The following is a 57,671-nucleotide window of genomic DNA, read 5'->3' on the forward strand; positions in this document are numbered from 1 at the left end:
GAATATGCATGGCAGAGTATTTACAACTCTTATCGCTATGGTGTTAATGGGACGGGCTTGCCCGGCATCGATGCTCAGGGATTTCCCTATACGAATTTGAAAAATCCAAATCATACGGATGAAGAAGCGCGCCTGTTTGCCAGTCAGCACTTGTTTGATTACAACAATAGTGAGACCGACTTCCAAATGAATGTGTTGCGCAATAATATGGCCTATAATCTTCCTGGGGCAATTTACACCAATACAGGATCCGGGACACAGTCAAGTTCCACAATGAGTGGAGCCTACTTAATAGACCCTGCTACGGGCCGGCTGAACCCTGCTGCCAAATTGCTTTATAATGATACGGCTAAAGATTTGTTATTCAAACATGCTTTTCGTCAGGAATATAATTTGTCGGCAAGTGGTGGAACGGACAAAATGCATTATTATTTCTCTTTGGGATATCAGGACGAACCATCCTATTTGAAGTATAATGATTTCCGTCGTTACAATGGTCGTGCGAATATGGATGCGCAGTTGTTTGCCTGGTTGAAGGTCGGTGCAAATATTGGTTATTCTAATACAAAGACCCATGCGCAGGCAGGACGCTGGGGCCCTCGCCAGATTGGTGCAGCTTCTGGTAATGCAATAATGTATGTAAAAGGATGGACTCCCATAGTTCCTTTGTATCAAAGAGATCAAAGTGGAGTTATAATGTATGATGCCCAGGGTGAGCCAATCTTGAATATTGCAAATAAGTCCTATTCTCCTTTAGGTGCAGGAAATGTTGCTTATTCTGCCTGGACTCGCGATTTTATCTATGAAGCCAAGATCAATCAGGATCGTCAAGATATAGCCTTATGGACAGGCCGTTTATTTGCGGAGTTCTCTTTTTTGAAATATTTCAAGTTTAACTTGAATTTTAATATGGATGAAACCTATTGGCGCCGTACTCGTTACATGAATAGTATTGCCGGTCGTGGTACACCAAATGGTGGTATCGGCATCCTAACCTATAGTCGTCGTATCATCAATACGCAACAATTATTATCTTATTCTCAAGATTTTGGAAAGCAACACCATGTGAATGCTATGGTTGGCCATGAGTATGAAGACCTTGATAGGAAGGATGTAAATTTTGGATCTGCTTATGAAATGATTCCGGGCTTTTTGATTCCAGGAAACTTTGTAAGTCGTTATTCTAATATTTCTGCCTTTCCTAATCCGGGATGGTCGTTAGATAAGTTTCGTACGGAATCTTATCTCGGCCGTGTAAATTACAGCTATGCAGACCGTTATTATGCTTCTGCATCCTTGCGTCGTGATGCATCTTCTAAATTTACCAAAGATAATCGATGGGGTACATTCTGGTCTTTAGGTGCAGGTTGGAGAATTTCTTCGGAAAACTTTATGGCAGGTACTAAAGAATGGTTGGATAATTTGAAGCTCCGTGTAAGTTATGGTGTTACTGGTAATTCTAATGGTCTAACCTCTTATTATCTAAATCATACTTGGAATTATGGTGTCGCAGCATGGCAACCATCTACCAATGGTACGGGCGTTCCTAAAACATTTGTTGTAAATTCTGGAAATCTTGTGCGTGATGATATTACCTGGGAGAACATCCATCAGTTTGATATAGGTATCGATTTCTCGGTGTTAAATAATCGTATAACGGGTGCCATTGATTATTATAATCATCTAACATCAAACTCCCTGTACAATCAAATTGTATCCCCACTGGCAAATGCAGGAAACGAGGAGCTTGCCAAAAACTCGGCGAAACTTCGTAATGCAGGTATAGAGTTAGAGATAGATGCTGATATCATCCGTACAAAGGACTGGACTTGGAGTGTCGGCTTAAATGGAACCCACTATCGTACTACTCTGGAAAAGGTTCCTGAGAGTCAAATTCCTTATTGGGATGAAACCATAGATATTCCTAAAGGATGCTGGACAGCTAACAACGAAGCCATGTTAACAGCTGGTACTGGTGGAGTTGGTGGCAGAGGTATTTTCTATCTGCGTGGTGAAGGGAAGGATCTTTTCAATCTCTATATGTTTAAATATGCAGGCGTCGACAAAGAAACAGGTTTGCCAATGTACTGGCATCGCGTAACTTACAAGGATGTAACTCCAGACAAAGAAACAGGTGCATATGAGCATAATGGTCGTTACAAGCAGTATAAACAAGGAGAAAATGTAAAAACTACGGCTTATGCTGACGCTTCTCGCTATGAAGTAGGTAGGGCAACTCCAGATTTTATGGGAGGTATAACAACATCTCTTCGCTGGCGAGACATAGATTTAAGTATAGTCGCTGCTTATCAGATTGGCGGAAAGTTCTTTTCGACAGAGTATGGAAATAATTTGTATAAAGGATCTGATCTTGTACGGCAAAGTATGCCTCCCTCGAATGACCTTGTAGGTAATACTTGGACTCCTAATAATGCAAGTGCTTATTTCCCAATGCAGTGGTTCCAGGGGGACGAAAATAATGTTGGAAGCCTTCATTATGACGGAAGTTGCCTGGGAGGCTATAATTACACAGATATGGCGCTATTTGATGCAAGTTATTTCCGCATAAAGAATATTACGCTAGGCTATACGCTTCCCAAAAATCTTGTAAGGAAGATAGGAGTTACTAAGTTGCGTGCATATGTATCTGCAGATAATGTGTTGTTGTTCTCCAAGAAGCAGGGGCTCGATCCAACAGCCTCCGTTATTGGCGGTATGGAAGTCCAAGACATGACATATCCTCAGATGCAGACAGTAACAATAGGGGTGAATCTGGAATTCTAATGATTAAATATAAAGAAAGATGAAAAAGATATATAGAAATATAATAGCTTTTGCAGTTCTTGGATTATCTTTTACAGCTTGCAGTTCCCGTCTGGATGTTACAGATCCTAATAAGTTTACAGACGAAGAAATTGATAAGTACAAGGGAGAGTCTGATGAAAATACGAAAAGAGTATTAGGAGGTATGGTTAATGTTATGCCTAACTATGTAAATCTTTACGATGCAAAAATGAATAGAGGATATTCTAATGACAATGCTTATGAGTCCTCATTTGAACTGAGGCGCTTCATACAGTCAGGGGATGTCGTGGAAGGACGAGAAAGTAATAAGGGAAGTTACACCTTATTCTATCAGAATCATGATAATTTGCCATATTGGGAAGACGACCAGATAGAGCAGAATTATGGCTACTATATGGGACCTGTGTTAAAAATCGCAGCAGCAATGAAACCTTTGGATTGGCTTAGAGATCCTAAGACCCCATTGCAAAAAGGTTATAAGGCATGCTGTCTTACCATTAAAGCAATGGGATACATGCAATTAATGGAACGCTGGACAGATTTGCAAGATGTTACTTCAGATACGAAGCAAGGCTGGCCTATCTATAATAAGTATGCATACAATGCACCAGTGCCTCCACTGTCTGTAAAAGAAACTTGGAATTGGCTGAAAGACTCCTTGAAATATGCAGTGGAGTGTTTTAAGGCTTCTGATATCGGAGACGGAGGTTATACTATCGGTAATGATGGCGATAAAATACATGATATAGATTGTGCTGTTGCCCAATATTTTCGTGCTCGTGTTGCCTTGGATATGAAAGACTGGCCTACGGCAATAGAAGCTGCTAGTGATTTATTAAGTCATTATCCTAATTTCATTGAGGCAAAAGACTATGGAATGAATGAAGCCCTACTCCCATCTGTTGCTAAACGCGACAAGGCTAAGGGATGGACGGGTACAGACTATAATGCAGAGAAGAATGCATTCTATAATCTAGAGAAAAATCCTGAGGCTATTTTTGGGGAGGCAAGAGGTGCGACTTCCAGGTATTGGAGTAATTTTAACACATTGAAGAACACTCTAAGTGGATGTTATCAGATAGACCAGAATCTGTATCATGCGATGTCTGACAATGACTGCCGTAAGGCTTGCTTCCTCTCAAAGGCGTTTAGGAATTATTCTATTTATTCTTATGAGAATGGAGATTCTATATGGTATACCTACGATATACCAGCATATACCAACTTGAAATGGGCCGCATCTTCGGCTATTGGTTATACAAATCATGCTAACCATTCAAGTGTGTCTGATTTTATTTACTATCGTTCGTCTGCGGTTCTATTGATGCTTGCAGAGGCTTATGCTCAAAGTGGGCAAGATATGCAGGCAAAGGCAACACTAAATAAATTATTAGCGGCACGCACCTTGCCCGATAAGCCAATAATGACTTGCGACAATACAATGGCTGGCATGTCAACTTTGGATATGGTAAAACTTCAATGGCGCATTGAAATGTGGGGTGAAGGCGACTGGGCTTTCTTCAACCAAAAGCGTTGGGGAACAGCTCCTGCTCGTGGTGCTAACCATTGGAGCACAAAACCGATCTCTCACTATACTTGGGAAATACCCCAGCAGGAACGACAAGGGAATCCATATTGGAATTAAAAAATATGGAGTTGTTATTCAAAAAAAGACAATGTCTTAAAATAGATTTTGAGGACTAAACAATATTGGACTTTTAATAAGTGGGCTCGGTTTTGTACCGGGCTCATTTTATCTAAGCCCGGAAGGCTTTTATGGATACATAGTCCAAGGTGTGTAAATAAACAAGAATAACCCCCGAAGGTGATTCATCACCTTCGGGGGTATTTCAAACAGTTCCTGATTCGAAGCTGTCCTTGTAATTACTTAACAGCGTCAGCTAATTCCGCACCAGCCTTGAACTTGGCAACCTTCTTTGCAGCAATCTTAATCTTTGCCTTGGTAGCAGGATTGATGCCCTCGCGAGAAGGACGCTTTGCTACTGCGAATGTTCCGAAACCTACGAGCTGTACCTTATCACCGGCAACCAGAGCTTCCTTGATGGCCTCTGTGGTAGCATCCAATGCTTTCTTTGCATCTACCTTGCTTAAACCTGCAACTTCTGCAATCTTTGCAACTAATTCTGACTTGTTCATAATTTTGATTTATTAAATGATTAATTAATGATTAGATGTCATATTTCTGCACAAATATAAGTTAAAGATTTTAGAAAACAAACAAAAAATCAAGAAAAATCAAGAATTTCTCGAAAAAAAGGCGTTTGAAATATCTTTTTATGCTGATTACGGGATATTTTTTGTATTTTTGTTGCTGTTTTTAGTGTTTGATGATTAAACGAAATTACTCTATATGCGGAATATACCTTTAGTAACAAGGAACTTGCTTATCCTCAATGTATTGATGTTTTTAGTAACATTGATGTATGGGACGAACGCCAGCGGGGGATTCATCCTCAATGATATTTTGGGGCTGCATTTCTTTATGGCGTCTGATTTCCATGTTTATCAGTTGTTCACCTATATGTTCATGCATGGTGGATGGGGACACATTTTCTTTAATATGTTTGCCCTGTGGATGTTTGGTATGGTCGTGGAAAGGGTATGGGGTCCCAAAAAGTTTCTTTTCTATTATATTTCCTGTGGCCTGGGCGCGGGGCTAATGCAGGAACTGGCACAGTATGGCACCTATTTGGTTGAGAATCTTCCCGCTTATCAATATGTTGTTACTGAATATGGACAGCGTATTGCCATGGGAAACTATTTAAATCTTTGGACCACGGTGGGAGCTTCGGGTGCGGTATATGGCATCCTGCTGGCTTTTGGTATGATATTTCCTGAGGAAAGAATCTTCATTTTCCCTTTGCCGGTTCCCATCAAAGGTAAATGGTTTGTACTTTTGTATGCGGGTATAGAGCTTGTGTCAGCCTTTGCCTCTCAGGGCGACGGCGTGGCTCACTTGGCTCATCTGGGAGGTATGCTTTTCGGATTTCTGATGATTCTTTATTGGAAGAAGCATCCCACGGCAGGGTATGGTCGTTCGAATGGGGAGAGAATCTTTGACAGCATGCGTGCCAAGTGGGAACAAAGGACTCATAAAAAATCAGGGAACACAGCTGCGAGGACTGATTCCGATCAGGATTATAATGCGCGGAAAAAGAAGGATCAGGAAGAGATAGACCATATATTGGACAAGATTCGCAAGAGCGGCTACGATAGCTTGACAAGTGAAGAGAAGCAGAAGCTTTTCGACCATAGCAACCGATAATGTTTAAGCAAATCAAAAAGTTTGCACTGCAGATGGTGGCAGGTGCTAATATAGCCACCCTTCTGGTAATGTTGTTAGTTGGATATTCGGGTCATCTGAATCCTGTCAGTCATGCCTCGTTGTCAAATATCAATTTAGCCTTTCCAGTCTTTTTACTTCTCAATCTTGCTTTTTTAATCTTTTGGATAATCTTCAAACTGAAATATGCGTTGATACCAATCATGGGATTTATCCTTTGCTATCAGCCCGTCCGGGCTTATTTTCCGCTGAACATCTCGCGAGAAGTGCCGGATGAGAGCATAAAAGTGCTGTCGTATAATGTGTGGAATTTTGCAGATTGGGAAGACCAGAGCCAGGGTAATCCCATCATACAGTATATTGCAGACCAGAAGGCAGACATTGTCTGTCTGCAAGAAGCTTCATGCACTCCGAAGACTCGGGCCGACTTAGATAGGATTATAGGAGGTATGTATGAGTATTCTGACACATCCTGCATGAAGAAAGGGGAAAATATACTTGCAATTTACAGTCGTTATCCTGTTGTCCACAAGGAGAAAATCGTTTACGAGTCAGTAGGGAACCATTCTGCAGCATTCACCTTGAACATACACGGAGAGAATGTGGTCGTGGTTAATAACCATTTGGAAACTATGGGACTTTCGGCTACAGACAAGGCAAACTTCAAAATGATGATGAAGGGAAAAATGGGTGGCGACAGTGCCAAGCACGAGTCATACCGCCTCATAGACAAGCTTTCTGCTGCTGCGAAGATTCGTGCCCCCCAGGCAGAGGCCGTCAGACGGTTCATCAAGAAGCACAACTATCAGAGTATTATTTGTGTGGGCGACTTCAACGACTCTCCGCTTTCGTATACTCATAACACGATAGCCGAAGACCTTGTAGACTGTTATATTGCTTCGGGGAATGGGCCGGGTATCAGTTATCACAACTCTGGCTTCTATGTAAGAATTGACAATATCATGTGTTCAGACGACTGGAAGCCTTATGGTTGCAAAGTTGACGATAAAATTGCCACAAGCGACCATTATCCCATATATTGCTGGCTAAAAAGACGGCCAAACCTTAAAAAATGAAGAATAATGGCTTAAAATTTTCCTAAATATGAAAATTTGCTTATCTTTGCATGTCTTATGACAATTGAAAAAGAGAAACAAAATAAATTAAATAAATAAAACAAAAAATGCAAAACAAAGGAATTGTTATTACAACAGCCGTCTTGCTGACACTTGCAAGCATTTTTTATCTGTCATTCTCAGTGGCTACGCGCTATTACGACAGTCAGGCTGCTAAGCTTAAAGACCCGATTGCGCAGAAGGATTACAAGGATTCCGTCAAGTATTTGGGGATTTATTCTTACCAGAAGTGCTTGGAGACCCAGATTGGTCTTGGCCTTGACTTGAAGGGTGGTATGAATGTCATTCTTGAAATCTCTGTTCCCGATGTGATAGAGACATTGGCAGAGCATAAGAGCGATGTGGCTTTCAAGAAGGCTATGACGGAAGCTCGCAAGGCTGAGGAGACCAGCCAGAGTGATTTCATCTCCCTGTTTATCAGTGCGTATAAGAAGAATGCGCCGGGACACCGCCTGGCCGAAATCTTTGCCACGCAGCGTCTTCAGGGCAAGGTGAGCCCCCAGAGTTCCGACAAGGAGGTTGAAAATGTGCTCCGCGAAGAGGTACAGTCGGCTGTTAACAACTCTTACGATGTGGTTCGTACGCGTATTGATAAGTTCGGTGTCGTTCAGCCTAACATCCAGAAACTGGAAGGGCAGGAAGGCCGTATCATGGTTGAGATGCCTGGTATCAAGGAGCCGGAGCGCATGCGCAAGCTGTTGCAGGGAAGTGCAAACCTCCAGTTCTGGGAGACTTACAATTCCGAGGAAATCATCCCATATTTTACTCAGATAGACACGCGCCTTGCCAATGGCGCGGAGACCAAGGATAGTGCTGCCGTAGATACAGCCAAGGCGGCAAAGCCTGCCGTACAGGCAAAGGATGCGAAATTCCGGCTGAAGAATCAGGAAAACCAAGCCAAAGCCGCGGCTAAAAGCACAAGCGCAGAGCTTGAGGCTGCCAAGAAGCAGCATCCGCTGCTCGCCATCCTGCAGCCCTCTGGCAACGGCTCCCTGAGCCTTGTCGGTTTTGCCAATGTGCGTGATACCGCCGCTATTAATGCGATTATCTATTCCGAGCTTGCCCGGCAGATTCTGCCATCAGATGTCAAGTTGCTCTGGAGTGCCAAGCCGACGGACTTAATCAAGGATAATAAAAATGTATATGAGCTCCATGCCCTTAAGGTAACCTCTTCTACGGGTCGTCCTCCCTTGGAGGGTGATGTCGTTACCGACGCTTCGGACGAGTTCAATCAGTTGTCTGGTTCCCCGGAAGTTTCCATGACGATGAATTCCGAGGGCGCGCGCCGTTGGGCTGCTCTCACAAAGGCTAATGTAGGAAAGGCGATTGCCATCGTGCTTGATGATGCTGTCTATTCCGCTCCCCGTGTAAACGGCGAGATTGACGGCGGTCGCTCTTCTATCTCTGGCAACTTTACGATTGAGGATACCAAAGACCTGGCCAACACGCTGAAGTCTGGCCGTATGCCGGCTCCTGCCCGCATCGTTCAGGAAGAAGTAGTCGGCCCGACATTAGGTGCACAGTCTATTCAGCAGGGTATCAACTCGTTTATCATCGCGTTCGTGCTGTTGATTATCTACATGCTCGTAATGTATAACATCATCCCGGGCTCCATTGCCGTGGGTGCCTTGCTCATCAATGTATTCTTCACGCTGGGTATTCTCACCTCGTTCCAGGCCGCCCTCACCATGTCGGGTATTGCTGGTATGGTGCTGTCATTGGGTACGGCTGTGGATGCCAATGTGTTGATCTATGAGCGTATCAAGGAGGAACTCAGGGCTGGCAAGGGTATGAAGCAGGCCGTTCAGGCTGGTTATAGCAATGCGTTTTCCGCCATCTTTGACTCTAATGTTACCTCGGCTCTGACGGGTGTCATCCTGCTGCTATTCGGAACCGGGCCAATTCAAGGCTTCGCCACGACATGGCTGATAGGTATTGCCTGCTCGTTCTTCTCTGCTGTATTCCTCACTCGTCTCGTTTACGAACATAAACTGAATAAGGACAAGTGGCTCAACCTGAAGTTCTATACTCCGCTCTCCAAGAATATGATGCAGGACAAGGACTTCAAGTTCATGTCGATGTACAAGGTTACCTTCACGGTGGCAGCCGTAGCTCTCGTGATTTTCTTGGGTAGTTTCTTCGTACGAGGCCTTGATCAGAGTATTGACTTTACTGGCGGTCGCAACTATGTAGTGCAGTTTGAACGATCCACTACGCCGGAGCAGGTGCGTGAGGTACTCAATGATGCTTTCCCTGGCTGCACGAATAGTGCCCTTTCATTGGGAACAGACAACAAGACCATTCGTATTTCCACTAATTATAAGATAGAGAGCAACAGCCCGACGGTGGACGACGAGGCAGAGTCCATGCTCTATACGACCTTGAAAAAGCACGGCATGGTGAGCCAGAAGAGTGTGGAGGACTTCAAGAACCCGGATATCCGTCTGGGAGGATCCATCATCAGCTCTTCCAAGGTGGGGCCTTCTGTGGCCAAGGATGTTACCTACGGGGCCATTATCAGCGTCGTCATCGCCTTGGTTGCCATCTTCCTCTATATCCTGCTGCGTTTCCGCAACATTGCGTTCTCAGTAGGTTCTACGCTCGCTTTGACCTTTGATGCCATCACCGTCATCGGCTTCTTCTCGCTCTTGCAGGGGTGGCTGCCGTTCTCGCTGGAGGTAGACCAGACATTCATCGGTGCCGTGCTCACGGTCATCGGCTATTCCATCAACGACAAGGTGGTGGTATTCGACCGTATCCGTGAGAACCTGAAGCTACATCCAAGGGAGGATATTCAGATATTGTTCAATAACTCTATCAACCAGACTTTGGCTCGTACGATCAATACATCGTTCTCCACCTTGATCGTGTTGCTCTGCATCCTCTTCCTCGGCGGAAAGAGTATCCAGCCGTTTGCGTTCGCCATGACGCTGGGCGTAGTATTCGGTACCATCAGCTCCATCTTCATCGCGTCTCCGATCGCCTATCTCGTGCTGGGTCGCAAGATACGCAACCGCGCCGGTGAAGTTACCGAGCGTTAAGCCGGGAAGAAGTTCCCCGTCGGGAAAAAGAATACTAAATCAGGCTCCGCACATCAGTGCGGGGCCTTTTTGTTGCGGCTCATCGGAATGTTACAAGCCGTGTGTAATGTGATTACAAGCCGTGTGTAATGCGATTACAAGCCGCGTGTAACAATGTCCGCAGCCGCTTCCGAGTCTCCCCGAAATGGAAGGTGGGGGCTCGTAGAACCGTGCGCTATACATGAGAAATTTCCCGCTGGATGGAGGAATAGAACTGCTCTATCACATCCAGCATGTCGCTGGGCAGATAGTCGTAGGCCTTTTCGATGAACTCCTCAGGAATTTCGTAGAAGGCTTCGGCCATGCTTCCGCAGATAGCAGCCTTCGTGTCGGTGTCCCCCTGGGCAAGAACGGCGATGCGAATGGCATCCTCAAAGCTTTGGCTTTCCAGGAAGCAGCGTAAGGCATAGGGAACGGTCTCCTGGCAGGTAGCGTCGAAATGGCCTTCGTCTCCTATCTTGTAGATGTCCTTGAGGGGCGGGAGCGTATAGCCGAAGTTATGCCTTACGGCACTTTCTATTTCCTCCTTGGTCATGCGCACGGTGCGAAGCCAGTAGATGACGGTGGCCACGCACTGCGCTCCCTTTACTCCTTCACGGTGGGCATGGCTTACCATAGCGGAGCGTTCGGCCTCTCTCAGCACTTCGTGATAGTCGTCGAAGAGCCATCCTATGGGACTTACACGCATGGCCGAGCCATTTCCATAAGAGCTGGTGGGATGCGAGTGGTCGCTGTTCAGCCAATGGTGGAACATGTTTCCGTAGCCTCCCATGGGGTCTGGATAGCGATGGCACCAGTCAAGCAGGGAGTCCTTGTAGGGACGGCTGTTCAGCACGGCATCGGCAATGGCGATGGTACAGATGGTGTCGTCGGTGTAGCTGCATTCGGGAGTAAACAACTCAAATCCCTCAACAGGTTTCTCGTCGAATTCGAAACGCGAACCTACGATGTCTCCTATGATGGCTCCCAGCATGATCGTAAAGGTTTATAAGTTAGAACAAAAAATGGTGATCCCACCGAGAATCGAACTCGGATCAAAGGTTTAGGAAACCTCCGTTCTATCCATTTAACTATGGGACCTAACCAATTGCAAAGGTAATACTTTAACATTAAACTTCCAAAAAACTATCAGTTTTTTTCTTTCCGCGTTAAACTCTTGGGCTCCGGAAGCGTCTAATTCTTGTTATGAATCGGTTTATAATATGTTTTTCGCTGTTGCTGGGAGTGCTCTCGGCCGCAGCAGAAGGTGTTGTCAAAGGTAAGGTGTTGGACAAGAACACCAACAGTCCGCTTGAGTTTGTCAATATCCAGGTGTTCTCCGCCTCTGACACTACGAAGCTGTCGGGCGGCGCAATCACGGATACCAATGGCTTTTTCCAAGTCTCAAAGCTTGCCGACGGCCCGTATATCGCCAAGGTGTCGTATGTAGGTTATAAAGAGGTAGTTCGCCATTTCACTATTTCCAGCCAGCATCAGGTGGCGAATTATCCGGTCATCTATATCCGCGAAGATGCGAAGATGCTGAAGGAAGTGCAGGTTACCGGGCAGCGGTCGGCCATGAAGCTTGAGGTAGACCGCAAGTCGTATGATGTCAGCCAGTTGGTGTCGAATGCCGGACAGGCAGCGTCGGATGTGCTGGAGAACATTCCCGCGGTGGAGGTGGACAACGACGGGAACATCTCGCTGCGTGGTAATTCAAGCGTAGAAGTTTGGATTAATGGTAAGTCGAGCGGTCTCACAAGCGACAACCGCGCCTCCATTCTGGAGCAACTACCCGCCGAAAGCATCGAGCGCATCGAGGTTATCGACAATCCTTCAGCCAAGTTCAGCGCTGAAGGGTCGGCCGGAATCATCAATATTGTATTGAAGAAGAACCGCACGGCGGGCTATTATGGATCCGTCCAGGCAGGTGCTGATACACGGAAAGGCGCAAACACAAGCTTCAACATCAACTATACCAGCTCCAAGTGGGACGGCTATGCCAACATCGGGTTCCGCCATCGCAGCAACGAGGGCTACAGCGACAGCGAGCAGCAGTATCCCGGTTCAGGTCAGTACCAGAACTATCATGGGATAACCCGCAATCAGGGCAACAATCTCTTTACCCGTGCGGGCCTCACATGGCACATGACCCAGAAAGACGATATCGGCCTTAGTGGCATGTTCATGAAAGGTCTGCATAGGAGTTGGGGCGAGACTCCTTATCATTACGGCCTTCTGGATACGGGCGAAGAGACGCGTATGATGTTCCGGAAAACCATTGGCCGGGGCGACATGAACATGCTCCACGGCGAGTTCAGCTATCGCCACAACTTCACCGACAAGCATTTCCTCGACATTACGGCGAGCTACAACCGCTGGAAAGCCGACAACGATAACTGGTACCAGGACTCCACGGTGTATTACGGAACCGCCGCCCAGCCCACGGAGTATGGCTATCAGTACCGCCCGATGTTCATGAACAACCGCGGATGGGAGTTCAAGATCGACTATGAGAACCCCATCACCGACAAGTTCAAGATTCAGGCGGGATATCAGGGAAACCTCAACCACGAGAATACTCCTCAGGAAAGTTGGATAGACCGCTCGTCGTGGGCAGGGACGAATGTCGTGGAGGACCAGGCCTTCTACAACCGCTTCCTCTACGACATGGATATCCACGCACTCTATTTCACGGCTCAGTATCAGCTCGGCAAGCTCGGCATCATGGGCGGTCTGCGGGGAGAATACTGGAGGGTGGACACCGAGAGCTATACCTGGGAGCAGGAACATGACGCCACCAAGCGTGATGAGCCTTTCAAAAAAGACTATTTCGAGCTCTTCCCGAGCATCTTCATGAGCTATCAGCTCACGCCCAACGACCAGTTCCAGTTGAACTATGCCCGCCGGCTCCGTCGTCCGTGGGGCGGCCAGCTGAACTCCTTCCGCGATACGCGCGATGCCACGACCGTGTCGTTCGGTAATCCGGAGCTGATCCCGGAGTTCTCCAACTCGTTCTCGCTGAACTACCTGCGCACCTGGAGTCAGTCCTCGCTGCTCGTCAGTGCCTACTATCGGCCCACGACGGATGTCATGCAGCGCATCAACTGGCGCGGCTCCGCCGACGGCTTGATGTATTCCACGAGCGTGAATGTGGCGCGTTCTACCAGTTCGGGTCTTGAGGCTACGATGAAGAACAACCTCTTCCGGAGACTCGAGCTGACCACCAACCTGAATGCCTACTATTACAAGCTGAACGGCTTCAGCTATGACATCGACGGCCAGACCATCACGGGTGAGGGTCGCCACAGCTTCACCTGGGATGCCCGCATGACGGCGAGTCTCATCCTCCCTTACGACATTTCCGTCCAGATGAGCGGGCGCTACCGCTCCCGGCAGGTCATCTCCCAGGGCTATCGCAGGGCCGGATACAATGTAGACTTCGGGCTCCGGAAAAACTTCTTCAACAAGAAACTCACCCTCTCCGTCAACTGCCGCGACCTCTTCAACTCGCGGAAATGGGAGAACTATACCTCTTCCGACACCTTCTGGCGCCACCAGATCAATAAGCGAGGGAGCCGGAAATTCAACTTCACGCTGACCTGGAACTTCGGTAACAACAACAAGAAAAAGCGTCCGGAGCGGGAAGGAGGCGAGGACGAGCTCGACCCGCAGGAGCGCTACGAGGGCGGCGGCGAGATGTAAGGGCGTAATTTTTCCGGCATCTTCCTCCTCTCTTGTCTGGTTTTTTATTATCTTTGTACGGCAAATGTATAATAGATAATATCATGATGAAAACCAAGACAGGAATCTTCGGACTGCTATTGTTGCTGACCATGTCGGCATCCGCCCAGCAAGAGGGCGTTACGCGGTATGTGAATCCGTTTATCGGAACGGGAAAAGTAGATGACAACAGCCTCAAGGGAGGCAACTTCCCGGGAGCCGCGATGCCGTTCGGAATGGTGCAGCTAAGCCCCGATGAGTTCGTACGGCCTAACGGCGACGAGGCTTCGGGCTACGACTACAGCCGCGACACGATATATGGATTCTCGCACACCCACCTGAGCGGTACGGGCTGCGTAGACCTGCTCGATGTGCTCGTGCAGCCCTCGGTGAAGCCCGTTGCCACCCTTACGGGGCAGGAAACCTTTCCAGAGACCTTCAGCCATGCCCGCGAACAGGCCCGGGTGGGCTACTATGCCGTGCGCTACGACGGCTCTGACATCCTAACCGAGCTTACCGCCACCGTGCGTACGGGCATGACACGCATTACTTTTCCTGCCGGCAAGCCCCGCAACCTGATATTCGACATGGCGCATGCAGGGCAGAACCGTGGCGGCGACCGTAAGACCATCATCTTCAATTCGCAGCTCCGCCTGCTCGACTCCACCACGCTCGTAGGCTACCGCAAGTTGAGCGGATGGCAGAAGGAGCGTTCCGTATATTTCTATGCCAAGTTCTCCTGTCCGGTTACGGATGCCATCTTCAAGTCGGGAAAGGAAGTGTTCCTGAAGGGAGATGTCGCCAACGGACGCAACACCAAGTGTTTTCTCTCGTTCAGCAGCACCTCCGAACCGTTGCTCGTGAAAGTGGCCCTCTCCCCCGTGAGTGTCGAGAATGCCCGCCTGAACATGGAGAAGGAGAATCCCTCGTGGAATTTCGACACTATTGCAAAGGATGCGGAGACTGCCTGGGAAAAGGAACTCTCCAACATAAGGATAGACGGCACCGACGAGCAGAAGGCCATTTTCTATACAGGCCTGTATCATGCCTATATCCAGCCCAATACCATTTCCGATGCTAACGGCGACTATGTGCGCTCCGACTACACCGTGGCGCGACTCCCGGAGGGCGACACCCAGTACAGCACTTTCTCCCTCTGGGACACCTTCCGGGCGTGCAACCCGCTCTACACGCTGCTCAAGCCCGAGCGTGTGGGCGACTTCGTGAAGAGCATGCTGCGGCAGTATGAGGTCTATGGCTACCTTCCCATCTGGCAGCTTTGGGGTTCGGAGAACTACTGCATGATAGGCAACCATGCCATTCCGGTGGTCGTAGACGCAGCCTTGAAGGGGCTTCCCGGAGTCAACCGGGCAAAGGTCTATGAGGCAGTAAGGGGCAGTTCGCTGCGCGATCACCCGCAGTCTCCGTGGTCAATGCTCGAGAAATACGGCTATCTGCCGGAGCCTAAGCAGATAGAATCAGTATCCATCACGCTTGAAAACGCCTACGACGATGCCTGCGTGGCACGGCTGGCCAAGGCATTGGGCAAGACCGAGGACTATGACTACTTCAACCGCCGGGCTCATTTTTATCGCAATCTCTATGACGCCCGGACGGGCTTCTTCCGCGCCAAGGACGAACAAGACAACTGGATGGAGCCGTTCAATTCCTATTCCTACAAGCCCGTGGGCATGCATCCCTATGCCGAGGGCAATGCGTGGCAATATCGATTCTTCGTGCTGCAGGATGTTCCCGACTTGGTAAACCTGATGGGGGGCAAGCGCAAATTCGAGCAGGCGCTCGACGCTCTGTTTACCGACGAGACGCGTGTGGACCTCGACGGCGGAGGCAATGCCTCCGGCTTCATCGGGCAGTATGCCCACGGCAATGAGCCCAGCCACCATTGCGCCTATCTCTACAACTGGTGCGGGGCCGACCGCAAGGCGCAGTATTACGCCAACAAGGTGATGACCGAGCAGTATAACGCGCGGCACGACGGCTATTCGGGGAATGAGGATTGCGGCCAGATGTCGGCCTGGTATGTCTGGTCAAGTATGGGCTTCTATCCCGTAGACCCGGCTTCGGGCATCTACAGCTTCGGCTCTCCGCAGTTCCGCAAGGTGGAGATTACCCTGCCTGGGGGCAGGACTTTCACCGTGAAGAGCAACCGCAAAGGGAAGGAAGACTGCTATATCAAGGCCGTAAGGCTCAACGGGAAGGCTTATAAGAAGAACTATATCACCCATGCCGACATCCTCCGGGGAGGTGAGTTGGAGTTCGTGATGGGGAAGTAAATGGAGGATGGAAAAGTAAAAGGCGGTTAGAAGGCTGACAATTTCGGCGATTTTGTCCGACAAAATCGCCGAAATCATGGGACAAAATCGCCGAGATTGTGGAATCGAAGGCTGCAGATATGAGGAGAGTAGGCCGTAAGGTCTACTCTTCGTCTTTATGGGCGTTGCCCCCTTTTGCGTCGGGACATGCGACGCGGGCTGTAACGAATATATCCGTAAGCACCTCCTCATGCGGCTTTGGGTCATAGAGGCAGGCACGGATCTCTGTCGGTCGCCTGCGAATTTCTCAAGACCCTCGCTCATGATCTTCATTCCGTAGAGAAACATGGCGAGCAAGCCAAACAGGGAAAAGATATTCAGAAGTGCATTCAAAAGATGATATGAGAAGTGTGGCAATAATTATCTCAATTATCCTGCAAGGGTGATTAAATTCAAGAAAAATGCCAAATATATTCTTGTTTCTCGCCTCCCTTTTGACTGGAAAATGCTCGCTCCATGACTTAAAACACCTGCATGCGCCTTATATAATAAGGTGAAATGTTAAAAATGACGGTTTCCATGCATTTTTTTAGTTGTTTATTTGGTTTATATTATAAACTTATTTATATTTGTAAAGCAATTTAAAACATTGAAGAATATAATGTCCCTAAAACAAAGAAACGAGTTAATAAAAACAAAAAACTAACCCATTAGAAATGTAGGAATATGGAAGAACAGGACAAACTGACTGCCGAGCGCAGTCTTGAGATTATCAAAGAGTCTATCGAACAGAGCCGCCGCAACATCACGAAAGGCTCCTGGAAGGGCATGCTGGTGTGGGGAATCATGGTCGCGGTTCTTGCCCTCGTCATCGGACACCTCTGGGCGCACACCTCCTGGGGGCCTGGAGCCAATCTGTTGTGGAGTCTTCTGGGCCTTGCCATCTTCGTGAATATCTGGTGCGATTCGCGGAAGCCTAAGCGGCCGGACACCTTTGTCTCGAAGACCATTAGCCAGGTGTGGATTTGCTTTGGTGTTATGGCGGGCTCATTAGGATTAGTCTGTGGGGCGATAGCCGGCTTTGGCTGGAAGTTGCCCGTGCTCCACGCTCCTGTAAATGAATCGGTGGTTTGGGTATTTCCCATCACTCCCATCATCATCTTGTTCATGGGACTGGCCGGGATGATCACGGGAAGCATCCTGAAGAGTAAGGCCATCACCGTCTGCTGCTTCATCGCGGGAATCTTCGGAAACTTTCTGGGCCTCGTCTTTGCCGGCCCAACGGAGATGGTGGTGCTGGCGGGAGTTTGCGTCGTGGGGCTTGTTGTTCCTGCATTGATTATCCGTAACGAAGAAAAATAAGTATTGGCATGTTTGAGAAACTGGACCCTTTATTGCATAGCGAGCTTCGACTGGCGGTGATGTCGCTGCTGCTGAGCGTCGACGAGGCCGACTTCTCCTATATCAAGGAGCAGACGGGAGCCACGGCGGGCAACCTCAGCGTGCAGATAGACAAGCTGCAGCAGGCCGGATATATAGGAGTGTCGAAAGCCTTTGAGGGCAAGCGCCCGAAGACTACCTGCAAGGTTACGCAGGCGGGCATCAAGGCTTTCGAGGAGTATGTGAACGCATTGAAGAGCTATATCAAATAGCCGCATGGCAGGGGTGAGCCGCCGTTTTTCCTGCCGGAGGGATGAAAGTCGACCGTAGCGGCGCACCCATTGAGCGGTATCTGAAAGTCATTATTAAACAAAAAAGCTCTATGAAACGATTATTTTTCTTATTCGTATTGGCTTTGCCGGGCCTCAGCCTGAATGCCCAAACCTTGCTCAAGGGAGTGCTCGTGGACTCGCTGACCCGCGAGGCAGAGCCCTATTCCACCGTCCGCGTCTTCAAGGACGGCAACACGGAGAAGCCCGTTGCCATGTCTGTTACCGACGCCGAAGGCAGAATCAGGCAGCGCGTAGCCGCCAAAGGCAAGTTTATTATCATCTTTTCCTCGCTAGGAAAGGCTCTTGTGGAGCGCAGCCTGACCCTCTCGGGGGAACCGGAGGTAGACCTCGGAACCGTTTTCGTGCACGACGATGCCCAGTCATTGGGCGAGGTAACGGTGAAGGCTCAGGCTCCTCTCGTCAGGATGGAGACCGACAAGATGTCGTATAATGTGCAGGACGATGTAGACTCCAAGTCGTCTACCGTACTTGATATGCTCCGCAAAGTGCCGATGGTAACGGTGGACGGACAGGACAACATCACCGTAAACGGCAGCTCTTCGTTCAAGGTTTATGTAGACGGGAAGCCCAATCCGATGATGAGTGCCAACCCCTCGCAGGTGTTCAAGGTGATGCCGGCGAGCATGGTTAAGACCATCGAGGTCGTTACCAATCCCGGCGCGAAGTATGACGCTGAGGGAGCCGTGGGCGTGCTGAACCTGACGATGAACCGCGAGCAGGCTGCCGGAGCGCAGGAAGCAGACGGATACAACGGCAGCGCGGCCCTCGCCGCCGGCAACCGCTCCTACGGCGCACAGGGATATGTGAGCGCGCAGAAAGGACGGTTCAGCGTGTCGGGGAATATGGCTTTCCAGCACCAGTTGATAGGGGGAATCGAGGTTGCGATAGACAACTCCCAGACTGCGGGTAACGGCACCTCGCTCACTCATGCGGTGTCTGAGACCGACCAGCATTCCAATGCCGCTCTCGGAAACCTCTCCCTGAGCTACGATCTCGACTCGATGTCCGTCGTCAGCGTGGCCGCCGGACTCATGCACTATCGCCAGAAGCAGCACACGCCCTTGCTCACATCCCTGCAGGGAGGATACTATGGCGAGGGCGTCTCTTATAAAAACGAGGAGTGGGAACGACCGGAATACCAGAACCTTTCGCTCAGCGCCGACTATCAGCGCTTCTTCAACAAGGAACGCACACGGTCGCTCACGCTGAGTTACCTGTTTGCCCTGAATCCTATTCACCGCGATGCGACGGACTATTATGAGCTTTTGTCCGGAATGTCATTCGTCGATCTTACCAACCGGATGTCGTTTAATCACATGCTGTCGCGTGAGCACACCCTCCAGCTCGACTACACCACGCCCCTCTCAAAGACTCTCTCGCTCTCGGCGGGCGTGAAGTATGTGGGCCGCCGTAACACCTCCAACTCCGAATATTACACGGCCTCGGGCGACGAACTTGTGTATCAGCGCGACCTGAGCATGCGCTACAAGTATCTGAACCACATTGCCGCAGCCTATGCCGAGGGCACCGCGAATTTCGGCAAACTGGGCATCAAGGCAGGCTTGCGGTATGAGTATACCTGGCAGCATGTAACCTACGAGCTGGGAAACGGGGAGGATTTCAGAAAACACTACGGCAATCTGGTGCCGTCGCTAAGCCTTACCTACAGCATGGCTCCTACCCGCAATATTGGTCTCACCTATAATATGCGCATCTCCCGACCGGGCATTACCTACCTGAATCCCTATGTGGAGCGGAGTCCGCTGTCGCAGACCTATGGCAACACGATGCTTGAGGTGGAGAAAAACCACAATGTGGGGCTGGTCTTCAATTCGTTCAGCCGGAAGCTGATGGTGAATGCCAGCCTCCGGCAGAGCTTCTGCGACGACGCTATCTCACAGTATCAGTTCTACGAGGGGAGCATCCTCAACACCACTTTCGGCAACATCGTGAGGCAGCGCGTCTCCTCGCTGAACACTTATCTGAACTGGGCGGCGGCACGGGAAACACGCCTTATCTTCAACGGCGGTGTCTCTTATAGCGACTTCCATAGCGATATGCTCGCGCAGAAAGCCAGCGGGTGGGTCGGCAACCTGATGCTCGGCTTGCAGCAGACCCTGCCCTGGAAGGTGAAGATGAGTGCAAACCTGATGGCTTCCACCAAGTCTTACAGTCTCCAGGGATGGAGCAGCGGCTTCTCGGGAGTCTTCGGCAGCTTCTCGAAAGACCTCTGCAGGGACAGGCTGAATATAGCCCTGCAGTACTTCACGGGCTTCCACCGGCATGGGCGGCTGGCCTTTGACAACTATCATGAGGGCCGCAACTTCACCACCATGCAGCACATCCGGGTTCCCGTGGCTCAGTTCATGGTGAAGGTAAGCTATTCTTTCGGAAACCTGAAGAAGCAGTTTGCCCAGCGTAAATCGAAGATAGAGAGCGACTTCATCGACCGCAAGGAGAGCGGCACGCAGCTTCCCGGAGGCATGGGAATGTAAACAAAAAGCCTTTGCGGCCGTGTGCGGCAGCAGAGGCAGTCGTTTCTTATAGGATTACAAGCCGTTTGTAATATTGTTACACACGGCTTGTAATGCTGTTACAAGCGGCCTGTAACACAGCAGGAAGCGGCTTCTGATATTCTTAACGGCGGATGCATGGGCGGCAGACAGCAGCCCCCATTACTTATGCTCCTTGTGCGTCATGATGTCGAGCACCATCTTGTCGGTGGAGCACATGGCCTCCTTGCCGATGCTGGTGAGGTTGCGTATGCTGCGGTCTACATCCTCGTCGATGATTCCTTCTGCCGCCGTAACATGCTTGCCCTCGCGAGCCAGCAGGGCGGAGAGTAGGGCCGTGGAGACCCCCGAGCATATCTTGAGCGAGCAGCTGGGCTTGGCGCCGTCGCAGATCATTCCCGTGAGGTTGGCTATCATGTTCTGCACGGCGTGCGTGATGTCGGTGTAGTCGCCGCCCATGAGGTAAGTGATACCGCAACTGGAGCCTATGCTTGCCACGACACATCCGCAGAGGGCGCTCAATACGCCGAGGCTCTGTTTGATGTAGATGGCCGTGAGGTGGCTCAGGGTGAGCGCGCGGATGAGCTCTTCTTCTGTGTTCTCGTTCTCGGCAGCATATACGGCCACGGGGTTTGTGGCGCAGATGCCCTGGTTTCCGGAGCCGGAGTTGCTCATAACGGGTATCATCGCGCCGCCCATTCGTGCGTCGCAGGCGAGCGCGGTCTTAGAGAGAATGTGTGAAAACATGGAGTTTCCGAAGATGCCATGGCTCAAGGGGCGGTCCATGGTCTTGCCCAAACAGTGGCCGTAGTTGCCTTTCAGCGACTCCCGGGCTGCCCGCATGTTGTATTCCTGCGTCTCAAGCATGAACCTGATTTCGTCGACGGGGGTCGTGGTGGCAAAGTCGTAGACCATCTTCAGGTTCAGGCAGATGCCGCAATCCATGCTGCTGCCGGTGGCAGCGGTGTGTTCGTCGCGCAGCACCTGTCCGTTTTTCTCCTCGCGGACGATGTTGGTGTGCGAGCCTGAGATGATGGCCGTAGCCTTGTCGTCGCCCGCCTGACAGGTAACTTCCACATGTAAGATGTCGCAGCAGTTTTGTTTCAGGCCGATGCAGATGCGGTTTTCGGCAATGTATTGCCGGCCTTCCTCGAGGGCTTCAGGGGTAAGGTCCTTGATGACTTCAAGCTTGTATTCCGACTTTCCGATGAGGGCTCCGAGAGCCACGGCTATCGGCAGTCCGATCATTCCCGTTCCGGGGATGCCCACGCCCATGGCATTTTTCAGGATGTTGGCACTCAAAAGCACCGAAATCTGTTCCGGTCGTCTGCCCAACAGCTCCTTGGAGCGGGCCGCACAGAGGGCTACGGCCATCGGCTCCGTGCACCCCACGGCAGGAACCACCTGCCTGTGAATCAGGCTGATAATCTGTTCGCGAATCTTTTTGTCAAGCATAGTATTATATTGTAGGAAGTCCCGGCTCTCCGCAGGGAGGGCCGGGATGAGTGTTATTTCTTGTAACTCTCGAGCCCTTTGTTCAGGAATTCGAGGAAGGCGGGTATGTCTTCCTTGTAGCTGTAGGAGCCCGCGAGCGGGTTGCCCTCATTGTCTACGGGCACATAGAACGGTTGTGTATTGGCACCGAACTTATGACTCTGCAGGTAACTCCATTTGTCGCCCACGGTGCGCAGCTTGCGCTGCTGCCCGTTCTCGTTAATCTCGATGGGCTCGGGGAGAGGTGTCTTGTCGTCTACGAAGAGCGAAATCAGCACATAGTCCTTGGTGAGGATGTCGGCCACGGAGGCATCTGTCCATACGGCAGCCTCCATCTTGCGGCAGTTCACACAGCCGAAGCCGGTGAAGTCGATGAACACGGGCTTGCCCTGCGCCTTGGCTGCGGCCATGCCGAGGTCGTAGTCGGTATACTTGGCCTCCACCACCTTGGTGTTGAGATTAAAGTCCTGCGTGGTGATAGGCGGCGCAAAGGCGCTCACGGCCTTGCAGGGAGCTCCCCAGAGACCAGGCACCATATAGACGGCAAACGCCAGCGAGCAGAGCCCGAGCATGATGCTGGCCACGGGCTTGGGCTTGTTCAGCTCGCCTCCTATCTCGTCTATCTGAAACTTCAGCCAGCCTATCAGGTAGAAGCCGAGGGCTGCGAAGATGATAATCCACAGGGAGAGGAACACCTCGCGGTCGAGGATGTGCCAGCCGTAGGCCAGGTCGGCCACGGAGAGGAACTTCAGGGCGAAGGCCAGTTCGATGAATCCGAGCACCACCTTGATGGTGTTCATCCACGAGCCGGACTTCGGCGCGCTCTTCAGCCAGCTGGGGAACATGGCGAAGAGGGCAAACGGAATGGCCAATGCCAGCGCGAATCCGAGCATGCCCACGGTGGGCGCAATCCAGTTGCCGGAGGTTACCGTCTCCACCAGCAGCAGTCCGATGATCGGCGCGGTGCAGGAGAAGGAGACAAGAACCAATGTGAACGCCATCAGGAAAATCGATATCAAGCCGGTGGTGTTAGAGGCCTTTGAGTCTACGGAATTCGACCAGCTGTCGGGCAGCTTGATCTCAAACCATCCGAAGAAGGACAGGGCAAACACCACTAACAGCAGGAAAAGGAAGATGTTGAAGACGGCACTCGTGGAGAGTTCGTTGAGCTTGCTCGGGCCGAACAGCGCCGTAACCAGCAGCCCGACACCGACGAATATCACCACGATAGACGCTCCGTAGATGAGCGCGTCGCGTATTCCGCGCTTCTTGTCTTCCTTCGCGCGCTTCAGGAAGAAACTTATCGTCATTGGGATAATAGGCCAGATGCAGGGCATGACGAGAGCCAGAAGGCCGCCGATAATGCCCATCAGGAAGATGTACCACAAGGAGTGCCCGATGATATCGCTGGTGCCGCCGAACGACTTGAGCTCCTTGACGACGGGCTTCCACCATGAATCCGTGTTCGACGAGGAAAGATTGGCAGCGATGGCAGCGGAGTCAAGCTGCGCCGTGGAGTCTTCTTGGTTTTGCAAGGCGAGTGCTGCCAGCGAATCAGCCTTTGCCTTGGACAGGGCTGCCGCGGCCGCCGGATCAAGCTTGGCGTCCTTCTTGCTTTCCTCGGGCTGTGCTGCCGCAGCGACGGCGGGCGACTTGCCCGACTGCTTGAAGCTTACCTCTTGTGGAGGGAGACAGCTCTCGTCGTTGCAGGTTCCATACTCCAGATAGGCATCGATGGTATAGTTCGGCTTGGTGAACTCCACTTTCTGCACAAAAGTAACCGAACCTTCAAAATAGCGGAGGTTCATGTCGAACAACTTGTCGAACTTCGCAATCTCCTTCCCCCGTGGCGTAAGCTTGCCCACTGGTTCGATTCCGTCTTTCTTTTCTACATGAAATGTGGCAGGAATAGGCCCTTCGGAGCCTAAGTCGGTGGAGTAGACATGCCATCCGGGATCTATGCTTCCGCTGAATACAATCTCGCCTTCAGCGGTCCCATTAGTCTTCAGCGTGGAAGACATATGTACCGGCTTTGCCATCTGGGCGTTGACCAGCAGTGCCGTAAGGAGCATGAGGGTCAGTGTCATTAGTTTTTTCATGTGAGAATCCTTTTTTCTTGATTTTGCTGCAAAGATAGCTTATTTCTACGAAATACAAGGTATTGCCATCATTTATTTTTGCTTGTTTAACCATCTGGAAATGAATTCCGCAGGGACTGAAGGAGGCTCTTGTGTTTCCTGACCATGTTTGAAGCTGGGAAAAAACAAATCCCCCGCTCCGTCGCGGAGCAGGGGACAGTCATTTAATTAATTAGAGAGTTTATTGTTGTTAGCTTTGTCTATTCTATGGAAAAGCCGTGAGGCTCAGCACACCTGGCTGCCCGGTTTCACCTTGCCGAGCACCGTCGTAACGCTCAGGTCTCCGTCGAAGTTCTCCGAAGAGAGAATCATTCCCTGGCTTTCGATGCCCATGAGCTTGCGCGGGGCAAGGTTGGCAATGAAGAGAATGTCTTTGCCGATAAGGTCTTCGGGGGCATAGAACTTGGCGATTCCGCTCACGATGGTGCGCTCCGTGCCGCTACCGTCGTCGATGGTGAACTTGAGCAGCTTATTGGCTTTCTTCACCTTTTCGCAGTTCAGGATGTGTCCGACGCGGATGTCGAGTTTCTCGAAGTCCTCGAACGGTATGCTGGGCTTAATCTCCTTGGCCTTGTAGGTGGCAGCCTCGTTGGCCTTCTTGGTGGCGGCGAGCTTGTCGAGCTGCGCCTGGATGGTCTCGTCTTCTATCTTTTCGAAAAGCAGATGGGGCTCAGCCAGTTGATGCCCGGCCTTCAGGAGGTCAGTCTGGCCAAGCTGGCTCCACTCGAAACTCTCGATGTTGAGCATGCCTCTCAGGTCCTTGGAGGAGAAAGGCAGGAATGGTTCGAAGGCTATGGCCAGATTGGCCACCAGCTGCAAGCTGATATTGAGGATGGTCTCCACGCGCCTGGGGTCGGTCTTCCACACCTTCCACGGCTCGCATTCGGTGATGTATCGGTTGCCGATGCGGGCGAGGTTCATGGCCTCGAACTGTGCGTCGCGGAACTTGAAGGCGTCGAGTAGGTTTTCTATCTTCTGCCTTGCGTCCTTGAATTCGTCGATGGCATGGCGGTCGGTGTCGGTCAGTTCGCCACAGGCGGGCACCACGCCGTTCCAATATTTCGCGGTGAGCTGCAGCGCGCGGTTCACGAAGTTGCCATATACGGCTACGAGCTCATTATTGTTTCGTTCCTGGAAATCCTTCCAGGTGAAGTTGTTGTCCTTGGTCTCGGGGGCGTTGGCGGTGAGCACATAGCGCAGTACATCCTGCTTGCCGGGCAGCTCCCGGAGGTATTCGTGCAGCCAGACAGCCCAGTTGCGCGAGGTGGAAATCTTGTCGTTCTCGAGGTTGAGGAACTCATTTGCCGGCACATTGTCGGGCAGGACATAGTCGCCGTGCGCCTTGAGCATGGTCGGGAAGATGAGGCAATGGAACACGATGTTGTCCTTCCCGATGAAGTGCACCAGCCGGGTGTCCTCGTCCTGCCACCATTTCTGCCATGAGCCCCACTTCTGCGGGTCGCGGTCGCACAGCTCCTTGGTGTTGGAGATGTAGCCGATGGGCGCGTCGAACCATACATAGAGCACCTTGCCCTCTGCCCCCTGCACGGGCACGGGGATGCCCCAGTCGAGGTCGCGGGTCATGGCGCGCGGCTGCAGATCCATGTCGAGCCAGCTCTTGCACTGCCCGTAGACATTGGAACGCCACTCCTTGTGCCCGTCGAGAATCCACTTTTTCAGCCACTCCTGGTAGTCGTTCAGGGGCAGATACCAGTTCTTTGTCTTCTTGATTACGGGCTTGGAACCGGAGATGGTGGAGTGGGGATTGATGAGTTCCATCGGACTCAGGTCCGACCCGCACTTCTCGCACTGGTCGCCATAGGCATTCTGGTTGTGGCAGTGAGGGCACTCCCCGACGATATAGCGGTCGGCGAGAAACTGATGAGCCTCCTCGTCGTAGAGCTGTTCTGTTTCCTTCTCTACCAGCTTTCCGTCGTCGTAGAGCTTGCGGAAGAAGTCTGATGCAAACTGGTGATGCACGCTTGATGTGGTGCGGCTGTAGATGTCGAACGAGATGCCGAACTCCTCGAACGACTCCTTGATCAGCTTGTGATAGCGGTCTACTACATCCTGAGGCGTGATGCCTTCCTTTCGCGCGCGGATGGTAATCGGCACGCCGTGCTCGTCGCTGCCGCCAATGAAAACCACTTCCTGCCCCTTCAGGCGCAGGTAGCGTACATAGATGTCGGCCGGGACATAGACTCCGGCCAGGTGTCCGATATGAACACCGCCGTTGGCATACGGCAGAGCCGCCGTCACGGTGGTGCGCTTGAACTTCTTTTCCATTGCTGTTTGTGAATTAGACTGCAAAAATACGAAATATTCTCGATAATCGGGAACATCTCGTGCGTTTTTTATTAATAAGGTGGAAAATGGCCGGTCGGAGGGCTGCTTGCGGCAGCCCGCTCTGCCGGCGGTGGTTTGCCGTATTGCAGAAAACGGCAAACAGCGCGGCAAAATCGGCGAGATTGTCGCACAAAATCGCCGAAATCATGAGACAAAATCGCCGATTTTGTCAGACAGCCGGCCGTTGCCTTAAAAGAGGGCAGCGTTTAGTCGCGGTCCACTTCCTTGCCTTTGAAGTAGGTGTGAAGCCCGTCGGTGGCATAGTCGTCGCCGCTGTAGGAGAAGTGCTTGCCCCCGATGGCGTTGCTGATGACCTCGCCCTTGTAGTAGCCGTGCCGCCGGTCGCGGGCATAGCCGGCCTTCAGCGGCTCGAAGGTGGCTGCGTCGGCTCCCTTGACGGTGTGTCCCTCGTAGGTTACGATGCCGTCTTTCATGAGATATTCGCCCGCTTCTGACGGATCCATTCCGAGCAGTCCTTCGATATCCAGTCCCTTGTTCCTGCCCTTTGTGGAGGTCGCGGCAGAGGCCTTTCCCTGATTTGCCGGGGGCGTCATGCGATGAGCGGGTGTCTGTGGGGCAGCCCCGATCTTGTGGTGCCGTGTGAAGCGGGCGTCTACCTTGAAGCAGGAGGGGTCTACAAACTCGAGCACCTCGCCCAGATAATATACATTATAGCGGTCTTTGGCATATCCGAAGCCGAGCTCCTCGAAGCTCGCGGCATCGGCATCAGGCAGAAACTGCCCCTGATAGAGCACCTTGCCGTCTGCGGCGCGATAGTCGTTCCACTTCGTCTGAGCCTCCACGGGCAAGCAGGCCGTCAGCAAGAGGGCTGCCAGAAAAACTTTCATTGTTTTCATATTCGTCGGTTTTGTTGCGCTTAATTGTGCCAAAGATACGCATAAATTTTCGGAATCCCAATCCTATTTCGTGCTTTTCTCGAATATTTCCATTATCTTTGTGGCTGATAATATCATAGAAAACAATGAAGAAACTACTCTTACTGCTCTTTGCGGCAACCGTGGCGATGCCGGGGGGAGCACAGGCTCCTACGGAGTTTAACTTACGACTTGACAATCGGATGCAGATGAATATTCAGGTCTGCACCGATGAAATCTTCCGCATACGGATTACTCCGCACGACCGGTATGCCGAGAACCTGATGATTCGTTACGGCGTGCAGAAGACCGACTGGCAGCGGGTGGACTGCCGGCAAAAGGACGACGGCTCGTCCGTGGAGCTCTCCACGGGCAAGTATGTGCTCACCGTGGGCAAGAAAGACGGTGCCGTCAGCGTGGCCGACAAGACCGGCCGCATCGTGCTTGAGCGGGTGTCCTTCCACCCCGGATCCGATGCCCTCACGCCAGGTCTGGGCAAGAGCATCAACGAGCAGTTTGCCTCGTTGAAGGTGGCGAGAAACGACGGCATCATCGGCGACGACAAAAACCAGAAGCAGGCGAAGGATACCGTGGAGACGGGCGACTACCGCAAGTGCAGCATCGTGAGCCTCTCGATAAAGCCCGGCGAGCGCTTCTACGGCGGCGGCAGCACCTCGCGCGAGCACATCCAGCATCGCGGCGAACTGCTGCGCATGTGGGCCACCTATCAGCATACCGAGATTCCGCAGCCCTTCCTGATGTCAAGCGAGGGATGGGGAGTGTTCAACAACACCACCGTGAAGAACTTCTTCGATGTGGGGCGTTACCAGCAAGATGAGCTCAACATCTTCAACACCGTCGACGAGGCCGACTTCTACCTGATGTTCGGGCAGTCGATGCCCGAGGTGCTCGGCACCTTCACGCTCATCACGGGGCGTGCCTATCTGCAGCCAGAGTATGTATACGGACTCTGCTTCGGCCCCAATATGCTGGAGAATCAGTTTGATATCCTGAGAGACGCGGCGGATTTCCGTCGCGACGGATTCCCCTGCGATCTCCTCTGGCTGGAGCCGCAGTGGATGGAGAAGCGCTACGACTTCTCGACCAAGAAGAAGTGGAATTATAAGCTCTTCTCGCCCGAAGGCTACTGGGACTCGCTCAAAGTGCCCAAGAAGGAGCACTTCCGCCTCTTCGTCGGGCGGCTCCACGGCATGGGATTCAAGCTCGGCCTGTGGCTCTGCGAGGAATACGACCTCAGCATAACGGAGGAAGACGAGATTGCCGCAGCCGCAGGCAGGAAGACCAGCGGCAAGGAGCACTGGATGGACCACTTGACGAAATTCATCGACAACGGTGTAGACGGATTCAAGATGGATCCCGCTCGCACCATCGACGAGCATCCCTCGTGGAAGTATTACAACGGCTACAGCGACAAGGAAATGCACAATCTGAACCAGATATTGCTGCCCAAGCAGATGGAGCTGATGATGCGCCGCCATACGGGGCACCGCAACTGGCACCACTATACCTCGGGATATGCCGGCACGCAGCACTGGGGCGCATCGACGAGCGGCGACAACGGCGGCGGCAAAACGGCTCTCTTCGACCAGCTGAACCTGGGTATGAGCGGGCACATGAACACCTCTTGCGACATCATGTCGGTGGATTCGCTTGCCCAGGAGATGCCGGCTCTGCACTTCGGAGTGTTCCTCCCGTGGATGCAAATCAATGGTTGGTACTCGATGATGCAGCCGGAATACTTCGCGGCAAAGCAGAAGAAAATGTATATTGACTACATCCGGCTGCGCTATGCCCTGCTGCCCTATATCTACTCTACGGCTATCGAGGGGGCGCAGACGGGCATGCCCATCGTCAGGGCGATGCCGCTCGAGTTTCCGGAAGACCGCAATGTTGACGATGCTTGCTATCAGTATATGTTCGGAAAGAATTTGCTCGTGGGCATTTTCAGCAACTCCGTCTATCTGCCGAAGGGCGAGTGGACCGACTTCTGGACAGGAGAGAAGATAGCGGGGGGCACCACCGTTACCCACGCATACCCCGAAAACCGGGCCGGCCTGCTCTTTGTGCGCCCCGGAGCCATCATTCCGATGCAACGCGACATGAACTTTGTGGGCGAGCATCCCATCGATACGCTGACCGTGAGGGTGTATCCTGACGGAAAGTCGAGCTTCACGATGCTCGAAGACGACGGCATCTCGTACGACTTCGAACAGGGTGCCGTTGCCCGGACCACCTTCCGGAGCAGCCTTTCAGACCGCCAGCTGGAGTTTGAGGTGCTGCCCGTAGAGGGAGAATATAAGGGCATGTATACTCATCGGGTCTATCAGTTGGAGGCCTATCTGTCCCGGCAGCCGCGGAAAGTCTTCGTGAATGGAGTAAAAACCAATGACTTCAGCTGTCAGGGGGGCGTGCTCAAGGTGGCCCTGCCGCAGTCGGATGTCCGTGAGAAGGCCGCTGTGAGGGTGGCTTTCTGACTTTTTCCTGCTTAAAGGAGAATCCCTCGTTCCCACTTTGGGACGAGGGATTCTCCCGTTATTTGAAGTATCGGCTCAGTGCCTTTGCCCATTGGTCATAGCCTTCTTGCTTCGGGTGTACATTCCGGGTGTAATAGTATTGCCGGATGTTCTTGAGGTTAATGCCGCATTTCTCCGATATATCAATAACCTTGATGCCGCATGCCTTGCAGATATTGTGCTGGAATGCGCGCAACTGCTGCCACTTCTTGTAGATGGGAGTGTTGCGGTAAGCCTTTTTGCTAATCATCCCATTGGGCTTCAGGAGGGTAGGGTCGTCGAAATCGAAGTTGTAGTAAGAGGTGATTATCCAATATAATCTGGCATTCGGGAGTTGTTCTTCAAGATATTTAAAGAGACCCTTATAGGTGGAATAGAGGCTCATCCGAGGAGTCCACAGCTCCGGTTGATGCCACTCCGAGGAGTCTTTCCCCATGAAATAGTAGTTGTATTCCAGAGATTGAGGCATGGGTTTCAGTTCCACTTCCATACCGGTGCCGTTGGCATCGAAGCTCACATGGCGGCCTTTGTGGTAGTAATAATGCAGGTTCAGGGTGCCGTCGCCGTTGTTTACGAGGATCCATCCTGCCCCGTAGGCGTGCCGGCAGAACTCCTCGATGAGTTCCGTCTCATCCATTTCAGGCCCTGTTTCGATGGCGGTCTTGTTCACTCCGGTGTTCAGATAGCAGGTTCCCTTGACCGTAGGCCTTGTCGTAATCTTCAGTTGCATGCCTTGGTCGCGTGTCGTCTGGTAGGCCACGGTGAGCATGGCTCCTGCTTTTCGCTTGGTTTCAGGTATCGTGGAGAGTATCTCTTGAAGATGTTTTTTTAAGTAATCTGCGGCCTCGTCTCTTGAGCTGAAAGCCCCCTTGTGGATGTATATCTTCTCTCCCTGCATCCAGGCCGGGTCGTCAATGGATCCTTCGGTTCCCTTTTCTTCATCGAAAAGATTGATGTCGTTCACATTTTCCATGAAGACGATGTCTATAGGATACCGGTCTTTCAAGGCTGCGAGGTGCTTGGCTCTTCCAAGCGTTCCATGGAAAAGGGCTCCTTCCGATGTCGTTCCGCCATACGAAATATTATGGCGGTTGATGTCGGGATAAAAGATTGCCCCTGTCAGTTGGGTAAAGAGAGGCTGCCAGTTGTTGCCGTCGCCGAGACTGTCGAACAGGGTCCAGAGGGTTTTCCCTTGCAGGCTCTGGGCCTTGGAGTGCAGAGGGGGCAGAAGTGCCAGTAGCAGGAGTATCAGAATCTTTTTCATCTTTTGTTCTTATAATCTGTTTGTTTTCTGTGGAAGTATTGTCTAAAACTCATATCCGAGATTGATATAGAAGTAAGGCCGGTCGCTGCGGTTGTTCCATCCGAGGCTTGCCCCGAGCGGTCCGAGCATGGTTTTATAGTATCCACTGACCTGAGCACCCCAGAGCATGGTGTTTGAGAAGAGGTCGGCGAGCCTGTTGGCGTGTACTGCGGCATTGACCTTGGCAGTCAGGAAGATAGACCTATAGATGTTTTCCTGCGCCTTGAGCTGGAGGCCGATGAAGTGGTTATCTGCGAGTTCCATGTGTCCCAATCCGGCAAACGGCATCTGCTGTTCTACATAGTGGCCGAAGAAATTGCCGCCGATGGCATTGGCCATAACCAGGGGAATCTCGCTTCCGAAGAGCAGACGGCCGTAAGCCATGGGTTGGAAGGCAAACCGCTTGCTGAAGGCGAACGACATCCGCCATGCCGCATCCACTACCGAGAAGCCTGCGTGGCCGTCGAATCCGGTAAAGTTATCGGTGTAATACCCGTATCCGGCATGGAAGCGTGCGCCCCGGGATGGGAAGTAAGCATCGTCTTCAGAATCGTAGAGCGTCTGGAAGTGATAGCTATAGTAGTGGTCGTCGGTAAGTTTCTGCAGGTCGCCGTCGGCCAGATACTGCACTCCGGCCAGCAAGTCGTCGTGGTGATAGTAGTCCCAGCGAGCACTCATGGTGATGTTAAAGTTGCGTATATTGAAGTCCAGAGGAGTGAAGTTGATGGCATGGTGGTTGAAGGTATGGTTGAAGGCCTTCGACCCCTCGCTGTAGATGCTGATATCGTTGTGGGCATATTCGTATGCCAGTCGCAGCTTGGTAAAGCTGACAGGCTTGTAGATGATTTCGGCGCGGGCCTTTACGCGTCGGCCGAGCCGTAGCGTCATGTCGAGCACGGCGGGCACCTTGGTGTGAAAGGGAACCTCTGCCCCGACCTGTAGGGCTGCCATCTCCTCGGTGTCGAAGCGTGCTCCCGCATGTAGCTGGGCGGTCTTCCGCGCCCCGGCCTCCAAGTTGAGAATGTAGGTTCCATGGCTTTTCACGAACTCATAGTCGGCCTCCTCATAGTAGAGATCCATGCGCATGGAGGTCGTGATGAGCTCCGCCTGAGCGACATCGATGCTGTCGCCATCCTTCAGGCGGAACTTGGTGCGGATGAAATACTCGTCTTCGGGGGTCATGCCGACGAAATTAAACCGACTTACGGGGAAGCTTTTCTCCAACGACTGCGGCTGCTGATAGGCTATCGGGCTGACCTGATAGTCTTCAGGGATGCCGATCCGGGCTTTCAGGGCCATCAGTTCGTCCCAGTGCTTCATGGCTTCTTCCTCGCCGCGGCGTATGAGCGTGTCGATGGCCTCCCGCGTGAAGCTCGCCGCACCGTAGGGTTTGGTGTTCACGCGAATGGGTACATCGGTGATGGCGAGGTTCTCATCATACTTGTTCTTACAGTTCACATCCACGATCTGGCTTAGGATTGCTGCCGTGTTCGTCAAGTCATCGGCCGTTTTTGGAGCACCTTGGACGGTGGACCCGATGATGATGTCGGCCCCCATCTGGCGTGCGATGTCGGCCGGATAGTTGTTGCGCAGGCCGCCGTCCACAAGCATCATCTCCCCTTTTCTTATCGGCGAGAAGGCCCCGGGGATGGCCATGCTGGCCCTCATGGCCTCTGCGAGCACGCCGCTATGGAAGTCATACTCCGTATTGGTAACGATGTCGGTGGCCACGCAGGCAAAGGGCCGCGGGAAGGAATTGAAGTCCAAGCTGTCGTTATAGCCGTCGGTGAGGTTGCGGAAGAGCACCGCAAGGTTCTTTCCCCGCAGTATTCCCGCCGACGCCGACTTCTTTCTCGATTTGCGGGAGATGCCTCGCTGGAAGAAGTAGGTGTTCTTCTTCCGGCGCTCGCTGAGGCTCTGGTTCCTGAGATTTTCGTTGTCCGAGAGCACATACGACCAGTCCTGCACCCGCACGAGGGAGTCAAGCTGGCCGGCGGTGTAGCCTATGCTGTAGAGTCCTCCTACGATGCTGCCCATTGAGGTGCCGGTTACGATGTCGACGGGAATGCCTGCCCGTTCAAGCACTTTGAGCACTCCGATGTGCGCCATGCCCTTGGCACCGCCTCCGGAGAGCACTACGGCCACCTTCTTGCGCTGGTGTTGCTGTGCCCTGCAGGGCAGGCCGGCAATCGCCAGAAGCATGAGGATCAGGATGAAAATTAGGTTTCGTTTCATGATAATATCGTGTCTGTATACTGCAAATATAAGTACTTTTTTCGTCATCTGCAATCTTTCGGATTCCTTTTGTGAGCCGTTTTTCATGGAAAGAGTGGCGGTGCTCCGAGTAAAAGACCGTTATCAGCCTGACAAAATCGGCGATTTCATCGGACAAAATCGCCGAGATTGTCATTCAAAATCGCCGATTTTGTTGCGCTGTCTGACGGCTTCGAAGAGCAGGATGGCCGCACTTACCGATACATTCAGTGAGTCGAGCTGCCCCAGCATGGGAATCCGGATGTGGGCATCGGCTGCTGCGCGCCACGCATTTGTCAATCCGGTGGCCTCCGTTCCCATGACGAGAGCCGTGCCGCGGGTCATGTCGTTTTCGTAGTAGAGCCGCGAGTCTTGCAGCTGGGCGGTGAGGATGCGGATGCCTCTGGCCTTCAGGAATGCGATGCACTCTTCTGAGGAGCAGGCCACGAGGGGGACGGTGAAGACGGCTCCGATGCTGCTTCGGATGAGGTTGGGGTTGTAGAGGTCGGTCAGCGGGTCGCAGACTATGACGGCGTCGGCGGCTGCCGCGTCGGCACTCCGCAGCACGGCTCCCAGGTTTCCTGGCTTCTCCACGCTCTCCAGGACCACGATGAGCGGATTTGTGGGCAACTGAAGCTCCTGCAGGGTTTGTCTGCGGGCCCTGACGACAGCCATGATGCCCTCGGTTCCTCCCCGATAGGCCATCTTGTCGTAGACCTCACGGGTAACCTGAAAGTTTTCCGCCCGTTGTAGCAAGGGCTGCAGAGAGGCGCCCTCGGGATGGTTTTGCATGATTTCAGGACAAAGGAAAAGGGAGTCGATCGTGAATCCGGCGTTGATGCAATGGCTCACTTCCCGGATGCCCTCTACCACGAAAAGCCCCGTCTTCCTGCGCTCTGACGATTTCTGCTGGAGGCTTACGAGCCTTTTGATTCTCGTGTTCTGAAGGCTGGTTATCAGATTTTCTGCTGTCATCTCATTATCGTTTCTGCCGCAAATTTACGAAGAAATAATGAGAAAATGGCCTTTCTCGGATTCATAAATTTATCTTCAGGAGGTAACCTTTCTTGTAGACGACATCGATAGCGAGGCTCTCATCCGACCTGATGGCTCGCCGCAGATAGCTTATCTGCACATTCAGGGCCATGGAATTGGCGTAAGAGTCGTCGCCCCAGGCCGCAAGGAGAATCTGCTTCCGTGGCACAACCTCGTTGGGCGTGTCGCTCAGCAGCCTGAAGATCTCGGACTGCCGTGAGGTGAGCATTACCCGTTCGTTGCCGCATCTCAGCTCGTTGAGGTCGTAGCGGAACTCTGTATTGCCGAGTCGCAGGAAGTTTTTGTCGCCCGATTCCTCCTTGGGCTGCTTCATTTCGAATATCATGTTTTTCATAAACTCATGCCGGATGCCGTCGATGCGCTTCTGGATGAGGATTGTTTTCACCTGATATATGAGACAGAAAGCCAACACGCAGAGGAGCAGGAAGCTTATCAGCAACTGCCATGCCATGGTCTTGATGATGCCGGCCATGGGAATGGGGATGGTGAAACAGACGCCTTCCTTGAACATAGGGTTGCTGCAATAGACCACTTCCAGCGTCTTCTGCCATTTGTTGAGAACGCGATATTGCGGTTCCATTTTCACCTTTGGCATTCTCTGGAGCCGGAATCCGGAGGTGGGAGACAGGCCTTCGGCGATGAGCAGCGAGTCGAGAACTCCTTGCTGGAAAGGTCTGAAGCGGGTGTTGAGATAGCGTTCGTAGATTCTGGAGGCATCCTCCGTTTCCAGTCCTCGCCCGCTGAGTCGGATGCGGCGCTTGTCGGGCAAGCTGTAGGTGAAGGTCGATATGGTCTGCGAAGTACCGTTCTTGCGGTTGTCAATGTGTAGGTTGATGTTGATTTTCAGGGTGTCTTTCTTGCTTTTCGTGCGCTCTGCCTTCGCCCGCGCGTCGCTTCTTGTCTGCTCTTCGGCCTTGATGGCCTTTGCGCAGAGCGGCTTCATCTCGTCGGCTTTCTTGCTGCCGTTGTATTGATACTGGTTATATAGCCAGTAGAACTGCCCTCCCAGCATGAGTAGCAGCGTGAGGATGCTCAGGTAATATACGGTCTTGATTCGTCTGTCCATTATCGACTTCTTTTGAAATAGCAGGTTGTTGACTCCTGTAAATGCAAAGATAGCATAAACTTGGCGAAATCAAAGGCCTGTTGGGCAGATGATAATAAATTAGTAATAAAAAACGGTTTGCAGAATAAGAATCCCGTAATAGAAACCCGAGGAACGGTTGCAAAGGATTCGTTAACTTAGCACCAGAATTCTAAAAAACGGATGCCTATGAAACGAAAAGTCGTGTTTCTGGCCTGTATGCTGCTCTCGCTGGCAGTACGGTCGCAGGTTGTAATGATGTATACGCAGGCAGATGCCGCCCCCGGAGACTCCATAGACCTAGTGAAATATGAGGTGATCTATGATTTGCATGCCGTCGTTCCTGCCGTTCCCGACTCCATCAGTTACGACGAGCGCATGCTGTTGCAAATCGGCGCGAGGGCTTCGGCCTTCTACAGCTATGCCGCCTATCAGGTGGATTCGATGGCTGCAGAGCAGATCAGGAAGCATGAAAACCTGAATATCAACTACACCCCCCGGGTAACTTGGCGGCTCTACAAGAACTATCCGACGGCAGGCAGGACAATGTTTCTTGACCGCGTGGCCAACGATCGCTATGCGGTGGAGGAGGGGGAGGAACTTCCCGCATGGTCGCTGGTGGCCGACAGCGTGAAAGAACTCCTCGGTTACGAGTGCCATCTGGCCCTGGCTACCTATAAGGGACGGACTTGGAGCGCATGGTATGCCGACGATGTGCCGATCGACAATGGCCCCTGGAAGTTACAGGGGCTGCCTGGCCTGATTCTTCAGGCTTACGACGAGGGACGGGAATTTGTGTTTACGGCCGTCGGATTGATGAATATCGGCACGGAGAAACCCCTTGAGTATAAGGGAAAGGGCTTCACCCCGGTAGACCGCAAGTCGCTCAACAAGATCTACGAGCGTTATTATGCCGACGCCATCGGCTACACGCTGATGAGCTATCCGTCGTCATCTCGCAACACCATCAAGATTACCGATTTCGAGGGAAACGAGCTGAAGCACTCCAAGCCGGAGCCCTACAACCTGATAGAAAGGTGATTTTGCGCAACGACGGGCGACTTGAAGTTAGCTTGGGAGAATCCATAAAGGAGGCAATACGGTGAAGAGAGCCATAGGAATCATTGTCTTTCTGCTGACTGTTCTCGTTTTGCGGGCGCAGGTTCAGGCCTTCGGCGTGGTGGAGGATGCCGCCACCCGTCAGCCCATCGGCGGTGCCTCGGTTACGCTGCTGCGGCAAGGCAAGCCGCTGAAGTTCACTCGCACGAACGGAAAGGGTGAGTTCCGCATGGACTTACAGGCTCTGCAGGCGGGCGACTCGCTGCAGGCTGTCAGTATGGGATATGCCAAGAAGCGTGTTGTAGTCGTTCCTGACGGTCCGACAAGGATACTGATGTCCGCGGAGGCCTTTGTCCTGAACGAGGTGAAAGTGCGTGCCGGCAGGGTCTTCGGGCGGCAGGATACGACGGTCTACGACCTCACCCGTTTCGCTACCGAGCGCGACAACTCGCTGAAGGATGTGCTGCGAAAGCTTCCCGGAGTAGAGGTGGACGACGACGGCAGCCTGCAGGTGAACGGCAAGGAACTGAGCCGGTTCACCGTGGAAGGCCTCGACCTGACGGGCGGAAGATATAACCAATTGGAGGAAAACATCAAGGCGAGGGATGTGAAAGAGGCTGAAATCATCGAGCACGACCAGCCCGTCAAGGCCTTGCGGGACAAAATACTGACGGATGCCGTGGCCATGAACATCGTTTTGAAGGACGAGGCGCGCGACAAGCTGCTGCCCACCTTGAGACCCTATGCGCTCGTCGGCGAGCCCACGCATGTGGGCGGGGAGGCTCATGTGCTGCAGATTGGCAAGAAACGGCAATGGATGTACGGTGCCGCCTACGACCGCACGGGGCGAGACCTTGCGCAGGAGACGAATGTGCTGGCCAACTATAAAGATGGTCTGAGCGCGCGGAGCCTGCCCTCGTGGTTCTCCCTGCCCTCGCTCGTGGCGCCGATTGACGCTGGTAGACTGCGTTTCAACACTTCGCAGCGGTATGGAGCCAACAGGATTCAGACGACGGAAAGCGACGGGGAACTCCGCTTCACGGCCAACTATCTGCGCACGGTGGAGCGACAGGACACAAGGAATGAGTCGGTCTACGACCTCGGAATGCCCCTGCCCGTGGTAACGAATCAGAAGCAGCATCTCGCTCTGCGGCACGACGGCTTGTCTCTGGAGCTGGAGCACAAGGTGAACACTCCGACCGCTTACGGCAAGAATCTTTTGCAGCTGTCGGCAAGAAAGGCTGACGCCCTGGCCGACCTGAACGACACGCTGAGCCAGCGTGTGCGCCGGCCGGAGCTGAATATCGCGGCCGGCTTCAATCGCCTCTACACCGTGGACAGGGGGCAGTGGTCGCTGCAGTCGGTGCTGGACTATCATCATTCAGCCGCCCGCCTGTGTGTAGACAGGGAGGAAACACGCCTCCAGACCAATCTCTGGCATGCGGCTGCAGCCGTGAGTTGGCTGGGCAAACGACTGTATCTGACGCGCCAGTACACCGCGGGAGCGGATGTGCAGAACCTAAATGTGCAGGGCGACAACGCCCTGCTCTCACTGTATCTTGCACCTTACTGGCAATATGAGCGGGCGAAATGGAAGGCTTCCTTCAGTCCCAAGGTGTCGTGGGAGCGGTATACCCGTCAGCGGCAGTCGTTCTTCCTGTGGCATCCGAGCGTCTATGTGCGGTGGCAACCGGGGTTTCACAGCGAGTGGACTTTTACGGGAAGCTACAGCGAAAGCCTCGGTGAAATGGGTGAATTTGCCGTGCGGAGCTATCGACAGGACTACCGCACCTATTACGAAAGCCGGGGGCTGATACCCCAGACTGCCAGTCTCTATGCCACCCTGGGCTATGTCTACAAGCGCCCGGTGCAGGAGTTCTTCCTCAATGCGCACATGGCGGCGGAGCGCAACTGGTGCAATACGGTCAGCGATTTGCGCATTGCGGAGGGAGTGTATCATATCTCCCTGACGGAGCATCATACCCACGGCGACTTCTTCCGGGCGGAGGCCACCCTCTCGAAGGGCATCTACGACTGGCATTTGAAGATGCGCTTGGGCAGCAGTTTTGTGTATGCCGGGGGCTGGCAGATGTCGGGGGGTAGCCTCTTGGGCTATCGCTCCAGAACCTACGGGCTGATGCCCTCCATCGAGTTTGCGCCCGCATGGGGAGCCTTGAGCTATCAGGGCGACTTCCAATGGCAGAATTCCTCCGTGATGGAGACCCTGTCCGGCTGGAGGCAGAGCCTCTCGCTGACCTCCACGACGGGACCGGTAGACCTTACCTGGAGCATGACCCACTATCGCAACGAACTGCAGGAAGGCCATGTGCTCAACGCCCTCATTGCCGACGCCAAGGCCGTATGGCGGATGAAGAAGTTGCGTTTGACGGCCATGCTGAGCAACCTTTTCAACCGGCGGGAGTACACGGTCAGCCAGTATAGCGGCGTGAGCGTGTTCACGGATTATTATGTCTTGAGGGGGCGCGAACTGCTGATTTCCATGCAGTTCTCGTTCTGAGAAAGGGGGGCTGGCCGTTCTTCGATATCCAGGAGGCTATGACCCGTCTGGCAAAAAGCGGCAAGAAGCGCGACAAAATCGCCGATTTTGTCCCATGATTTCGGCGATTTTGTCGAACAATCTCGCCGATTTTATATTGTAAATGCTTATCTTTGCAACAATAACCAATGGCATGTTATTATGAATAAGATGAAAAGAAGCTTGGTTGCCAAGATGGCATTGGGCGCATTCCTGCTGCTTTCGCCCATGCCCCTGACGGCTCAGGAATACAGAACGGCTTACCTGCTGAGGGGCGGACAGGTGTTCTACGACGATATGCCGGTGGAGGCGGCAGACTTCAGAACCTTTCGAATTCTGGGTCGGGGCTATGCCAAAGACCGCTATCATGTGTATCTGGACGGACGGATACTGGCCTATGTAGACCCTGCGGGCTTCCGCCTTTATGATGACGGGCGGGCTCCGGAAGATGACGATGCGGCAGTCTATGGGCAGAGAGGCAGGCATAGCGGCTACTTCAAGTCGAATTTTGATGTCTTCTACGACGGGCGCAAGCTGGAAGGAGCTTCCGCCGGCACTTTTCGAGAGATGGGTGCAGGCTATGCCAAAGACGCTTTTCGGGTGTACTATCGGGGCAGACTGCTCGGAGACGCTTCATCAAATTCTTTTCAGGAGATAGGCGGAGGCTATGCCAAGGACGCCTTTCGGGTGTACTATTGCGGGCGGAAGCTTGACGATGCGTCGGCCAGCACATTCCAGTATGCCGGCAAAGGCTATGGGCGCGACAGCTTCAACACCTATTTCCAAGGCAGAAAGATTTCAGACTGAGGCGGCCTTGCAGTATTCATTTACCGTTCATGCTGTCCAGCAAAGTTAATATCTCCTGGTGCGCAGCTTCGTTTGCGCCATGAGAAATGTGTCTCATGAAGCCCTCTTTGTCTATGACAAGAGTGAGCGGATAGCCCTCGTTGCCGACCCATTTCGTGAAGTAGTTGTCTTCCGCCAGGTGCGTCCAGCTGAAGCGACCGGTAGTAATCTTCCTGATTTTCTCGGCATCCTCAAAGTCGGCAGACAGGAAGATGACATCCGGGTATCGGTCTTTCCACAGGGAAAGGGCGGGCATCTCTTTTCGGCAAGGCCCGCATCCGGAGTACCAGACATTGACTACGACGGCCTTGCCGGCAAGGGAATCCTTGCTCCAAGTGTGTCCGTCTATGTCTTTCAGGCAGAAATCGCCGGGCAGCTTCTCGCCTATTTTAAGGGCGGGAACGGTCTGCCCGTCGCCGTGCGTGGCTTTCTGCATCTGCGAAAAGGTGTGTATTTCGCTCTCAAGGCTTTCTAATCCCTTCACCTGGTCTCGTGGGATGAGAAACTCCTTGGCGGCTTCCGGGAGCTGAGCATCAGCTTTCAGGGTAATCCAGAGAATGGAGTTGCCATCCTTGTCGCTGATTCTCGAGATAGACTTGACGCTTTCCATCAGCATATTCAGGGAGAGTTCCCGGGCATAATATTGGCCGTTGATGATATATCCGGGGGTGATGGATTTTGCCTTTGACTGTGCCTGGCCGGCAAGGGGGGCTGCTATTAAGAAAATAATCAGAAGTGTTCTTAATATGCAGGGATATTTCATGTCTTTATGTTTTTATGTCTTCATAACTTGATAGTCGGCTTCCGTCAGACTCCCCGTTCGGCCCAGTCTCCGCGATCGAGGTTCCGGTAACTGATGGCTTCTGCCAGATGGTCGGGCTGGACGCTACTGCTTCCGGCGAGGTCGGCGATGGTGCGTGCCACCTTCAGGATGCGGTTATAGGCCCGGGCACTCAGGCTGAGGCGCTCCATGGCGGTCTTGAGCAGGGTGATGCCTGCCTCGTCGGGTTCGGCGAACTTATGAATCATGCGCTCGGACATTTGTGCGTTGCAGTAGATTCCCCGATAGTCTTTGAACCGATCGTTCTGGATGGCACGGGCTTTGATGACCCTTTCGCGGATGGCAGAGCTCGGTTCGCCGGGCTCGGCCTTGGAAATGTCGGAGAAGGGAACGGGCGTAATCTCTATCTGGAGGTCGATGCGATCCATGAGCGGACCGGAGATTTTAGACATATATCTCTGTATCTGTCCCGGCGTGCACACGCAGTGATGGGTGGGGTCGCCATAGTAGCCGCACGGACAGGGGTTCATCGAGGCCACGAACTGGAAGTTACAGGGGAACTCGACGGCATATTTGGCGCGCGAAATGGTAATCTTGCGATCTTCCAGAGGTTGCCGCAGAACCTCGAGGGTATGGCGATTGAACTCGGGAAGCTCGTCGCAATAGAGGATGCCATGATGCGCCAGGCTTATCTCCCCGGGCATGGGATTGGCGCCTCCGCCTACCAGAGCCACTTCGGAAATGGTGTGATGGGGCGACCGGAACGGCCGCTGTGCGATGAGAGAGCTGTCTTTGCCGAGCTTCCCGGCTATGGAATGCACCTGCGTAGTCTCCAGACTCTCGGCCAATGTGAGGGGAGGAAGGATGGAGGGAAGGCGCTTTGCCATCATAGACTTCCCGCTTCCGGGAGGCCCGATGAGGATGATGTTGTGAGAGCCGGCGGCTGCCACTTCCAATGCGCGCTTCACATTCTCCTGCCCGCGGACATCCGCGAAGTCGAGATCATACTGGTATTGATGCTCATAAAACTCCTTGCGCGTGTCGATAACGGTAGGTTCGAAGGCCTTCTGACCCGTCAGAAACTGGATGACATCCATCATCGAGTCCATGCCGTAGACATCAAGGTTGTTCACTACGGCGGCTTCACGCACATTCTGCCGGGGCACGATCAGGCCCTTGAAGTGTTCCTTGCGGGCACGGATGGCGATGGGCAGGGCTCCTTTCACCGGCTGCAGCTTGCCGTCGAGACTGAGTTCTCCCACCATCATATACTGTCCGAGGTGCTCTGATTCGATATTCCCGTTGGCAGCGAGAATGGCTATCGCGAGTGGAAGATCGAAGCTGCTGCCCTCCTTGCGGAGGTCTGCGGGTGCCATATTGACGGTGATGTCGGCCGTGGGAAATCGGTAGCCCGTGTACTGCAGGGCTGCGGCAATGCGGTCTTTACCCTCTCTCACGGCCTCGTCTCCCAGTCCCGTGAAGTGGTACATGACGCCCCGGTTGAGGCTCACCTCTATGGTTATCGTCGTAACATCAAGCCCGTTTACGGCCGCACAATATGTCTTTACCAGCATTGAGATTATATTCGTGGGTGTTAGATCAATTCTTCGAGTCGTTTCTGAAGGTCCATGGGCTTCAAGTCTCGCGCTATAATCTTGCCGTCTTTCAGGAGTATATTGCCGGGAATGGTATACAGGCCGAGCTTTCTCAGCAGTTGCGACTCAAGCATTTGTTCGTCGCAAATTGTCGGCCAAGTGGTCAAGGAGTCGTTTTTCAGGAAATCCCGACAGGTTTTCTTATAGGGATCCACGCAAATGCTTACGGCTTTCAACCTGCCTTTGGACTGCCTGATGTAGCTCTTCAGTCGTCTCTGGAACGACTGACTGTCGTAGTTCCATGTTGCCCAGGTGGTTATCAGGGCCACAGGGGAGCTCAGTGAGGATTTGCTCACGAGCTTACCGTTGATATCGTATGCCGTGAAATTAGGCAGCCGAGAGCCTATGACGAGGTTCACAAGCGGCTTCAGCTGTGCCGACAGACGGGCTGTCTGCCTGTTTTCGGGGTCCTCTTTCTGCATTGTCTTCAGCAAATTTTCGGCTTTTTTGTAGTCAGGCTTTGCACCGGCAATGAAATATTTGCGGACGATATAGATGCTGATGGGGGATTTGGGGTGGTCTTCGACGAACTGTTCGGCATACTTCAATGTCTCGGGAGGCGAGGCATTGGCAATCTGCTTGCGGAAGTCGTTCATCAATTCGTTCTCTTTCGTGCCCGTGATTTCAAGCTCCTTCAAGTGCGAGGCATCGGCTTTCAGTTCCACCGACTTGCCTGGCTCGGCAAACACCGGCTGCTCAGAGAAGTTCGGGAAGACGAGCATCAGGGTCGCCGGCTTGGTACATGGCATCTTATAAGCCAGCTTCCCGCCGTTCACCTTGATGGTATCGATGCCGTTAACGGAGCCGTCGAGGCTGTAAATGTAAAACTCACCTTGGTTCATATTCCGCATCCGACCTTCCAATTTGAAGTGGCTATTGTCGGTACTGCAGGCTCCAAGAACCAGGGTGAGCAGAAAAATATGAGCTATTTTCCTCATTTCATGATTTTAATTCCAAGTTGTTTACCCTCACTTCAGGCTTTCAAATTCCAAGTCGTTGTTAGCATAAGTGCTGAGGGAGGGGTCTTTTTGCAGTGCTTCCTTCAGATAGGACTGTGCTGCATATTTGTTGCCTTGCCGTGCACTGGCCACCGCATGGAGGTAACTTGTGAGCCCGTCAGGGTTCTTAATGTTGTTCAGGGTGGCCTTTGCAGCTGCGTAATTCTTGTTCAGAATCTGTGCGAGGGCGGCACTGTTGTTATAGCTGTCCTTGAAGTTTTCCTCTGCCTGGGCGTAGTTTCCTTTGGCAATGTTCAGGTTTCCGAGAGCCTGATTGAGGTCGTTGGCGTCGGTAGCCTTGGCGATATACCGCTCTGCCTCCTCGATGTTGCCGTTTTTCAGCGCAATCAAGCCGAGGTTTGCGTTGGCTTCCGGCGCGTCGGGGTTCTTGCTGAAGGCACGCTCAAGGTAGCTCTTGGCCTTTGTTTCGTCGCCTTCCATGAATGCCAGCACCGCAAGATTGTTGTAGGCACGGTAGTCCTTGTCGTAGTAATTCGTGGCAGCCGTGTATATTTGCTCTTTCTCGGCATTCGTTTCTACGAGCGTGGCAAGGTAGAGAAGCTCTTCGGGAGAAAGCTTTGTCGGGTCAGTTTTATACTGTTGCTTAATCTCATCGTCGCTGCGGCCGATAGTTTCGTAATTGATGATGAGGCGGCTTCGGCGCAGTTCGGGCAGTATTCCATCGGCTAATTCACGGAAGCCCTCACTCATGTTGCGGATTTGCTGCTCTCGCTGCTCGGGATCCTTGTACATAGAGAGCACGCGCAGGATGACTTCTTTGTCCTGAATATTACTTGCCTGGACGAGTCGCTGGAAGCCGTCCCAGTCCTGGGCGGTATAGTGAGCATCTATGCCCGTCCTCAAACCGGCATTCTTCAGTTGCTGTTTCACATAGTCCTCCGAGGTGTTCTGGCGCTTGTTGGCCAGCTTGTCGTTGAAGGCTACGCCGCCTTCGGGAGACGCATAGGCCTGAATTTCCACATTGTTCATGTTGAGTCCTTCGCGATCCTGGTTGATTTTCTTCAACATCTTCACGAACTCCTGCACGCTGTTGTTCTTCAGTTCGCTCTTGCGGATGTTAGCTTGATTGACGAGGAACTTGATATTTGCCTCCTGCTTTTGTTCCTTGACGCGCTGGAAGGAATCGGGAGCAATGCAGCCGCCGGCATTCAGGAGGGTTCTCTTATACAGCTCGGAGGTGGTGATGATGCCATAGTCGACCTTTACGGCAGGGATGCTGACCTTCTTGTTGCCAAGGCGCGCATCGAAGGTGAGATACATATCGCATTTCTGGAGATCCTCCTGATAGGTGAAGTTGCTCTTCATCGTGTAGTGTCCACCCAGTCGATAGGAGATGGTCTGGTCGTTACCCATGACCTTTTCACCTTGGAATGTAGCGGGCGTTCCTTGTGCCACGATCTGGCTGTTGGTCGTAGAACGCAATTCCGGGATAACAGTTACTACGGCATTGCGCTTCATATATTTCTCCGGGAAGGTTCCGTTGATGGTAACGGGAACATTTCCTCCCACGGTCTCAAGTGGTTTCGGTGTTACGGTGAAGTTGTCGGCTGACAAGGCACCGAGCTTAGAACAAGAACTGAGAATCAATAAAGAACAAGCTGAAAAAGCAAGCAATAATTTTATGCGCATAAGGATTAAAGTTTAATAGAAGTGCCGCGAGCGGGACTCGAACCCGCACAGCCATTACTGGCCAAGGGATTTTAAGTCCCTCGTGTCTACCAATTCCACCATTGCGGCATGGTTGTTTATTTTGATACAAAGGTAGTGTTTAATCCTTAAACATCAAAGGAATTTACACATTTTTAATACTTCGGGCGCGTATTTAGTAGATGTGAAGCCGACCGTTTGCACCTGTCGTGGTTGCCCGATATGTGGTCAGTCCCCTCCCGGAGTTGTTGATGCAGTTGCCGCCGGTATTCATGTTGTATTGCCGACCACATTTGCCGCAAGTGGCGATGCCGCTGCTGTTCATGCCAAGGGGATAGCTTTTTCTGGGGATGGCATTGTCGTCGAAGCAGTTGGGGCACTCCGCATCATAGGCGTAAAACTGTGCCGGATCGCTGAGGTTGCCGTATCCCACGATGACGCCATTGTTCATGCCGAGGCGGTTTTGGCTCTGCAGTCGTTGGTCGATGGCATTGAAGATGGACTCGGAAGTCAGTCCCTGGCTGTTCTTGAATACGAAATAGAGTGCTCCGGAGCTGATTTTATGCGAGATTTTGCAGAATATTCCCTTGGAATTTGGGTTCAAGGCAGAGTTCAGGGTCTGGTCAAGATGCTTGCTATTGTCTATGGTGAGGTTACAGTGATAGTCGCTGTAGGTGAACTCCTCGCCGCCACAGGAGGTCAGGGCGGCGGCAAGCAATATCGATAGGAGGAATCTATTTTTCTTCATTTCACGGTTTTTATGTCCTGCCCTTGTGGGACAGAGTCATGTGAAAACTATTCCAGCAAGTCCCTTTCGGCCTTTTCCATTCTTTCGAAGTGGAACTCCTTGAGGGTCTGTTGCATGAGAGCCTCAATCCTGTCGTTGCAGAGATTGCCCATAGAACCTTCGTGGGTGTGGTGGATGTGATGGTTGGCCTTGAAGGTGCTGGCCTCGATTTCGAGTCCCACCTGCTTGTAGGCGTCGCGGAAAGGCATGCCTGCCGCGGCAAGCCGGTTCACCTCTTCCACAGAGAACATCGGGTCGTACATCGGGTTTTCGAGGATATGCTCGTTCACTTCCATCCTGCTGATGATGTATGCTGCCATCTGCAGGCAGTCCTTGAGTTCGTCGAAGGCGGGCAGGAAGACTTCCTTGATTATCTGCAGATCGCGGAAATAGCCCACGGGGAGGTTGTTCATCATGAGCATGATTTGCTGCGGGAGACCCTGCAGCTTGTTGCTTTTCGCCCGGATTAACTCAAACACATCGGGGTTCTTCTTGTGCGGCATGATGCTCGATCCGGTGGTGCATTCCTTGGGAAGTCTTATGAAGTTGAAGTTCTGGGAGTTGAAGAGACAGGCGTCAAAGGCCATCTTGGCCAGCGTGCCGGCTACGGTGGCGAGTGCGAACGCCACATTGCGCTCCATCTTGCCGCGCCCCATCTGTGCATAGACCACATTGTAGTCCATGGAGTCGAACCCCAGCAGCTCGGTCGTCAGGGTGCGGTTGAGCGGGAACGAGGAGCCGTATCCTGCCGCCGACCCCAGCGGGTTGCGGTTCGTCAGCTTGTAGGCAGCCTGCAGAAAGAGCATGTCGTCGGCGAGCGACTCCGCGTAGGCGCCGAACCAAAGGCCGAAACTGGAGGGCATGGCAATCTGCAGGTGGGTGTATCCCGGCATCAGGATGTCCTTGTACTGGTTGCTTTTGCGGATGAGTTCATCGAAGAGAATCTTCACTTGCTCTACCGTTTCCTTCAGGGCATGGCGGGTGAAGAGCTTCAGGTCTACGAGCACCTGATCGTTGCGGGAGCGTCCTGAATGGATTTTCTTGCCCGTGTCGCCGAGCTTGCGCGTGAGCATCAGTTCCACCTGCGAGTGTACATCCTCCACGCCTTCCTCAATCTGAAACCTCCCCTCATCGGCAAGCCGGTAGATGGTTTTCAGCTCTGCGAGCAGCGTCTTGAGTTCTTCGGCCGTGAGGAGGCCGATGGATTGCAGCATGGTGATGTGCGCCATGGAGCCCAGCACATCATATTTTGCCAGATAGAGGTCGAGTTCCCGGTCTCTCCCCACCGTGAATCGCTCAATCTCCTTGTTTACCTCGAAGTTCTTTTCCCAGAGTTTGTTTGCCATAATGCAGCCTTTAAAGAGTCTCCTTTCCTTTATTCATATTGAATCATCTGCAGCACATCGGCCACCTTTTCCAGCCCTTCCGTCAGCGGACCAGACACCATTCCCTTGATAAACGGGTTCAGTTCGGCCTTGATGGTGAGCTTCATCTTGCAGTTGGCGGCGTCCATGGGCAGCAGTTGAATCCAGAAGTTGAAGGGCACGGGACTTTGCTCGGTCTCAAACTTGATGGTCTTCGGCTCCTCCCGGTCTATGATGCGGAGCTTGATTTCGCCCACCATGGGGGCCTTGATGGCAATGTGGTCGGCGTCGAAGGTGAAGTCTTCGAGCTTGTCCTGCGGTATTCTGTCGCGTACCTTCTCAAGATTGTTCAGGTCGCTGAGCTTTTCGTAGACGCTCATCTGCGGATACGGAATCTGGCGGATGGTGCTTTCAAAAGTGCTGCTCATATCTTCTTGTTTGGTGGTTTGTTATTATCTGTCTGACAAAATCGGCGATTTTGTCGTACAATCTCGGCGATTTTGTCGGATGATCTCGGCGATTTTGTTTTCCTTTCAGCGGCCTTTTACTCCGCCGTATAGTGCTCCGGGTCCTGTCGCCAGCGGTGCAGGGTGTCCACATCCTCGGCCTTTATGTATCCGGTTTCGAGCGCCTTGCCCACCACATGCTCGTAGTCGGTGAGGGTAACGAGCCTTACGCCGGCCGCCTTGAACGCCTCTTCGGCCACCGGGAAGCCGTAAGTGTAGGAGGCAACCATGCCCACCACCTCGAACCCTGCCTGCCGCAAGGCTTCCACGGCCTTGAGCGAAGAGCCGCCAGTGGAGATGAGGTCTTCCACGACCACTACCTTTGAGCCCTTGGGCAGCGTGCCCTCGATGAGGTTGCCCATGCCGTGGTCCTTGGGTTTCGACCTTACATAGCAGAAGGGCAGACACAGCGCGTCGGCCACCAAGGCACCTTGGGCGATGGCTCCGGTGGCTACTCCTGCCACGGCCGTTGCCTCGGAGAAGTGCTCGAGGACGGCATGCACCAGCTCGAGCTTCACAAAGGTGCGCACTTCGGGATAGGAGAGCGTCTTGCGGTTGTCGCAGTAGAAGGGCGATTTCCATCCGCTCGCCCAGGTGAAAGGTTCTTTTGGCTGCACCTTGATGGCCTTGATTTCAAGGAGTTTGGAGGCAAAGTCCAGTTTCAGTTTGTCCATGTCGTTCATTTGATAGGGGTTTATTTTTCCTGCAAAGATAAGGATTTTAATTTATAATTCACAATTCATGATGCATAATTCATAATCAGGACGGCATATAATCTATGCCTTATGACTTGGCATAGGCGAGGGTGAGGATGCTCACCCGAGTGCCTTCGGCCTTCAGGAGCTCGCTGCCGCAGGCGATGAGGGTGGCTCCCGTGGTGGCTACATCGTCTATCAGGAGCAGGTGTTTGCCGCTGATGCGCTCCGTGTCTTCAAGTCGGAAGGCGTCCTTCACATTCTCGTTGCGCTCCCATCGGCCTTTGTGGGTCTGACTTTCCCTGAACTGCGTGCGGCTTACGACGCGCTTTCCTACCGGGATTCCCGTAACCTCGCTGACGCCCCGGGCTATCTCCGCGCTCTGGTTGAAGCCCCGCTGGCGGAGCCGGTTTCTGCCGAGAGGCAGGGGAATAATCAGGTCGATGCCGTCGAAGAAGCCTGAATCCATGAACTCAGAGGCCATCATGCGCCCCATCTTCACACCGATTTCCGGGTGCCCGTGATACTTCATCTGATAGATGATGTTGCCGGCCTCGCTGCCCGCACTATAGAAAAGGAAGGCCGCACACCGCTCTGTCTTCATCCGCCCCCAGAACATAGTGGCCATGGTGTTCTCATATGGGTCTTCGTGATAGAGCGTGCGGGGTAGGCGGAGGTTGCATTTCGTGCAGACGATGTCCTCGCCCGGAGCCAGCCGGAGGCCGCACGACACGCATCGCTGGGGCGAAACCAGATTCAGAATACGGCTCCAAAAACTAATCATAGGTCGATGTCGCTGAGGTTGTCGATGCATTTCCGGATGAGGTCGAGGCTGTATCCGCGCCCCATGGCCCACCTGATGAGCTTCATGGAGCGCTCATAGTCGCTCCCGGCCTTGATGCTCTTCCACTTCCGCTGTGCCATCGGGCGGAGCGTTTCGAGGTATTGCTCGTCTTCCACGGCATCGAAGACCGGGTCGGAAAGGTCTCGGCCGATATGCTTCTGGTAGAGAGCCTGCTCGATCTTGCGCCTTCCCCAGCCGTTGTATTTCAGCTTGTCGTTGACGAAGAAGCGGCAGTAGCGGCTGTCGTCTACATACTTTTCTCGGGTCAGATACTCCATGATGCGTGCCTGGGCGTCGTCGGGAATACCCCACCGGCGCATTTTCTCAAGCATCTCCCACGAGCAGTGCTCGGCCGCGGAACAGAGGGCGGCAAGCTTGTAGAGCACCTGTTGCTCGGTCATTTCCTTCATGGGCGAGTTCCTTTCATCATCCGTTGCTTGCCGAATTGGTCTTTCCGGACCTCTATATTGTTGTAGCCTTGTTCTTCTAACAGGGTCTCCAGTTCTCTGGCATACAGGGGATTGATTTCAAAATAGAGTTCTCCGCCCGGCTTGAGGGCGGTCTTGCCGTATTCCGCTATGGCTCGATAGAAGCGCAGCGGGTCGTCGTCGGGCACGAAGAGAGCCGTTTCCGGTTCATACTCGAGCACATTCCGCTCCATCTTGTCGCGCTCTTTCATGCAGATATAGGGCGGATTCGAGACGATGACATCTATTCTCTCCGTGCCTTTGTCGGCCTTGTCAGAGAGTCCGGGAGCGAGGATGTCTCGCTTGAGAAACCTCACGCCCGCCTTCAACCGTTCGTTGTTCTCCCTCGCGACGCTGAGCGCTTCCGTGGAAATATCCCATCCTTTCACCTCCGCCTGGGGCAGGTGGAGGGCGAGCGTAACGGCTATGCAACCGCTTCCCGTGCCTATGTCGATAATGCGGAGGTGGCCGGAGTGAGTGTGCCGGGCGGTAATCCACTCGCACAACTCTGCCGTCTCGGGGCGCGGGATGAGCACTCCGGGGCGTACCTTGAAGGTTCGTCCGCAGAAGTCGGCCTGTCCCAAGACATACTGCACGGGCTCGCTCTTTTGCAGTCTGCCGACAATTTCCCGCAAAACCGCTTCCTCGTCTGAAGATAATTCATTAACTTTGCCCGAGTAAAGGTCGGCGAGCGTGAAGCCGAAGACCACCTCCAGCACCGTGCGCATGACGGCTTTAGCCTCGCTTTCGTCGTAGGGCGGCACGATGAGATGCCATAGTTGGTTGTAGGTCATAATGCAAGCAAAATTATAAAATAATTTGAAATGACGCAAGAAGAGACGGATAAAAAATATATGCGACGCTGCATTCAGCTGGCCATGAACGGCTGGCAGAACGCCAAACCCAATCCCATGGTGGGAGCGGTGCTCGTTGCCGACGGGCGCATCATCGGCGAGGGCTACCATGTTCGGTGCGGCGAAGGGCATGCCGAGGTGAACTGCTTTGCCTCTGTGAGGCCTGCCGACGGAGCCTTGCTCCGCAAATCGACCCTCTATGTGAGCCTGGAGCCTTGTTCGCATTACGGTCGCACGCCACCTTGTGCCGACCTTATTATAAAGAAAGGAGTGCCCCGGGTGGTGGTCGGGTGCATCGACCCGTTTGCCAAAGTGCGGGGGCGCGGCATCCGGAAGCTGCAAGAGGCGGGCGTGGAAGTCGTCGTGGGCGTGCTCGAAGACGAGTGCCGCAAGCTCAACGGGCGTTTTATCACCTTTAATACAGCCTGTCGCCCTTACATTCTCCTGAAGTGGGCACAGACGGTCGACGGCTTTCTGGACGACCATTTCAGGCCGGTGCATATATCGACGGTCTTCACGAAGATGCTCGCCCATAAGCTCCGTGCGGAGAACGACGCGATTCTGGTGGGGCGGATAACGGTCGAACGCGACTGCCCGAGGCTGGATGTGAGGGAATGGAGCGGCCGGAATCCCCGCAGGTTTGTGCTTTCTTCCGCAGCATCTATAGATAGGATTCTCGAGGAATGTTATCAGGAGGGACTTCAGTCGCTGATCGTTGAGGGGGGGCGGAAGACCCTCGAGAGTTTCATGGAGCGTGATTTGTGGGATGAGATACGCGTGGAAACGGGCATGTTGACGACAGGGGCGGGCACCCGTGCTCCTCTGTTGCCGGGCAATCTGCGGGTAATCCGAATGGAGAATTACGATGGAAACGAGATTATAACCTATGAAAGGAAGTCATGACAACGAATAGATTCACCGCGCGGCTCAGCGACTCGGACGACTATCAGCGGGAGTTGCTGATCCGAAAGATAGAGCATGCCGTCGAACAACTCAAGCTTTCGGAACTGGAAGCCTTGTCGTATGATATGTTTACAAAGGGGTATATGAAGGAGGGATAGGACCGTTACTTCTTCTTGTTGCGGAAAAACCTGTCGTGAACGGCTCCTGCAAGCATGCCTATGGCGATGCCCAACGGGATGATGCCGGGGCTGCCTGCGATGAGGGAAACGGCGGCACCGAGAAAAGAACCGTAGAGGATGCCCTTGAAAAGACCGTCGTGCTTGCTGGAATCACCGTTCTCGTCCATCATCTTGTGCCGTTCTCTTGTTCCAAGCCTTTGCAGAGATAGCCCACGATATACTCCATCGGGGTCTGCAATATCAAGTCGTTGTTGGCCTCGAGGTCTTCTATCAGTTTTCTGATGACCGGCCAGCGGGGCGAACTCTCGTATTTCCTATAGGGATGTTCCATGGCTATTTCCTCCCGAAATCAGCGGGAATCTCGCCCCATTTGGCGGTGTCCCACTTCAAGATGGGTGTCGTGATGTGGTGCGTGCGAAGCCAGGCTTCGGCTCTGGCGATGACCTGAAAGAGCGGCTCGGTCTGCGGATTGCGCTCAAGTTTGGTCTTGCATTTCTTCTTGTTGACCCAGAGAATGGCGTTGTAAGAGTCGCTGTAGATGATCTTGTCGCCGATGCCCCGCTTCTCCATGAGGGCAAGAGCGTGTACGATGGCAAGGAATTCGCCGATGTTGTTGGTGCCGTGAACGGGGCCGAAGTGGAATACCTGCGCACCCGTTTGCAGGTCTATGGCCTGATATTCCATAGGACCGGGGTTGCCGGAGCAGGCTGCGTCGACGGCCCAGGCCGTTGCCACCACCTCCTGGGGCAGCGGCAGGACCGTGTCGTGGCGATAGTCGGGCGGATTCAGGAGTTCCTTTTTCTTCATGATTTCTACATGGTTGTGGGCGTATAGCCTTCTTCCTTCAGTTCCTGAAGCACTTCCTCCGCTATGCCCTGACCTACTTTCTGCCCTGCCTCCATCAGTTCTTTGTTCATTGTGGGTGTCGTCATGGCGATTTTCTTGCCGAGCGGGGTCTCGTAGAAGGCGATGAATCCCTTGAGGTCTTCCAGCGTGAGATACCTCTTATAAATAGGGGTGTAGAGGTCGCCGATTCTCTCGAGGAAGAGGTTCCCGAACTTATCCTCTATCTTCTGCATGATTTCCTCGGGCACATCGGCCAGCATATTCCTCATCATCTGCATCAGCAGGGGAAACTGGGCGCGGAGAGAGGTGGAAGTGCCGGATACCTGCATGAGGCGGTCGAGTGTCTCACGATATTCCTTGTCGCTGTTCTGCTGGGGAATGGCGGTCTGTGCCTGGGCACAGGAAAGGGTGCTCAAAAGGAGCAGAAAGATAACAATTCTCTTCATATATTTGATTTTACATTCTTTCTGGAACCTCTATTCCCAAGAGCTCCATGCCGTTCTTGATGGTCTTGGCCACATTCTTTGCGATGACGAGACGCGTTAACTTCTCGGCTTCCGTGTCCGGACTGAGGATGCTATAGTCGTGGTAGAACTGGTTGAAGAGCTTCGTGAGGTCGTAGCAATAGTTGGCAATGCCAGCCGGATTGTAGTTCTCGCCGGCATCGGCTACGGCAACTCCGAACTCGTTCATCTTCTGGATGAGCTCCACCTCCTTGTCGTTGAGGGGAGCGTCTGCCGCTACCGGTCCTATTTTCAGTCCCTGTTCCTCGGCCTTGCGCATGATGCTGCGGATGCGGGCATAGGTGTATTGGATGAAAGGCCCCGTGTTGCCGTTGAAGTCGATGCTCTCTTCCGGATTGAAGAGCATGTTCTTGCGTGCGTCCACTTTCAGTATGAAGTACTTCAGCGCGCCGAGTCCCACGATGCGGGCAATTTCTTTCTTCTCAGCTTCCGACATGTCCTTGAACTTGCCGAGTTCGTCGCTGGTCTTACGGGCGTCGTCTATCATGGTGGCAATCAGCTCGTCGGCATCTACCACGGTGCCCTCGCGGCTCTTCATCTTGCCGTTCGGGAGCTCTACCATACCATAGGAGAAGTGCACCAAATCCTTGCCCCACTTGAAGCCAAGGCGGTCTAAGAGCAGGGAGAGAACCTGAAAATGATAGTTCTGCTCGTTGCCCACCACATAGATCATCTTGTCGATTGGGTAGTCGTTGAAGCGCATTTCGGCCGTGCCGATGTCCTGGGTCATGTAGACGCTGGTGCCGTCGGAGCGGATAAGAAGCTTCTGGTCGAGCCCCTCCTGGGTGAGATCGGCCCATACGCTGCCGTCGTCCTTGCGGAAGAAGAGGCCTTTTGCGAGTCCTTCTTCCACCTTTTTCTTTCCCTCGAGATAGGTGTTCGACTCATAGTATATCTTGTCGAAGCTCACGCCGAGTGCCTTGTAGGTCTCGTCGAAGCCGGCATATACCCAGGAGTTCATCTTCTCCCAGAGCGCACGCACCTGCTTGTCGCCCTGCTCCCACTTGACGAGCATCTCGTGGGCTTCCTTTATCAGCGGAGCTTCCTGCTTGGCTTTCTCCTCGGCTTTTTCCTCGTCGAGGCCGTCGGACATATACTGTACCTTGAGGGCAGCACACTCTTCACGATAGTGCTTGTCGAAGAGGACATAGTAGTCGCCTATCAGATGATCGCCTTTCTTACCGCTGCTTTCGGGCGTTTCGTCGTTGCCCCACTTCTGCCAAGCCAGCATCGACTTGCAGATATGTATGCCTCGGTCGTTTACGATGTTGGTTTTTACCACCCGGTTGCCGTTCGCTTCCATGATCTTTGCCAGCGACCAGCCGAGCAGATTGTTGCGCACATGCCCCAAATGAAGCGGTTTGTTGGTGTTGGGAGACGAGTATTCCACCATTACCAGCGGCGAATCGCTGGTGGGTATCTTCTCTCCGAACTTCTCGTCGGCATTGATGTCGTTCAGCAGAGACAGCCATGCGCTTTTCGCAACGACAAGATTGAGAAATCCCTTGACCACATTGAACCGTTCCACGGCTTCGCAGTTCTCCTGCAAATACCGGCCAATCTCCTGGGCGGTGTCCTCGGGTTTCTTCTTGGAAAGGCGCAGGAAGGGGAACACGACGAGCGTGAGGTTACCCTCAAAAGCTTCCTTGGTCTTCTGCAACTGCACCATTTTGGCCGGCACATCCTGCCCGTATAATTCTTTTACGGCCTTGATGACCGCACCGCAAATTGCGTTTTCAATATCCATCGTATATGTTTTCTTTTGTTTCCTATTCTTTCTCAAACGGGGGAATTCCTCTTCTGAGGCGATATTTAGATGCGTGCAAAATTACAAAAAATAATCGGATAATGGGGTGAATGCCAAATAAAAATGCTAAATTTGCCACCAAATGATTGGCAATCTATGAGAACGAAGAGAAAATCACATTATCGGGACTTGCGGGATTACATAATTATCACCATCGCCATGCTTATGGGTTCGGTGGGCTTGGTGCTGTTTTTCCTGCCTAACGAGATAACGACAGGGGGCATCACGGGTATCGCTTCCATTCTTTACTGGGGCTTCCAGATTCCGGTGTCGCTCACATTCTTTGCCATGAATGCCGTTCTCATGATGTTAGCCCTGCGCATTTTGGGCTGGAAGTTCTGCGTGAAGACCATCTATGCAGTCATTCTCTTTACGGTTTTTACTTCTATTCTGCAATACTATGTGGGCGATTTGCACCTGCTGGCAGACCAGAAGTTCATGGCTCTTATCGTGGGGAGCGCTTTCTTGGGCATCAGCGTGGGACTGGGCTTGTCGGCCGGAGGCTCCACGGGAGGCTCTGATGTGATAGCCGCCATGGTCCACAAGTACAAGGATGTGTCGCTGGGACACATCATCCTGTTCTGCGATCTCATCATCATCACTTCTTCCTATCTGGTCTTGAAGGACTGGGAGAAGGTGCTCTATGGCTATTGTTTCCTCTTTATCTGTTCTTTCTGCGTAGACCAGGTGGTGAATACCATGCGACGGTCGGTGCAGTTCTTCATTATTTCCGACAAGTATGATGTCATCGGGAAGGCCATTAACGAGTTCGTGCCCCGCGGCTGCACGGTTTTCGACGGCCATGGCTTCTATTCGGGCAAGAAGGTTCAGGCTCTCTTCGTCATTGCGAAGAAGAGCGAGTCGAACATGATATTCCATCTCATCGACGACATAGACCCTAACGCCTTTGTCTCCCAGAGCTCCGTCATCGGTGTCTTCGGCGAGGGCTTCGACCAGTTTCGAGCACGCAACAAGCAGAGGAAACAGGAAGAGAAGGAGTTCATTCGCCGGGCCTTGGAAGAGTCGGAGGCGGCAAAGGCAAAAGCAGCCGGGGCGGTATGAAGAAGTTGATTGGAATCCTGCTGGCCGTGTTTCTCGTGGCTGTTGTCGGCATCCTCTTCGCTGCGAGTTGGTATATGCTCGACTATTCCTTGATGCCTTCCACGCAGCATGGCCGCCGACTGGAGTCAAGGTTGCGTGAGATGCGGAATGGATACCCCCAGATTCGCCCGTGGGTAGACAGCTTGAAGGATGCCGGAGCACTACGCGACACCTTCGTCCTTATGCCTACCGGCGAGCGTCATCACGCCGTTTACATTCGTGCGAGGCGACCTTCTGCTAAGGTGGCGGTGCTCATTCACGGGTATACCGACAACTGCATGGGCATGATGCATATCGGATATGTCTACAGCCAGATGGGTTTCAACCTCCTGCTGCCCGACCTCCATGCCCACGGCAAGAGCGAGGGCGACGCCATTCAGATGGGATGGAAAGACCGTGAGGATGTCATGCGCTGGATGGCGGTTGCCGATTCACTCTTCCGCGACTCCACGGCGACCTCGCAGATGATGGTTCACGGCATCTCCATGGGTGCCGCCACCGCCATGTGCATATCGGGAGAAGAGCTGCCGCCCTATGTGAGAGGCTTTGTGGAAGACTGCGGATATACCAGCGTATGGGAGGAATTCAAGGGCGAGATGCGGGCCCAGTTCGGCCTTCCGGCCTTTCCGCTGCTCTATACGGCAAGTGCCCTTTGCAAGCTCCGGTTCGGGTGGAGCTTCGGGGAAGCCTCTCCCCTGAGGCAGGTCGGCAAGTGCAAGCTCCCGATGCTGTTCATTCACGGAGATGCAGACACCTATGTTCCCTTTCCCATGCTTGATGAATTGTATAGTGCCAAGCCGGGAGTCAAGGAGCGGTATGTGGCTCCGAAGTCAATCCATGCCCTCAGTTACCGCGACCATCCGCAGGAGTATGCCCGTCGGGTGGCGGCCTTTGTCAGGAGATGCGGCATCCGATAGTCCCGTGGCTCCTTTGCGGACAAGGCTGTCCGTGCGGCTCCCAGCCTATTTGAAGCGGGTCTTCCTTACTCCTTCAAAGGTCATCTTCACGGGTTGGATGTAGCCCTCCTTGTCGAAATAGAGCCTGTCGATGCAGACCACCCGGTGGTTGCCGTCGTGGTCGCCGAGGGGATGACGGTGATAGACAATATAGTATTCGTCTTTCTTCCGCCCCTTGATGACGGAGTGATGGCCGGCTCCCATACCGACGGCAGGGTCGGGCGAGAGTATCTTTCCTATGCGCTTGAAGGGTCCGAAGGGCGAGTCGCTGATGGCATAGGCCACGCAGTAGTCGGGTCCTGTCCACCCTCCCTCGCTCCACATGAAGTAATATTTGCCGCCGCGCTTCAGCATGAAGGGACCTTCCACATATTTCTCGGGCGTTATCTCGCGGTAGGTCGTCCCGTCGCCGAAGGGCACGATGTGGAGCAGGTCCTGCGAGAGCTTCACCACATTGCAGTGTCCCCATCCGCCGTAATACATGTAATATTGTCCGTCGTCATCCTTGAAGATATACTGGTCGATAGGCTGGGCTCCGTTGACGATGTCGTTGATGAGCGGTTTACCTAACGCGTCGCGGTACGGCCCTTCGGGTTTGTCAGCCACGGCCACGCCGATTCCGCCCACCTCCCCTTGGTGTACATCGTTCGCGGCGAAGTATAGATA

At 52.9% G+C, this 57,671-nt stretch carries 45 protein-coding genes and 2 tRNA genes (2 of these 47 only partly in view); 18 read left to right on the forward strand and 29 right to left on the reverse strand.

The genetic code is table 11. The annotated features are described in order from the left end of the window. On the forward strand, positions 1–2,784 hold the 3' portion of the coding sequence (locus BM114_RS01385; RefSeq protein ID WP_092109515.1) for a SusC/RagA family TonB-linked outer membrane protein. It extends 897 nt beyond the left edge of the window; 2,784 of the gene's 3,681 nt are visible here — the last part of the coding sequence; the start codon falls outside the window, past its left edge; it ends in the stop codon at positions 2,782–2,784. A gap of 19 nt (positions 2,785–2,803) precedes the next feature. Beyond that, a complete protein-coding gene (locus tag BM114_RS01390; protein WP_092109518.1) occupies positions 2,804–4,450 on the forward strand; it encodes a RagB/SusD family nutrient uptake outer membrane protein in 1,647 nt (548 codons plus the stop codon). Positions 4,451–4,689: 239 nt separating this feature from the next. On the opposite strand, the gene BM114_RS01395 is transcribed toward BM114_RS01390, so the two are convergent. After that, positions 4,690–4,962 (reverse strand): HU family DNA-binding protein, encoded by a 273-nt coding sequence (locus tag BM114_RS01395; protein WP_092109521.1) that lies wholly within the window; start codon positions 4,960–4,962, stop codon positions 4,690–4,692. 214 nt (positions 4,963–5,176) lie between these two features. Between BM114_RS01395 and BM114_RS01400 the strand changes: the two genes are divergently transcribed. The 3 genes from BM114_RS01400 (at position 5,177) to secDF (ending at position 10,286) form a co-directional block, all read left to right on the forward strand. Beyond that, positions 5,177–6,091 (forward strand): rhomboid family intramembrane serine protease, encoded by a 915-nt coding sequence (locus BM114_RS01400; protein WP_092109524.1) that lies wholly within the window; start codon positions 5,177–5,179, stop codon positions 6,089–6,091. Positions 6,092–6,312: 221 nt separating this feature from the next. After that, a complete protein-coding gene (locus BM114_RS01405; protein ID WP_369808388.1) occupies positions 6,313–7,185 on the forward strand; it encodes an endonuclease/exonuclease/phosphatase family protein in 873 nt (290 codons plus the stop codon). Between the two features lie 107 nt (positions 7,186–7,292). Continuing rightward, positions 7,293–10,286, forward strand: a complete 2,994-nt coding sequence (gene secDF, locus BM114_RS01410; protein WP_092109530.1) for a protein translocase subunit SecDF — start codon at positions 7,293–7,295, stop codon at positions 10,284–10,286. Positions 10,287–10,500: 214 nt separating this feature from the next. Here secDF and BM114_RS01415 read toward each other — a convergent pair whose 3' ends face one another. After that, on the reverse strand, positions 10,501–11,298 hold the full coding sequence (locus BM114_RS01415; protein WP_092109532.1) for an ADP-ribosylglycohydrolase family protein: 798 nt from the start codon (positions 11,296–11,298) through the stop codon (positions 10,501–10,503). A gap of 32 nt (positions 11,299–11,330) precedes the next feature. Next, a tRNA-Arg gene (locus BM114_RS01420) sits at positions 11,331–11,405 on the reverse strand. A gap of 105 nt (positions 11,406–11,510) precedes the next feature. Here BM114_RS01420 and BM114_RS01425 point away from each other — a divergent pair. The 5 genes from BM114_RS01425 (at position 11,511) to BM114_RS01445 (ending at position 20,528) form a co-directional block, all read left to right on the forward strand. Beyond that, positions 11,511–14,009: a TonB-dependent receptor gene (locus BM114_RS01425; protein ID WP_092109535.1), complete on the forward strand. Its 2,499-nt coding sequence runs from the start codon at positions 11,511–11,513 to the stop codon at positions 14,007–14,009. An 83-nt stretch (positions 14,010–14,092) separates the two neighbouring features. Then, positions 14,093–16,321: a GH92 family glycosyl hydrolase gene (locus BM114_RS01430; protein WP_255406384.1), complete on the forward strand. Its 2,229-nt coding sequence runs from the start codon at positions 14,093–14,095 to the stop codon at positions 16,319–16,321. Between the two features lie 705 nt (positions 16,322–17,026). Next, entirely contained in the window at positions 17,027–17,662 is a 636-nt protein-coding gene (locus tag BM114_RS01435; RefSeq protein ID WP_092109538.1) for a hypothetical protein, read from the forward strand. A gap of 8 nt (positions 17,663–17,670) precedes the next feature. Next, positions 17,671–17,952, forward strand: a complete 282-nt coding sequence (locus BM114_RS01440) for a winged helix-turn-helix domain-containing protein (protein WP_092109541.1) — start codon at positions 17,671–17,673, stop codon at positions 17,950–17,952. A 110-nt stretch (positions 17,953–18,062) separates the two neighbouring features. Continuing rightward, positions 18,063–20,528 (forward strand): TonB-dependent receptor domain-containing protein, encoded by a 2,466-nt coding sequence (locus BM114_RS01445; protein ID WP_177207011.1) that lies wholly within the window; start codon positions 18,063–18,065, stop codon positions 20,526–20,528. Positions 20,529–20,708: 180 nt separating this feature from the next. Here the strand turns inward: BM114_RS01445 and BM114_RS01450 are convergent, their stop codons facing one another. From BM114_RS01450 to BM114_RS01465, 4 genes are all read right to left on the reverse strand, one after another. After that, on the reverse strand, positions 20,709–22,001 hold the full coding sequence (locus BM114_RS01450) for an L-cysteine desulfidase family protein (protein WP_092109547.1): 1,293 nt from the start codon (positions 21,999–22,001) through the stop codon (positions 20,709–20,711). 53 nt (positions 22,002–22,054) lie between these two features. Continuing rightward, positions 22,055–24,139: a protein-disulfide reductase DsbD family protein gene (locus tag BM114_RS01455; protein ID WP_092109550.1), complete on the reverse strand. Its 2,085-nt coding sequence runs from the start codon at positions 24,137–24,139 to the stop codon at positions 22,055–22,057. Between the two features lie 264 nt (positions 24,140–24,403). Then, a complete protein-coding gene (metG, locus tag BM114_RS01460) occupies positions 24,404–26,464 on the reverse strand; it encodes a methionine--tRNA ligase (RefSeq protein WP_092109553.1) in 2,061 nt (686 codons plus the stop codon). 266 nt (positions 26,465–26,730) lie between these two features. Beyond that, complete coding sequence (locus BM114_RS01465; RefSeq protein WP_092109556.1) at positions 26,731–27,381, reverse strand: DKNYY domain-containing protein; 651 nt, start codon at positions 27,379–27,381, stop codon at positions 26,731–26,733. A gap of 125 nt (positions 27,382–27,506) precedes the next feature. Between BM114_RS01465 and BM114_RS01470 the strand changes: the two genes are divergently transcribed. Further along, entirely contained in the window at positions 27,507–29,894 is a 2,388-nt protein-coding gene (locus BM114_RS01470) for a glycoside hydrolase family 31 protein (protein WP_092109562.1), read from the forward strand. A gap of 58 nt (positions 29,895–29,952) precedes the next feature. On the opposite strand, the gene BM114_RS01475 is transcribed toward BM114_RS01470, so the two are convergent. The 4 genes from BM114_RS01475 to BM114_RS01490 form a co-directional block, all read right to left on the reverse strand. Then, on the reverse strand, positions 29,953–31,197 hold the full coding sequence (locus BM114_RS01475) for a hypothetical protein (protein ID WP_092109567.1): 1,245 nt from the start codon (positions 31,195–31,197) through the stop codon (positions 29,953–29,955). A 42-nt stretch (positions 31,198–31,239) separates the two neighbouring features. Beyond that, complete coding sequence (locus BM114_RS01480) at positions 31,240–33,471, reverse strand: patatin-like phospholipase family protein (RefSeq protein WP_092109570.1); 2,232 nt, start codon at positions 33,469–33,471, stop codon at positions 31,240–31,242. 171 nt (positions 33,472–33,642) lie between these two features. After that, complete coding sequence (locus BM114_RS01485) at positions 33,643–34,464, reverse strand: TrmH family RNA methyltransferase (protein ID WP_092109578.1); 822 nt, start codon at positions 34,462–34,464, stop codon at positions 33,643–33,645. A 61-nt stretch (positions 34,465–34,525) separates the two neighbouring features. Continuing rightward, positions 34,526–35,611: a winged helix-turn-helix domain-containing protein gene (locus BM114_RS01490; RefSeq protein ID WP_092109583.1), complete on the reverse strand. Its 1,086-nt coding sequence runs from the start codon at positions 35,609–35,611 to the stop codon at positions 34,526–34,528. 207 nt (positions 35,612–35,818) lie between these two features. Between BM114_RS01490 and BM114_RS01495 the strand changes: the two genes are divergently transcribed. The 3 genes from BM114_RS01495 (at position 35,819) to BM114_RS01505 (ending at position 40,031) form a co-directional block, all read left to right on the forward strand. Then, the gene (locus BM114_RS01495; protein WP_177207012.1) at positions 35,819–36,670 is read left to right on the forward strand and encodes a GLPGLI family protein; all 852 of its coding nucleotides are present in this window, start codon (positions 35,819–35,821) and stop codon (positions 36,668–36,670) included. A gap of 61 nt (positions 36,671–36,731) precedes the next feature. Next, complete coding sequence (locus BM114_RS01500) at positions 36,732–39,206, forward strand: peptidase associated/transthyretin-like domain-containing protein (RefSeq protein WP_143089222.1); 2,475 nt, start codon at positions 36,732–36,734, stop codon at positions 39,204–39,206. A gap of 189 nt (positions 39,207–39,395) precedes the next feature. Continuing rightward, on the forward strand, positions 39,396–40,031 hold the full coding sequence (locus BM114_RS01505; RefSeq protein ID WP_177207013.1) for a DKNYY domain-containing protein: 636 nt from the start codon (positions 39,396–39,398) through the stop codon (positions 40,029–40,031). 16 nt (positions 40,032–40,047) lie between these two features. On the opposite strand, the gene BM114_RS01510 is transcribed toward BM114_RS01505, so the two are convergent. From BM114_RS01510 to prmC, 12 genes are all read right to left on the reverse strand, one after another. Then, complete coding sequence (locus BM114_RS01510) at positions 40,048–40,833, reverse strand: TlpA family protein disulfide reductase (RefSeq protein ID WP_092109611.1); 786 nt, start codon at positions 40,831–40,833, stop codon at positions 40,048–40,050. A gap of 44 nt (positions 40,834–40,877) precedes the next feature. Then, positions 40,878–42,425 (reverse strand): YifB family Mg chelatase-like AAA ATPase, encoded by a 1,548-nt coding sequence (locus BM114_RS01515; protein WP_092109614.1) that lies wholly within the window; start codon positions 42,423–42,425, stop codon positions 40,878–40,880. 20 nt (positions 42,426–42,445) lie between these two features. After that, positions 42,446–43,444 carry a DUF4369 domain-containing protein gene (locus tag BM114_RS01520; protein ID WP_092109624.1) on the reverse strand — a complete coding sequence of 333 codons (999 nt, stop codon included), beginning with the start codon at positions 43,442–43,444 and terminating at the stop codon, positions 42,446–42,448. Positions 43,445–43,474: 30 nt separating this feature from the next. Further along, positions 43,475–45,154, reverse strand: coding sequence for a tetratricopeptide repeat protein (locus tag BM114_RS01525; RefSeq protein WP_092109627.1), 1,680 nt, complete (start codon positions 45,152–45,154; stop codon positions 43,475–43,477). 22 nt (positions 45,155–45,176) lie between these two features. Beyond that, a tRNA-Leu gene (locus BM114_RS01530) sits at positions 45,177–45,262 on the reverse strand. A gap of 85 nt (positions 45,263–45,347) precedes the next feature. Beyond that, positions 45,348–45,920, reverse strand: a complete 573-nt coding sequence (locus tag BM114_RS01535; RefSeq protein ID WP_092109630.1) for a hypothetical protein — start codon at positions 45,918–45,920, stop codon at positions 45,348–45,350. Positions 45,921–45,967: 47 nt separating this feature from the next. Continuing rightward, entirely contained in the window at positions 45,968–47,305 is a 1,338-nt protein-coding gene (gene argH / locus BM114_RS01540; protein WP_092109633.1) for an argininosuccinate lyase, read from the reverse strand. A 29-nt stretch (positions 47,306–47,334) separates the two neighbouring features. Beyond that, positions 47,335–47,751 carry a polyketide cyclase gene (locus tag BM114_RS01545; protein WP_092109636.1) on the reverse strand — a complete coding sequence of 139 codons (417 nt, stop codon included), beginning with the start codon at positions 47,749–47,751 and terminating at the stop codon, positions 47,335–47,337. A gap of 116 nt (positions 47,752–47,867) precedes the next feature. Further along, the gene (gene pyrE / locus BM114_RS01550; protein WP_092109733.1) at positions 47,868–48,503 is read right to left on the reverse strand and encodes an orotate phosphoribosyltransferase; all 636 of its coding nucleotides are present in this window, start codon (positions 48,501–48,503) and stop codon (positions 47,868–47,870) included. A gap of 109 nt (positions 48,504–48,612) precedes the next feature. Further along, positions 48,613–49,308: a ComF family protein gene (locus tag BM114_RS01555; RefSeq protein WP_092109639.1), complete on the reverse strand. Its 696-nt coding sequence runs from the start codon at positions 49,306–49,308 to the stop codon at positions 48,613–48,615. After that, entirely contained in the window at positions 49,305–49,769 is a 465-nt protein-coding gene (locus tag BM114_RS01560; protein WP_092109735.1) for a regulatory protein RecX, read from the reverse strand. The genes BM114_RS01555 and BM114_RS01560 overlap by 4 nt, the downstream gene beginning before the upstream one ends. Positions 49,770–49,774: 5 nt before the next feature. After that, positions 49,775–50,629 (reverse strand): peptide chain release factor N(5)-glutamine methyltransferase, encoded by an 855-nt coding sequence (gene prmC / locus BM114_RS01565; RefSeq protein ID WP_092109642.1) that lies wholly within the window; start codon positions 50,627–50,629, stop codon positions 49,775–49,777. 30 nt (positions 50,630–50,659) lie between these two features. Here prmC and ribD point away from each other — a divergent pair, with 30 nt between their 5' ends. Continuing rightward, complete coding sequence (ribD, locus tag BM114_RS01570) at positions 50,660–51,592, forward strand: bifunctional diaminohydroxyphosphoribosylaminopyrimidine deaminase/5-amino-6-(5-phosphoribosylamino)uracil reductase RibD (RefSeq protein ID WP_092109645.1); 933 nt, start codon at positions 50,660–50,662, stop codon at positions 51,590–51,592. Beyond that, positions 51,589–51,750, forward strand: coding sequence for a hypothetical protein (locus tag BM114_RS14230; protein ID WP_177207014.1), 162 nt, complete (start codon positions 51,589–51,591; stop codon positions 51,748–51,750). Before ribD ends, BM114_RS14230 begins: the two co-directional genes overlap by 4 nt. A gap of 5 nt (positions 51,751–51,755) precedes the next feature. Here BM114_RS14230 and BM114_RS01575 read toward each other — a convergent pair whose 3' ends face one another. From BM114_RS01575 to argS, 5 genes are read right to left on the reverse strand one after another with little or no spacing between them, the layout of a single operon-like run. Further along, on the reverse strand, positions 51,756–51,941 hold the full coding sequence (locus tag BM114_RS01575; RefSeq protein ID WP_092109648.1) for a hypothetical protein: 186 nt from the start codon (positions 51,939–51,941) through the stop codon (positions 51,756–51,758). Continuing rightward, positions 51,938–52,102: a hypothetical protein gene (locus tag BM114_RS14235; protein WP_177207015.1), complete on the reverse strand. Its 165-nt coding sequence runs from the start codon at positions 52,100–52,102 to the stop codon at positions 51,938–51,940. The genes BM114_RS01575 and BM114_RS14235 overlap by 4 nt, the downstream gene beginning before the upstream one ends. 2 nt (positions 52,103–52,104) lie before the next feature. Further along, complete coding sequence (locus BM114_RS01580) at positions 52,105–52,578, reverse strand: RNase H family protein (protein ID WP_177207016.1); 474 nt, start codon at positions 52,576–52,578, stop codon at positions 52,105–52,107. Positions 52,579–52,583: 5 nt separating this feature from the next. Then, positions 52,584–53,063 carry a DUF2059 domain-containing protein gene (locus BM114_RS01585; RefSeq protein ID WP_092109654.1) on the reverse strand — a complete coding sequence of 160 codons (480 nt, stop codon included), beginning with the start codon at positions 53,061–53,063 and terminating at the stop codon, positions 52,584–52,586. Positions 53,064–53,073: 10 nt separating this feature from the next. After that, positions 53,074–54,888, reverse strand: coding sequence for an arginine--tRNA ligase (gene argS / locus BM114_RS01590; RefSeq protein ID WP_092109656.1), 1,815 nt, complete (start codon positions 54,886–54,888; stop codon positions 53,074–53,076). 156 nt (positions 54,889–55,044) lie between these two features. On the opposite strand from argS, the gene BM114_RS01595 reads away from it, so the two are divergent. Together BM114_RS01595 and BM114_RS01600 are read left to right on the forward strand one after the other, a co-directional pair. Further along, complete coding sequence (locus BM114_RS01595) at positions 55,045–56,010, forward strand: YitT family protein (protein WP_092109659.1); 966 nt, start codon at positions 55,045–55,047, stop codon at positions 56,008–56,010. Continuing rightward, complete coding sequence (locus BM114_RS01600) at positions 56,007–56,966, forward strand: alpha/beta hydrolase (RefSeq protein WP_092109661.1); 960 nt, start codon at positions 56,007–56,009, stop codon at positions 56,964–56,966. Before BM114_RS01595 ends, BM114_RS01600 begins: the two co-directional genes overlap by 4 nt. Positions 56,967–57,011: 45 nt before the next feature. On the opposite strand, the gene BM114_RS01605 is transcribed toward BM114_RS01600, so the two are convergent. Then, positions 57,012–57,671, reverse strand: partial view of a glycoside hydrolase family 43 protein gene (locus BM114_RS01605; RefSeq protein WP_369808390.1) — the 3' portion only. 264 nt of this gene lie beyond the right edge of the window; the window shows 660 of its 924 coding nt (coding positions 265–924); the start codon falls outside the window, past its right edge; its stop codon occupies positions 57,012–57,014.

This window comes from Prevotella sp. KH2C16, from assembly GCF_900113305.1.
Lineage (GTDB): Bacteria > Bacteroidota > Bacteroidia > Bacteroidales > Bacteroidaceae > Prevotella.

Coding starts and splice junctions, on each gene's coding strand:
- BM114_RS01405 (WP_369808388.1), top strand. CDS start 6,313: ATGGGATTTATCCTTTGCTATCAGCCCGTCCGGGCTTATTTTCCGCTG.
- BM114_RS01575 (WP_092109648.1), bottom strand. CDS start 51,941: ATGATGGACGAGAACGGTGATTCCAGCAAGCACGACGGTCTTTTCAAG.
- BM114_RS01390 (WP_092109518.1), top strand. CDS start 2,804: ATGAAAAAGATATATAGAAATATAATAGCTTTTGCAGTTCTTGGATTA.
- BM114_RS01465 (WP_092109556.1), bottom strand. CDS start 27,381: ATGAAAACAATGAAAGTTTTTCTGGCAGCCCTCTTGCTGACGGCCTGC.
- BM114_RS01560 (WP_092109735.1), bottom strand. CDS start 49,769: ATGACCGAGCAACAGGTGCTCTACAAGCTTGCCGCCCTCTGTTCCGCG.
- BM114_RS01440 (WP_092109541.1), top strand. CDS start 17,671: ATGTTTGAGAAACTGGACCCTTTATTGCATAGCGAGCTTCGACTGGCG.
- BM114_RS01505 (WP_177207013.1), top strand. CDS start 39,396: ATGAAAAGAAGCTTGGTTGCCAAGATGGCATTGGGCGCATTCCTGCTG.
- BM114_RS01515 (WP_092109614.1), bottom strand. CDS start 42,425: ATGCTGGTAAAGACATATTGTGCGGCCGTAAACGGGCTTGATGTTACG.
- BM114_RS01535 (WP_092109630.1), bottom strand. CDS start 45,920: ATGAAGAAAAATAGATTCCTCCTATCGATATTGCTTGCCGCCGCCCTG.
- BM114_RS01475 (WP_092109567.1), bottom strand. CDS start 31,197: ATGAAAAAGATTCTGATACTCCTGCTACTGGCACTTCTGCCCCCTCTG.
- BM114_RS01525 (WP_092109627.1), bottom strand. CDS start 45,154: ATGCGCATAAAATTATTGCTTGCTTTTTCAGCTTGTTCTTTATTGATT.
- BM114_RS01510 (WP_092109611.1), bottom strand. CDS start 40,833: ATGAAATATCCCTGCATATTAAGAACACTTCTGATTATTTTCTTAATA.
- metG (WP_092109553.1), bottom strand. CDS start 26,464: ATGGAAAAGAAGTTCAAGCGCACCACCGTGACGGCGGCTCTGCCGTAT.
- BM114_RS01435 (WP_092109538.1), top strand. CDS start 17,027: ATGGAAGAACAGGACAAACTGACTGCCGAGCGCAGTCTTGAGATTATC.
- BM114_RS01555 (WP_092109639.1), bottom strand. CDS start 49,308: ATGATTAGTTTTTGGAGCCGTATTCTGAATCTGGTTTCGCCCCAGCGA.
- BM114_RS01480 (WP_092109570.1), bottom strand. CDS start 33,471: ATGAAACGAAACCTAATTTTCATCCTGATCCTCATGCTTCTGGCGATT.
- BM114_RS01430 (WP_255406384.1), top strand. CDS start 14,093: ATGATGAAAACCAAGACAGGAATCTTCGGACTGCTATTGTTGCTGACC.
- BM114_RS01520 (WP_092109624.1), bottom strand. CDS start 43,444: ATGAGGAAAATAGCTCATATTTTTCTGCTCACCCTGGTTCTTGGAGCC.
- BM114_RS01545 (WP_092109636.1), bottom strand. CDS start 47,751: ATGAGCAGCACTTTTGAAAGCACCATCCGCCAGATTCCGTATCCGCAG.
- BM114_RS01450 (WP_092109547.1), bottom strand. CDS start 22,001: ATGCTTGACAAAAAGATTCGCGAACAGATTATCAGCCTGATTCACAGG.
- BM114_RS14230 (WP_177207014.1), top strand. CDS start 51,589: ATGACAACGAATAGATTCACCGCGCGGCTCAGCGACTCGGACGACTAT.
- ribD (WP_092109645.1), top strand. CDS start 50,660: ATGACGCAAGAAGAGACGGATAAAAAATATATGCGACGCTGCATTCAG.
- BM114_RS01600 (WP_092109661.1), top strand. CDS start 56,007: ATGAAGAAGTTGATTGGAATCCTGCTGGCCGTGTTTCTCGTGGCTGTT.
- BM114_RS01445 (WP_177207011.1), top strand. CDS start 18,063: ATGAAACGATTATTTTTCTTATTCGTATTGGCTTTGCCGGGCCTCAGC.
- argH (WP_092109633.1), bottom strand. CDS start 47,305: ATGGCAAACAAACTCTGGGAAAAGAACTTCGAGGTAAACAAGGAGATT.
- BM114_RS01400 (WP_092109524.1), top strand. CDS start 5,177: ATGCGGAATATACCTTTAGTAACAAGGAACTTGCTTATCCTCAATGTA.
- BM114_RS01495 (WP_177207012.1), top strand. CDS start 35,819: ATGAAACGAAAAGTCGTGTTTCTGGCCTGTATGCTGCTCTCGCTGGCA.
- BM114_RS01490 (WP_092109583.1), bottom strand. CDS start 35,611: ATGGACAGACGAATCAAGACCGTATATTACCTGAGCATCCTCACGCTG.
- BM114_RS01395 (WP_092109521.1), bottom strand. CDS start 4,962: ATGAACAAGTCAGAATTAGTTGCAAAGATTGCAGAAGTTGCAGGTTTA.
- BM114_RS01485 (WP_092109578.1), bottom strand. CDS start 34,464: ATGACAGCAGAAAATCTGATAACCAGCCTTCAGAACACGAGAATCAAA.
- BM114_RS01595 (WP_092109659.1), top strand. CDS start 55,045: ATGAGAACGAAGAGAAAATCACATTATCGGGACTTGCGGGATTACATA.
- secDF (WP_092109530.1), top strand. CDS start 7,293: ATGCAAAACAAAGGAATTGTTATTACAACAGCCGTCTTGCTGACACTT.
- BM114_RS01425 (WP_092109535.1), top strand. CDS start 11,511: ATGAATCGGTTTATAATATGTTTTTCGCTGTTGCTGGGAGTGCTCTCG.
- BM114_RS14235 (WP_177207015.1), bottom strand. CDS start 52,102: ATGGAACATCCCTATAGGAAATACGAGAGTTCGCCCCGCTGGCCGGTC.
- BM114_RS01470 (WP_092109562.1), top strand. CDS start 27,507: ATGAAGAAACTACTCTTACTGCTCTTTGCGGCAACCGTGGCGATGCCG.
- pyrE (WP_092109733.1), bottom strand. CDS start 48,503: ATGGACAAACTGAAACTGGACTTTGCCTCCAAACTCCTTGAAATCAAG.
- BM114_RS01585 (WP_092109654.1), bottom strand. CDS start 53,063: ATGAAGAGAATTGTTATCTTTCTGCTCCTTTTGAGCACCCTTTCCTGT.
- BM114_RS01455 (WP_092109550.1), bottom strand. CDS start 24,139: ATGAAAAAACTAATGACACTGACCCTCATGCTCCTTACGGCACTGCTG.
- BM114_RS01415 (WP_092109532.1), bottom strand. CDS start 11,298: ATGCTGGGAGCCATCATAGGAGACATCGTAGGTTCGCGTTTCGAATTC.
- BM114_RS01580 (WP_177207016.1), bottom strand. CDS start 52,578: ATGAAGAAAAAGGAACTCCTGAATCCGCCCGACTATCGCCACGACACG.
- argS (WP_092109656.1), bottom strand. CDS start 54,888: ATGGATATTGAAAACGCAATTTGCGGTGCGGTCATCAAGGCCGTAAAA.
- prmC (WP_092109642.1), bottom strand. CDS start 50,629: ATGACCTACAACCAACTATGGCATCTCATCGTGCCGCCCTACGACGAA.